This is a genomic window from Streptomyces sp. NPDC002845, assembly GCF_053591955.1.
The window spans coordinates 1-46,593 of sequence record NZ_JBSFUU010000076.1; the positions used below are offsets into that span (position 1 = coordinate 1).

The 46,593-nt window shown below is 70.0% G+C and carries 35 protein-coding genes and 6 pseudogenes; 12 read left to right on the forward strand and 29 right to left on the reverse strand.

Going from position 1 to position 46,593, the window contains the following annotated elements:
* Positions 1-182: 182 nt before the first annotated feature.
* Positions 183-683 (reverse strand): CGNR zinc finger domain-containing protein, encoded by a 501-nt coding sequence (locus ACWD3C_RS37530; protein ID WP_451151262.1) that lies wholly within the window; start codon positions 681-683, stop codon positions 183-185.
* A 98-nt stretch (positions 684-781) separates the two neighbouring features.
* Between ACWD3C_RS37530 and ACWD3C_RS37535 the strand changes: the two genes are divergently transcribed.
* The gene (locus ACWD3C_RS37535) at positions 782-1,141 is read left to right on the forward strand and encodes a VOC family protein (RefSeq protein ID WP_451151264.1); all 360 of its coding nucleotides are present in this window, start codon (positions 782-784) and stop codon (positions 1,139-1,141) included.
* Between the two features lie 51 nt (positions 1,142-1,192).
* On the opposite strand, the gene ACWD3C_RS37540 is transcribed toward ACWD3C_RS37535, so the two are convergent.
* The 4 genes from ACWD3C_RS37540 to ACWD3C_RS37555 form a co-directional block, all read right to left on the reverse strand.
* The gene (locus ACWD3C_RS37540; protein WP_451151266.1) at positions 1,193-2,332 is read right to left on the reverse strand and encodes a dipeptidase; all 1,140 of its coding nucleotides are present in this window, start codon (positions 2,330-2,332) and stop codon (positions 1,193-1,195) included.
* A gap of 146 nt (positions 2,333-2,478) precedes the next feature.
* Positions 2,479-3,657, reverse strand: coding sequence for a dipeptidase (locus ACWD3C_RS37545; RefSeq protein ID WP_451151321.1), 1,179 nt, complete (start codon positions 3,655-3,657; stop codon positions 2,479-2,481).
* A 5-nt stretch (positions 3,658-3,662) separates the two neighbouring features.
* Complete coding sequence (gene purE, locus ACWD3C_RS37550; protein WP_451151268.1) at positions 3,663-4,169, reverse strand: 5-(carboxyamino)imidazole ribonucleotide mutase; 507 nt, start codon at positions 4,167-4,169, stop codon at positions 3,663-3,665.
* Positions 4,170-4,246: 77 nt separating this feature from the next.
* Entirely contained in the window at positions 4,247-5,386 is a 1,140-nt protein-coding gene (locus tag ACWD3C_RS37555; protein ID WP_451151270.1) for a 5-(carboxyamino)imidazole ribonucleotide synthase, read from the reverse strand.
* 161 nt (positions 5,387-5,547) lie between these two features.
* On the opposite strand from ACWD3C_RS37555, the gene ACWD3C_RS37560 reads away from it, so the two are divergent.
* Positions 5,548-6,135, forward strand: a complete 588-nt coding sequence (locus tag ACWD3C_RS37560; protein WP_451151272.1) for a GtrA family protein — start codon at positions 5,548-5,550, stop codon at positions 6,133-6,135.
* Positions 6,136-6,183: 48 nt separating this feature from the next.
* Here ACWD3C_RS37560 and ACWD3C_RS37565 read toward each other — a convergent pair whose 3' ends face one another.
* Together ACWD3C_RS37565 and ACWD3C_RS37570 are read right to left on the reverse strand one after the other, a co-directional pair.
* Entirely contained in the window at positions 6,184-7,458 is a 1,275-nt protein-coding gene (locus tag ACWD3C_RS37565; protein WP_451151274.1) for an ATP-binding protein, read from the reverse strand.
* Positions 7,459-7,650: 192 nt separating this feature from the next.
* Positions 7,651-8,328 (reverse strand): response regulator transcription factor, encoded by a 678-nt coding sequence (locus tag ACWD3C_RS37570; RefSeq protein WP_451151276.1) that lies wholly within the window; start codon positions 8,326-8,328, stop codon positions 7,651-7,653.
* A 278-nt stretch (positions 8,329-8,606) separates the two neighbouring features.
* Here ACWD3C_RS37570 and ACWD3C_RS37575 point away from each other — a divergent pair, with 278 nt between their 5' ends.
* A complete protein-coding gene (locus ACWD3C_RS37575) occupies positions 8,607-10,103 on the forward strand; it encodes an oligopeptide:H+ symporter (protein ID WP_451151278.1) in 1,497 nt (498 codons plus the stop codon).
* A gap of 718 nt (positions 10,104-10,821) precedes the next feature.
* On the opposite strand, the gene ACWD3C_RS37580 is transcribed toward ACWD3C_RS37575, so the two are convergent.
* The 8 genes and pseudogenes from ACWD3C_RS37580 to ACWD3C_RS37615 form a co-directional block, all read right to left on the reverse strand.
* Positions 10,822-11,193, reverse strand: a complete 372-nt coding sequence (locus ACWD3C_RS37580; protein WP_451151280.1) for a DUF397 domain-containing protein — start codon at positions 11,191-11,193, stop codon at positions 10,822-10,824.
* A pseudogene (locus ACWD3C_RS37585) lies at positions 11,175-11,739 on the reverse strand (DUF5753 domain-containing protein); the annotation flags it as partial. The pseudogene ACWD3C_RS37585 and the gene ACWD3C_RS37580, both read right to left, overlap by 19 nt.
* A 66-nt stretch (positions 11,740-11,805) precedes the next feature.
* Positions 11,806-13,089, reverse strand: coding sequence for a hypothetical protein (locus ACWD3C_RS37590; RefSeq protein ID WP_451151323.1), 1,284 nt, complete (start codon positions 13,087-13,089; stop codon positions 11,806-11,808).
* Between the two features lie 92 nt (positions 13,090-13,181).
* The gene (locus ACWD3C_RS37595; RefSeq protein ID WP_451151282.1) at positions 13,182-14,282 is read right to left on the reverse strand and encodes a hypothetical protein; all 1,101 of its coding nucleotides are present in this window, start codon (positions 14,280-14,282) and stop codon (positions 13,182-13,184) included.
* Positions 14,279-15,127 (reverse strand): COG1470 family protein, encoded by an 849-nt coding sequence (locus ACWD3C_RS37600; RefSeq protein WP_451151284.1) that lies wholly within the window; start codon positions 15,125-15,127, stop codon positions 14,279-14,281. The genes ACWD3C_RS37595 and ACWD3C_RS37600 overlap by 4 nt, the downstream gene beginning before the upstream one ends.
* A gap of 34 nt (positions 15,128-15,161) precedes the next feature.
* Positions 15,162-15,998 carry an LPXTG cell wall anchor domain-containing protein gene (locus tag ACWD3C_RS37605; protein ID WP_451151286.1) on the reverse strand — a complete coding sequence of 279 codons (837 nt, stop codon included), beginning with the start codon at positions 15,996-15,998 and terminating at the stop codon, positions 15,162-15,164.
* A 426-nt stretch (positions 15,999-16,424) separates the two neighbouring features.
* Positions 16,425-16,967, reverse strand: coding sequence for an ATP-binding protein (locus ACWD3C_RS37610; RefSeq protein WP_451151288.1), 543 nt, complete (start codon positions 16,965-16,967; stop codon positions 16,425-16,427).
* Positions 16,968-17,226: 259 nt separating this feature from the next.
* The gene (locus tag ACWD3C_RS37615; RefSeq protein WP_451151290.1) at positions 17,227-17,604 is read right to left on the reverse strand and encodes an STAS domain-containing protein; all 378 of its coding nucleotides are present in this window, start codon (positions 17,602-17,604) and stop codon (positions 17,227-17,229) included.
* Positions 17,605-17,839: 235 nt separating this feature from the next.
* Here ACWD3C_RS37615 and ACWD3C_RS37620 point away from each other — a divergent pair, with 235 nt between their 5' ends.
* Positions 17,840-18,823, forward strand: a complete 984-nt coding sequence (locus tag ACWD3C_RS37620) for an RNA polymerase sigma factor SigF (RefSeq protein ID WP_451151292.1) — start codon at positions 17,840-17,842, stop codon at positions 18,821-18,823.
* A gap of 195 nt (positions 18,824-19,018) precedes the next feature.
* The gene (locus ACWD3C_RS37625) at positions 19,019-20,614 is read left to right on the forward strand and encodes an RICIN domain-containing protein (RefSeq protein ID WP_451151294.1); all 1,596 of its coding nucleotides are present in this window, start codon (positions 19,019-19,021) and stop codon (positions 20,612-20,614) included.
* On the opposite strand, the gene hutI is transcribed toward ACWD3C_RS37625, so the two are convergent.
* From hutI to hutU, 4 genes are all read right to left on the reverse strand, one after another.
* On the reverse strand, positions 20,615-21,946 hold the full coding sequence (gene hutI / locus ACWD3C_RS37630) for an imidazolonepropionase (protein ID WP_451151296.1): 1,332 nt from the start codon (positions 21,944-21,946) through the stop codon (positions 20,615-20,617).
* Positions 21,943-23,379, reverse strand: a complete 1,437-nt coding sequence (locus ACWD3C_RS37635; protein WP_451151298.1) for a formimidoylglutamate deiminase — start codon at positions 23,377-23,379, stop codon at positions 21,943-21,945. Before ACWD3C_RS37635 ends, hutI begins: the two co-directional genes overlap by 4 nt.
* Entirely contained in the window at positions 23,376-24,689 is a 1,314-nt protein-coding gene (locus ACWD3C_RS37640; RefSeq protein ID WP_451151300.1) for an allantoate amidohydrolase, read from the reverse strand. Before ACWD3C_RS37640 ends, ACWD3C_RS37635 begins: the two co-directional genes overlap by 4 nt.
* Positions 24,690-25,069: 380 nt before the next feature.
* On the reverse strand, positions 25,070-26,815 hold the full coding sequence (gene hutU, locus ACWD3C_RS37645; RefSeq protein WP_451151302.1) for a urocanate hydratase: 1,746 nt from the start codon (positions 26,813-26,815) through the stop codon (positions 25,070-25,072).
* Between the two features lie 150 nt (positions 26,816-26,965).
* Here hutU and ACWD3C_RS37650 point away from each other — a divergent pair, with 150 nt between their 5' ends.
* The 3 genes from ACWD3C_RS37650 (at position 26,966) to ACWD3C_RS37660 (ending at position 30,703) form a co-directional block, all read left to right on the forward strand.
* Positions 26,966-28,327 carry a diaminopimelate decarboxylase gene (locus ACWD3C_RS37650; RefSeq protein ID WP_451151304.1) on the forward strand — a complete coding sequence of 454 codons (1,362 nt, stop codon included), beginning with the start codon at positions 26,966-26,968 and terminating at the stop codon, positions 28,325-28,327.
* A gap of 146 nt (positions 28,328-28,473) precedes the next feature.
* Entirely contained in the window at positions 28,474-29,124 is a 651-nt protein-coding gene (locus ACWD3C_RS37655) for a lipoprotein (protein ID WP_451151306.1), read from the forward strand.
* A gap of 187 nt (positions 29,125-29,311) precedes the next feature.
* Positions 29,312-30,703 carry an APC family permease gene (locus tag ACWD3C_RS37660; protein ID WP_451151308.1) on the forward strand — a complete coding sequence of 464 codons (1,392 nt, stop codon included), beginning with the start codon at positions 29,312-29,314 and terminating at the stop codon, positions 30,701-30,703.
* Between the two features lie 231 nt (positions 30,704-30,934).
* On the opposite strand, the gene ACWD3C_RS37665 is transcribed toward ACWD3C_RS37660, so the two are convergent.
* The 8 genes and pseudogenes from ACWD3C_RS37665 to ACWD3C_RS37700 all read right to left on the reverse strand — a co-directional run.
* Positions 30,935-31,513, reverse strand: coding sequence for a hypothetical protein (locus ACWD3C_RS37665; RefSeq protein WP_451151310.1), 579 nt, complete (start codon positions 31,511-31,513; stop codon positions 30,935-30,937).
* 88 nt (positions 31,514-31,601) lie between these two features.
* The gene (locus tag ACWD3C_RS37670) at positions 31,602-32,444 is read right to left on the reverse strand and encodes a MurR/RpiR family transcriptional regulator (RefSeq protein WP_451151312.1); all 843 of its coding nucleotides are present in this window, start codon (positions 32,442-32,444) and stop codon (positions 31,602-31,604) included.
* Positions 32,445-33,548: 1,104 nt separating this feature from the next.
* The gene (locus ACWD3C_RS37675; protein WP_451151314.1) at positions 33,549-34,016 is read right to left on the reverse strand and encodes a TniQ family protein; all 468 of its coding nucleotides are present in this window, start codon (positions 34,014-34,016) and stop codon (positions 33,549-33,551) included.
* 316 nt (positions 34,017-34,332) lie between these two features.
* A pseudogene (locus tag ACWD3C_RS37680) lies at positions 34,333-36,609 on the reverse strand (family 43 glycosylhydrolase); the annotation flags it as partial.
* Positions 36,610-36,994: 385 nt separating this feature from the next.
* A complete protein-coding gene (locus ACWD3C_RS37685) occupies positions 36,995-38,425 on the reverse strand; it encodes a glycoside hydrolase family 43 protein (RefSeq protein ID WP_218517833.1) in 1,431 nt (476 codons plus the stop codon).
* A gap of 77 nt (positions 38,426-38,502) precedes the next feature.
* Positions 38,503-40,002 (reverse strand): family 43 glycosylhydrolase, encoded by a 1,500-nt coding sequence (locus ACWD3C_RS37690; RefSeq protein ID WP_451151316.1) that lies wholly within the window; start codon positions 40,000-40,002, stop codon positions 38,503-38,505.
* Between the two features lie 316 nt (positions 40,003-40,318).
* Positions 40,319-41,152: a PaaX family transcriptional regulator gene (locus tag ACWD3C_RS37695; protein WP_451151325.1), complete on the reverse strand. Its 834-nt coding sequence runs from the start codon at positions 41,150-41,152 to the stop codon at positions 40,319-40,321.
* 117 nt (positions 41,153-41,269) lie between these two features.
* Positions 41,270-41,544 (reverse strand): annotated as a pseudogene (locus tag ACWD3C_RS37700) (hypothetical protein); the annotation flags it as partial.
* Here ACWD3C_RS37700 and ACWD3C_RS37705 point away from each other — a divergent pair.
* The 3 genes and pseudogenes from ACWD3C_RS37705 (at position 41,544) to ACWD3C_RS37715 (ending at position 44,420) form a co-directional block, all read left to right on the forward strand.
* Positions 41,544-42,383: a carboxypeptidase-like regulatory domain-containing protein gene (locus ACWD3C_RS37705; protein WP_451151327.1), complete on the forward strand. Its 840-nt coding sequence runs from the start codon at positions 41,544-41,546 to the stop codon at positions 42,381-42,383. The pseudogene ACWD3C_RS37700 and the gene ACWD3C_RS37705 overlap by 1 nt on opposite strands.
* Positions 42,278-42,973: pseudogene (locus tag ACWD3C_RS37710) on the forward strand (dienelactone hydrolase family protein). Before ACWD3C_RS37705 ends, ACWD3C_RS37710 begins: the two are co-directional and overlap by 106 nt.
* A 241-nt stretch (positions 42,974-43,214) precedes the next feature.
* A complete protein-coding gene (locus ACWD3C_RS37715) occupies positions 43,215-44,420 on the forward strand; it encodes an FAD-dependent oxidoreductase (protein ID WP_451151318.1) in 1,206 nt (401 codons plus the stop codon).
* 9 nt (positions 44,421-44,429) lie between these two features.
* Here the strand turns inward: ACWD3C_RS37715 and ACWD3C_RS37720 are convergent, their stop codons facing one another.
* The gene (locus tag ACWD3C_RS37720) at positions 44,430-44,765 is read right to left on the reverse strand and encodes a hypothetical protein (RefSeq protein WP_256363076.1); all 336 of its coding nucleotides are present in this window, start codon (positions 44,763-44,765) and stop codon (positions 44,430-44,432) included.
* Positions 44,766-44,920: 155 nt separating this feature from the next.
* Positions 44,921-45,588: pseudogene (locus tag ACWD3C_RS37725) on the reverse strand (response regulator); the annotation flags it as partial.
* A 559-nt stretch (positions 45,589-46,147) separates the two neighbouring features.
* Between ACWD3C_RS37725 and ACWD3C_RS37730 the strand changes: the two are divergent.
* Positions 46,148-46,593: pseudogene (locus ACWD3C_RS37730) on the forward strand (alpha-galactosidase); the annotation flags it as partial.

Sequence of the window (46,593 nt, forward strand, 5' to 3'; positions counted from 1 at the left end):
CGACCGCGCGCAGGCCCCGACGAAGGAGGGGCTGAGCACGGTCGGCCCCTCGACACCGGCTGAGGCGCCCCGGAGGCGAACGAACAATTAAAGGGGGACGCCGTTCCGGCCGAGGCTCAGTCGGCCGGAACGGCGTCTGCGTACATTCTCCTCTGTCCGGGCGCCGAGCGCGGCCCGAAGTCCTACTTCGCCCTGTACCGCCGCATCTTCGCCCGCGCCCCGCACGACGACATGGAGCACCAGCGGCCGCGGCCGGCCGGGCTGCGGTCGTAGTACGCCCAGTGGCACTCGGGAAGTTCGCAGGCCTTGAGGCGGAGCCAGGTGCCCGCGGTCACGGCCTCCGCGACGGCGGCGGCCACGCGGGAGAGCAGGGGGCCCTCGTCGACGGGGGCGAGGGTGGCGGAGCCGTCCCGTTCGTCGACGGCCACCCGGAGCGGGGCCCGGGCCAGCAGGTGGCCCAGGGGTATCACCTCGCGGTGCGGTGGGTGGCCCGCGTGCGCCAGGCAGGCGGCGCGCAGGGACTCGCGCAGCTCCCGTACGTACGCCACGTCCCGTTCGTCGATCCCGAAGCGGGCGCGCCCCTCCGCCGAGTCCAGCGTGTCGGCACCCGACTCCAGGTCGACCGTGTTGACCAGGGCCTCCACGAGGGCGAGGCCGCCGGGGGCGGGTGCTCTGTCGTTCATGCTTGCGACGTTACCCCTTGTGCGGCAGTATGCAGTAACCGTTACCGGTTGCCAGATTCTATGGGTAACCGACTCGCACGCGTACGCAGGAGGAAGCCATGGCCATCGCCAAAGTGGGCTCCGTCGTCCTGGACTGTCCCGACCCGGCCGCGCTCGCCGGGTTCTACGCCGGGGTGCTGGGCGGCGAGGTGAGCGATGAGGGTGACTGGATCGACCTGAAGGTGCCCGGCGGGCCGCAGCTGGCGTTCCAGGCCGCCCCCGGCTTCGTACCGCCTCGGTGGCCCGCGCCGGACCACTCGCAGCAGTTCCATCTGGACCTGGACGTCGAGGACCTGGACACGGCCGAGAAGGAGGTGCTCGCGCTCGGTGCGAGGCCGTTGGACGCGGAGGACCGCGCGCGCAGCTTCCGGGTCTACGCGGACCCGGCCGGACACCCGTTCTGCCTCTGCGCCTCCTGAGGCGGCAGCCTGCTGAGGCGGCAGCCCGCTGAGGCGGGGCGCAGGCCCCGCTCAGCCGTCCAGCTCCGCGATCTTCGCCGTCGACGGCTCCCGGCGCTCCCGGGCGGCGCGGGCCGCGAAGTCCGCGCCGCGCAGGGCGCGTTGGATGTTGCCCCAGGTGAGGAGGGCGAGGTCGTCCTCGGGCCAGCCGCGGGCGAGGAGTTCGGCGATGAGGCGCGGGTAGCAGGAGGCGTCGGCGAGGTCCTGCGGGTGGGCGGCGCCGGAGTCGTACGTACCGGAGAGACCGACGCACTCCGGGCCCGCGACGGCGCGGATGTGGTCGAGGTGGTCGGCGACGTCCCGGACGTTCGGGCCCGCCTGCTCGGCGGTGAGCGGGACCAGGCACAGACCCCGGGCGGCGCCCAGCTCCTGAAGGAGGTCGTCGGGGAGGTTGGCCGGGTGGGGGCGCAGGGCGCGGGCGGCCGAGCGGGTGCACAGGACCGGGGACCGGGAGATGGCGAGGGCGCGGTGGATCGTGGCCTCGGACGCGCCGGAGACGTCGGCGAGGACGCCCAGGCGGTTCATCTCCCGGACCACCTCCTCGCCGAACCGGGTCAGCCCCGCCTCGCTCGCCCAGGACGAGCCGGACAGCGTGAGGGCCTTCAGGCCGAGCGCGTGCAGCGCGCGCAGGATGCCCAGCGAGTCCCCGAGCGCCGGCGCCCCCGCCGGACCGAGCACGACGGCGACCCGGCCGCAGTTGCGGGCGTCGGTGGTCTGCCCGGCGCTGTACGCCAGCCGCAGGCCCTCGGGGTGGGCCTGGACCACGGTCTTCACCAGGTCCAGCTGCTCCAGCGTCGCCCCGACCGCCCGGTCACCGGTCAGCCCCTCCGGCAGATGCAGCGACCAGAACAGCGCACCCACATGCCCCTTCCGCATGCGCGGCACGTCGGTGTCCACCCCGCCCTCGCCCAGCTCCAGGTCGTACCAGGGCAGATGGCGCAGCACCCACGGCAGCCCGCTGTAGCCGTCGGCGACGGGGTGGACGGCGAGGAAGGCGTGCGCCTCCTCCAGCGCTTCCCCCTCCAGCACCTCGGCCGCGGCTTCAGGCGTGTCTATGGACGCGGCGGTGACCAGTTCCTGCGGCGTGGAGGCGGGCGGCCCGACCTCGCCGACGTCAGCCGTGGTTCGCAGTTCGTCCTGCAGGTCTGCCATGGCGGGACTCCGTAGCCGGTCGGTGATCGCAGTACGGTCACCGTCGCACGGAGGCCCGGTGGCTTCCTGGTGGGTGGAGCGTTCGGGGGTACGCCCGCACCTGACCTGAGGTCAGCCGACCGGAGCTCTGTTGTCCAGACCCGAGGTCAGCCGTCCAGCTCCTCCAACGTCGCGTTGGACGGAGCCGTACGCCCCCGCAGATCCCGCGCCACATCCTCCGCCGCCCCCAGCGCCCGTACCGCGTTCTGCCAGGTCAGCTTGGCCAGGTCGGTTCTGGACCAGCCGCGGTCGAGGAGTTCGGCGATGAGGTTCGGGTAGCCGGAGACGTCGTTCAGGCCGTCCGGGAGGAAGGCCGTGCCGTCGTAGTCGCCGCCGATGCCGAGGTGGTCGATGCCCGTGACCTCGCGCATGTGGTCGAGGTGGTCGGCGACCGTGGACACCGTGGCGACCGGGCGCGGGTCGGCCTCCTCGAAGGCGCGGTGGACCTTCATCGCCTCGGGGGTGGTGTCGAGGTGGTGGAAGCCGTGGGCGCGCATGTTGTCGTCCGCGGCCACCGTCCAGTCGACGGCCGCCTGGAGCACGAACTTGGGCACGAAGGTGACCATGGCCACTCCCCCGTTGCCCGGGAGGCGTTCCAGGACATCGTCCGGGATGTTGCGGGGGTGGTCGCAGACCGCCTGCGAGGAGGAGTGGCTGAAGATCACGGGCGCCACGGACGTGTCCAGCGCGTCCCGCATCGTCGTCGCCGCGACGTGGGAGAGGTCGACCAGCATGCCGAGGCGGTTCATCTCCCGTACGACCTCGTGGCCGAAGGCCGACAGTCCGCCGACCGCCGGCTTGTCCGTCGCGGAGTCCGCCCACGCGATGTTGTCGTTGTGGGTGAGGGTCATGTAGCGGACCCCGAGCGCGTACAACCCGCGTAGCGCGGCGAGGGAGTTGTCGATCGAGTGGCCGCCCTCCGCGCCCATCAGGGAGGCGATACGGCCCTCGCCGCGCGCCGTCTCCATGTCGGCGGCGGTGTACGCGGCGCGCAGATCGCCGGGATACCGTGCGATCAACTGCCGTACGCAGTCGATCTGTTCGAGCGTCGAGGTGACCGCGCCGGGCAGGTCCGAGCGGACGTACACCGACCAGAACTGCGCCCCGACCGCGCCCGCGCGCAGGCGCCCGAGGTCGGTGTGCAGGTGGGCGCTCTGGTCGGTGGCGATGTCGCGGGCGTCGAGGTCGTAGCGGACCTGCTCGCGCAGTGCCCAGGGGAGGTCGTTGTGGCCGTCGACGACCGGGAACTCCCGCAGGAACTCCCGCGCTTCCTCAAGAGACCCCATACCGCTCACGCGCCCGAGCCGAAGCCGAAGCCGTCGTTCGCGCCCTCGACCTTGGAGCGCAGCCGCCGGCCCTTCTCGGTGGCCTGGTCGTTCAGCTCCTGCTGGAACTCCCGCATCCGGCCGAGGAGTTCCTCGTCGTGCGCGGCGAGGATGCGGGCGGCGAGCAGACCGGCGTTGCGCGCGCCGGCGACGGAGACGGCCGCCACCGGGACACCGGCCGGCATCTGCACGATCGACAGCAGGCTGTCCATGCCGTCGAGGTACTTCAGCGGCACCGGTACGCCGATGACGGGCAGCGGGGTGACCGAGGCGAGCATGCCGGGCAGATGGGCGGCGCCCCCGGCCCCGGCGATGATGACCTTGAGCCCGCGCTCGGCGGCCTCCTCGCCGTAGGTGATCATCTCGCGCGGCATCCGGTGCGCGGAGACGACGTCGACCTCGTACTCGATCTCGAACTCGTCGAGGGCCTGCGCGGCCGCCTCCATGACGGGCCAGTCGGAGTCCGACCCCATGACGATGCCGACCAATGGAACAGGGCGCGCGTCAGCGCTCGTTGAGGGGCGGTGGTCGGGTGACGGGTGGGCGGGGCTCATTCGGTGATCGTGCCTCTCAGGTAGCCGGCCGCGTGACGCGCGCGCTCCAGCACGTCGTCGAGGTCGTCGCCGTAGGTGTTGACGTGGCCGACCTTGCGGCCTGGCTTCACGTCCTTGCCGTACATGTGGATCTTGAGCTGGGGGTCGCGTGCCATGCAGTGCAGGTACGCGGAGTACATGTCGGGGTAGTCGCCGCCGAGGACGTTGACCATGACGGTCCACTGGGCGCGGGGGCGCGGGTCGCCGAGTGGGAGGTCCAGGACGGCCCGTACGTGGTTGGCGAACTGGGAGGTGATCGCGCCGTCCTGGGTCCAGTGGCCGGAGTTGTGGGGGCGCATGGCGAGCTCGTTGACGAGGATGCGGCCGTCGCGGGTCTCGAAGAGCTCCACGGCCAGGTGGCCGACGACTCCGAGTTCCTTGGCGATGCGCAGGGCCAGTTCCTCGGCCCGCAGTGCCGGCGCCTCGTCGAGGTCCGGGGCCGGGGCTATCACCGTGTCGCAGACGCCGTCGACCTGACGGGACTCGACGACCGGGTACGCGACGGCCTGGCCGTGCGGGGAGCGGACGACGTTCGCCGCCAGCTCCCGTACGAAGTCGACCTTCTCCTCGGCGAGCACGGGCACCCCGGCGCGGAACGGCTCGGCGGCCTCCGCGACCGACCGTACGACCCACACACCCTTGCCGTCGTAGCCGCCGCGGACGGTCTTGAGGATGACCGGAAACCCATCCCCTTCCGCGGCGAAAGCGACCACGTCTCCCGGGTCGGCCACGATCCGGTGGCGCGGGCACGGTACGCCGATCGCGTCGAGCCTCGCGCGCATCACACCCTTGTCCTGGGCGTGCACGAGCGCGTCGGGCCCGGGGCGGACGGGGATGCCGTCCGCTTCGAGGGCCCGCAGGTGCTCGGTCGGCACATGCTCGTGATCGAAGGTGATCACGTCACAGCCGCGCGCGAAGTCACGCAGCGTGCCGAGGTCGCGGTAGTCGCCGATGACGACATCGCTGACGACCTGCGCCGCGGAATCCTGAGGAGTGTCACTGAGGAGCTTGAACCTGATGCCCAACGGGATGCCCGCCTCGTGTGTCATACGAGCGAGCTGACCACCGCCGACCATGCCGACTACCGGGAATGTCACACCCACAGGGTATCGGCCATCCGGGGGCGGCCGATTTCACCGCCTGTGTCCGCGCCTGTGAGCCCATACACAGGCATTGGCGAGGGGCGCTGGTTAGCATGGCCGGACCGAATGGACGATCGGACCGACCGACCAACCCGAGTGACAGGGGCCGGCACACCATGGGCAGTACCACCTCGGGGTCGCGGACGACACCGACGACTCCGACGCCGACGCCCCGCGGCACCCTTCGCCTGCGGATCGAGCGGCTTGTGCGCGAGGTCGCCAAGTTCGGTGCGGTCGGCGGGGCGGGGCTGCTGGTCAACCTCGGCGTGTTCAACCTGGTGCGGCACGTCACCGACCTCCAGGTGGTGCGGGCGTCCGTCATCGCCACGGTCGTCGCGATCCTCTTCAACTACATCGGGTTCCGCTACTTCACGTACCGCGACCGCGACAAGACCGGCCGTACGAAGGAGCTGGGCCTCTTCCTGCTGTTCAGCGCGGTCGGGCTGGTCATCGAGAACGGCATTCTGTACGCGGCCACGTACGGCTTCGGCTGGGACAGCCAGCTGCAGAGCAACGTCTTCAAGTTCCTCGGCATCGGCATCGCGACCCTGTTCCGGTTCTGGTCCTACCGGACGTGGGTGTTCCGGGCGCTGCCCGCGCGGGAGGCGGTGGCGCGTGCGGAATCGTTCCTGGAGGCGGAGATTCCGCATCCGACCTCGTACTCCCCGGCCTCCGCCCCAAGCCGGACCGGTTCGGTCACCTGATGACCGTCGTGTTCGGTCACCTGATGACCGTCGTGGCTGTCGGTTCGATCACCTGACGGTCGGCTTCTGCTCCCCCGGCAGGCTGGGCTTCGTCGGCGTACGCGACAGGAACAGCCCGAACACCGGCGGCTTGGCCTGAAGCATCTCCAGCCGGCCCCCGTCCGCCTCCGCGAGGTCACGGGCGACGGCGAGCCCGATGCCCGTCGAGTTGCGCCCGCTGATCGCCCGCTCGAAGATACGGGCACCCAGCTCGGCGGGCACTCCGGCCCCCTCGTCCGTCACCTCGATGACGGCCTGGTTCCCGACGACGCGTGTGCGCAGCGCCACGGTCCCGCCGCCGTGCATGAGCGAGTTCTCGATGAGCGCGGCCAGGACCTGGGCGACCGCGCCCGGCGTACCGACCGCCTGGAGGTGCCGCTTGCCCGAGCTGACGATGGCGCGGCCGGCGCTGCGGTAGGCCGGGCGCCACTCCTCCAGCTGCTGCTTGATGACCTCGTCGAGGTCGAAGGAGACGGCCGAGCCGGTGTGCGGGTCACGGGAGTTGGTGAGCAGCCGCTCCACCACGTCGGTGAGCCGCTCGACCTGTGCCAGCGCGATGGTCGCCTCCTCCTTCACCGTGTCCGGGTCATCGGTGAGGGTGATCTCCTCCAGCCGCATCGACAGCGCGGTCAGCGGCGTACGGAGCTGATGGGAGGCATCGGCCGCGAGGCGCCGCTCGGCGGTCAGCATGCGGCCGATGCGCTCGGCGGAGGCGTCCAGCACATCCGCGACCCGGTCCAGCTCCGGGACGCCGTACCGCTTGTGGCGGGGGCGCGGGTCGCCCGAGCCGAGCCGTTCCGCGGTCTCGGCGAGGTCGGTGAGCGGGGAGGCGAGACGGCCCGCCTGACGCAGGGCGAGGACGACGGCCGCGATCACGGCGAGCAGGGCGACCGCGCCGATGATCAGCAGCGTACGGCCGACCTCCCTGGTCACGACCGAGCGCGGCTCCTCGACGGTGACGATCTCGCCCTCCTCGCCCTGCTCCTCGGCGCGGATGATGTCCCCCGCCGGGCGCTCACCGATCTCGATCGGCGCCCGGCCCTCGATCTCGATCCGCACATACCGGTCGTCGGAGACCTGGTCCCCCAGCACATGCGCGCTGATCCGCTCCTCCCCGAGTATCCGGCTGTCCACGATGCTCGCCAGCCTGATCGCCTCCGAGTCCACCCTCTCCTGCGCGCTTTCGGTGATCGTCCGCGTCTCGACGATGACGAGCGACACACCGAAGACCGCGATCACGACGAGGACCACGGCGAGGGTGGACTGGATGAGACGGCGACGCACGGGGGCCTTCCGGGCGGGGTGATGAACTTACGGGAACCAGTGTGCCGCCGAGTACTACCTAGTACTAAACGAGTACTAGGTAGTACTAAAGGGGCTCGGGGCTGTGCCGATATGCGGCTCCGCCGCGTGGGCGCGACCAGCCCCGACGGACCGGCGGCCGCACAACTACACACAGCAAAACGGCGCTACGACTCAACTCTTCTCAAACCGGAACCCCACACCCCGAACCGTAGCGATGTAACGCGGATTCGCCGCATCATCCCCGAGCTTCTTCCGCAACCAGGAGATATGCATGTCGAGCGTCTTGGTCGACGACCACCACGTCGTGTCCCACACCTCCCGCATCAACTGGTCCCGGGTCACCACGCGGCCGGCGTCCCGCACAAGCACCCGCAGCAGGTCGAACTCCTTGGCCGTGAGCTGAAGCTCCTCGTCGCCCATCCACGCACGGTGGGACTCGACGTCGATGCGCACCCCGTGGGTGGCGGGCGGCTGCTGGGGCTCGGTGGCGCCGCGCCGGAGCAGCGCCCGGACCCGGGCAAGCAGCTCGGCGAGCCGGAACGGCTTGGTGACGTAGTCGTCGGCGCCCGCGTCGAGACCGACGACGGTGTCCACCTCGTCGGCGCGCGCGGTCAGGATCAGGATCGGAACACTGTGGCCCTCGGCGCGCAGCCGGCGGGCCACCTCCAGGCCGTCCATGCCGGGCAGCCCCAGGTCCAGGACGACCAGGTCGACGCCACCCTGCATTCCGGCGTCCAGGGCGGTGGGGCCGTCCTCGCGCACCTCGACCTCGTAGCCCTCCCGGCGCAGGGCGCGGGCCAGCGGCTCCGAGATGGACGCGTCGTCCTCGGCGAGCAGTACACGGGTCATGGGGTGATGGTAGTCCGCCGCGGACTACACCAGGAGGGTGATCGACAACCGGGATTCACACCTTCTCGCAGGGCTTCTCTTACCTTCGCGGTGCATGGTCGGATGCGGCAACCACTCGATCCCCACCTGCGCCCGCAGGACAGCTACCGCGTGCGACCTTCGAATCAAGGAGCACACTTCCGCCTTTACCTGTGATTCACCTCTCATACCCTCTCGTTGTCCAGCAATTTGTCTGACCTATGGCGAATCAACGGCCGCAGTACCAGCAAGGAACGACCATGGCGTCCAGCCTGACGAAGGACTCGGCCACGCCGGGCACCCCCGGTCCCGAGAAGACCTTCTTCGGCCAGCCCCGCGGACTGGCCACCCTCTTCATGACCGAGATGTGGGAGCGGTTCTCCTACTACGGCATGAGGGCCCTGCTCCCGCTGTACCTGGTGGCCCCGGGCGGTCTGCACCTCAGTGCGGCCACCGCGACCGCGATCTACTCCGTCTATGTGTCGCTGGTGTACCTGCTCGCCCTGCCCGGCGGCTGGTTCGGCGACCGGGTCTGGGGTCCCCGCAGGACCGTCGCCGTCTCCGGCGCGATCATCATGCTCGGCCACCTGACGCTGGCGCTGCCCTCGTCCGGCACCTTCTACGCGGGCCTCGGCCTCGTGGCCATCGGCTCCGGCCTGTTGAAGGCCAACATCTCCACGATGGTCGGCCACCTCTACGACGGCCCGGACGACCCGCGCCGCGACGGCGGCTTCACCGTCTTCTACATGGGCATCAACCTCGGCGCCTTCGCCGCGCCGCTGGTCATCGGCACCATCGGCGAGAACGTCGACTGGCACCTCGGCTTCGCGCTCGCCGCGCTAGGCATGGCGCTCGGCCTCTCCCAGTTCCTGATCGGCAGCCGCCATCTCGCCACGCGCTCCAGTGTCGTCCCGACGCCGCTGTCCGCCGAGGAGAAGGCCTCGACGCTGCGCAAGGCCGCGATCTGGGCGGGCATCGCCGTCGTCTTCTACGCGATCGTCGGCTTCTCCGGCCACTACACGCTGAACTGGATCCTGGTCCCGCTGACCCTGCTCGGCGTGATCATCCCGGTCATGGTGCTGGCCCGCATCAAGCGCGACAAGGACCTGGACCGCGCCGAACAGTCGAGGATGTCCGCGTACATCTGGTTCTTCGCCGCCGCCGCCGTCTTCTGGATGATCTACGACCAGGGCGGCTCGACCCTGGCGATCTTCGCGGACAGCTCGGCCGACAACAGCGTGCTGGGCTGGTCGTTCCCGGTCTCCTGGTACCAGTCGGTCAACCCGGTCCTGATCATGGCGCTGGCCCCGGTCTTCGCCTGGTTCTGGCTGGCGCTGAACAAGCGCGGCAAGGAGCCGAGCACGATCGTGAAGTTCTCCTCGGGTCTGGTCCTGATCGGCGCCTCCTTCTTCCTCTTCCTGGCCCCGCTGTCGATCGCCGAGGGCGGTCACAAGGCAGCCGCGATGTGGCTGGTCGCCGTCTACTTCGTCCAGACCGTCGGCGAACTGACGCTCTCCCCGGTCGGCCTGTCGGTCACGACGAAGATGGCTCCGGCCAAGTACGCCTCCCAGATGATGGGCGTCTGGTTCCTCGCCGTCACCGCCGGCGACGCCACGACCGGCCTGCTCTCCATCGCCGGCGTCGACCTGAACAAGACCGGCGTCGTCGCCCTGGAGGCCGCGCTCGCCGTGGTCGCCGGTGTCGCGGTGTGGATGTACCGGGGCAAGGTGAAGGAGCTCATGGGCGGTATCCACTGAGCCGGACGCCCGCCACGGCTCGAACCTCGAACGAAGGGTCGCCGCATCATCTCTGTGCGGCGACCCTTCGGGACATTCCGGAGGAGCCCGCCATTCGACGCGGCATTCACCTGCATTCTGGCGACATGGCCGACACCACGATCAAGATCAGCGAGTCGACAAGAGACCGTCTGCGCACCCTCGCCGAGGAACGGGGCCTGAGTACGCGCGCCTACGTGGAACGAGTGGCCGCCGCGACCCCTACGGCATCCGAGCGCGCGGAGCGCACGGTCCGGGCGATCGCTTACGTCCGGCCAATCTGCGCCCGGACCTCACCGAGGCCGACGTGCGCGCGGCGCAGGAATGGCGTGCGGCGATCGCGGCCGGACAAGTGGGAGAGCGCAGGTGATCATCCCGGAACCACACGATGGCCCTCACCCTCTGTGCTGCGGTCACCGGTTGCTGTCGGCGCTCGCGGTCTTCGAAGTTGAGCGGTGCTCTCTGCGGCAGCCGTGCGGTCGTGGCTGACGCCCCAGGCCGGTGATTGGCGGATTTGGCTCAGTTCTGACGGCCGTCACCAGGCCTTACGGAGGCCACGAGTGAGCCAAATCTGCCAATCTCTCCATGCCTCCGCCGGTCAACCTCGAAGACTTCTTGCTGAGCAGCGCCGCCGAACAGCCGAAAGGCCGCCGAACCCAGGGGGGTGCGGGGGCCCTTGGACGTCGGTTGCCTACATCCGTCAGGCGGAGTGCAGTTCGCCACGTCGTACGGAGGTGACGAACGAGGCCCAGGCCTCCGCCGGGAGTATGAGGGCGGGGCCGTCGGGGTTCTTGGAGTCGCGGACGGGGACGAGGGGGGTGGGGAGGTTGTCGGCTACTTCGAGGCATTCGCCGCCGCTGGTGCTGCTGTAACTGCTCTTGCGCCAGCTGGCAGCGGCCAGAAGGTCGTCAGAGACTTCGAGACACTGGCCGCCGTCCGAGTTGCTGTAGCTGCTCTTGCGCCACGAGGCCCCGGACAGGAAGTCGTCGGAGACCTCGACGCAGTTGCCGCCGCTGGTGTTGCTGTAACTGCTCTTGCGCCACGTCACGTTGCTCAGGTCGATGGCCCGCACGGCACTTCCTCCAACATCCGCAGGATGAACTTCCTCGACTCGGCCGGGGGCAACGCCAGGTCGCGCACAGCCATCGTATCTGCGCTGCAATTCCTCAACCCTTTTTGGTTCCTCGATGAGTTCACCGCGCACGTCGTTCTCCGTGTAGGCCACGGTACGGCCGTCCGGCAGCCGCAGAAGCATGGTGTCCGTGCTCATCAGGCCGTGGGGACCCGCGCTGAACGGCACCACGTGGAGGGTGATGTTCGGGCGCTCCGAGGCCTCCACCAAGTGCTCCAACTGCTCCCGCCACTCCGCCGCATCACTCAGCGATGTACACAGCACCGCCTCAGAGAGGACAACGCGGAGCAGCGGCGCGTCGTCCCCGTCCAGCAGCTTGTGTCGACCGAGGCGCGCCTCGACTTGCTGGTCCAGCACTTCCCCCCTGAGCCCTCCCGCCACGAGCGCCTCACGCGCGTACCCGGCCGTCTGGAGCAGACCCGGCGGCGCGCTCACTGAGTACTGCCACAGGCTCAGCGCCTCCGACTCCAGCAGCATGTACCTACGGTCGGCACACAGCCCGTGAGAGGAGAGGGGCGCGCGGGTCCCGCGGCGCCCGGGCCCGCGCACAGCTCAGCGCAGGCGCCGCCGTCCCGGCATGAACGTGAACACCGCCCCGCCCAGCAGGATCGCCGTCCCGGCCACCAGGCCGAGCGCCTTGAGGGCGCCGTTGTCGTCGGCGCCCGTGTCGGCGAGGCCGCCCCCCGTCGCCGTACCGCCTGCTGAACCCGACGTACCGGAAGAGCCGCCGGACGAGCCGCCGGCGGAGCCGCCCGAGGCGCCGCCTTCCTGCTCGGTCGTGTCCAGGGTGAGGGAGACCTCGGACTTGGACGGGGTGCAGGTCGTGGTCGTACCGAGGGCCTCGACGGTCAGCACACCCGGTGACAGCGTGGACTCGCCGGTCGCGCCCGGCTTGTAGGTGCCCGTCAGGTCGGGGATCGTCATCGGGTCGCCCGCCTTGATGGGCTCGGGGTTGGTCGGGCCCTCGACGTGGACCGTGCCGGTGTCGGCGCCGCCGAGGACGACCTCCATGGACGGTTTGACGGAGTCGGCCGGGATGTCGGCGGGGCTGTCCATCACCGAGCCCTTGAACTGGACCGTGAGGTCGTAACTCCCGCCGTTCTTCCTGGCGTTGATCTGGACGGGCGAGGTCGCGCTCCGGTCTCCGATGGGCGTCACGCACTCGTACGGGACCTGGACCTCCTTGCCCGTGAACTCGGTCTGGCCGTCCTCGCTCCGGCTGGGTGTGGCCGACGGGGAGGGGGACTGCGACTGTGATTGTGATTGTGACGGGGTGGGGCTCTGCGTCTGGGTCGGGGTCGGCGACTGCGTGTTCGTCGGTGGCGGGCTGCCGTCCCCCTCCGTCACGTTGATGGTCGCCGCCGACTGCACCGTCTCCGTCGGCGTGCACTTGGTGTCCGTCGACAGGGCGTTGATGGTGTACGCGTCGGGCGTCAGCGTCACCTCCCCGGCCGCCGTCAGCTTCACCGTGCCCTTCATGTCGGACAGCACCATGGCGCCGCCCTTGGGGATGGGCGGGTTCTCGCGCGGGCCCTGCATGGCGATGTCGGCGGTCTGCGCGCCGGCCGCCTTGAGGGTGCCGCTGGGCTGGACGGAGTCGGCGGGCAGGTCGATGAGGTCGGGGTTCTTGGAGGCGGCCTGGACGAACTTCCACACCACCTCGACCTCGTCGCCCACCTTGGCCGTCGCGGGCGCGGCGATCTCCACCTTGGTGGTGCCGTCGACGGGGGGCAGGCCGGAGATGTCCGGCGGCACGCACTTCGTCGCGTACGACACCTCCGCCGCCTGCGCCGGCACCGCCGCCACGCCCAGCAGGAGCCCGGCACCGCCGAGCATCAGCGCGACCCCGGCCGCGCTGACGGGACCGGGGCGTCCGGGGCGTTTGGGGCCTCTCCGGCCTCGTACCGCGAGAACTCTCCGTTGCGTACTCACGTGTGTCCCTTTCTGGCCTGAGTGGTGGAACCGTTCTCTTGCGGTGCGGAGAGCTGTCCCGTCGACGGTTTCCCCGGACCGGTGTCCGGCGCGAACCACGGGAGGGTCGTAGCCGTGCTCGGTGGGGATTCAGGAGGTGGTGGTACGGCGTTCGAGGTGCCCAACTTGGGTATGCGCAGCGCCAGTTCGGGGAACCGGAGGCGTCGCCGTCGGCCGGAGGACCGCGCGTGCGGGCGTACGCGGTCCACGGCCGCCATCCCGATCCGGAACACCGCGGCTGGTACGACGACGGCGAGCAGTATCCAGAAGAGGGTCACGCCCCAGGGGCGGCCGACGCCCCACGGCTGTTCGACGAGCACCTGGCCGCCGTACTTGAGGGAGACGGTGTAGTCGCCGTGGGCCCCGGCGGCGAGTTCGACGGGGAGCGCGAGCCGGGCCTTCTTGCCCGGCTGGATCGTGCCGCGCCACTGCTGCTCCTCCCATTCGGGGGCGAACACCCCGTGGGAGGTGCCGACTTGGAAGACCGGGTCCTTGATGGGGGCCGTGCCCACGTTGCCCACGGTGAAGACCAGCTCGCGCGCGGGCGGCGACCCGAACCAGGTCAGCAGCCCGCTCGACCCGTCCAGCCGCGCGTCCGTCAGGACCGACAGACGCCCGCCCTCCGCCTCCTCCGGCAACGGCTCCACCGAGTGCCCGGCGACCATGAAGACGGCGTCGGCCTGCGCCTTCTCGCCCGTCACGGTGGCGACGTGCACCACGCACGGACACGGCACCGGCGGCTCGGCCACCGGCAGCTCCCGGCTGAAGGCACCCTCGGCGTCGGTGGTGGCGGCCCGGCCGTCCGCGTTGGCGCAGGAGTTGGTGCCGCCGGGCACCCCGCGGGACGGTTCGGACTGGCCGCAGATCAGGATCATCAGCAGCGTCTTCGGCCGCCATCCGCTGCCCTCCACCGTGATCGAACCGCCCGTCCCCGCCTGGGACTTGGACAGTTCGACGGTCGGTTTCTCCGCGGCCCCGGCGGGCGGTGCCATCACGGCCGCCAGGACGAGTGCGAGAACCGCCACCACCAGCACGGAGAGCCTGCCCCTGCCGCTCACGTCACCGCTCCCGTCAACTCGATCTCCGTACGCGGTTGTTCGTCGGCCCGTGCGCCGTCCGGTGCGGCTGCCGCCTTACGGCGTCCCCGATGCCGTACGAGGAAGAAGGCGCCGCCCACCAGCGCCATCCCGCCCCCGGCCCCCGCCATCGCACCCCACGGCACGAACCGCGCCGCCGCCGACCCGGAGTCGCCCGCGCCGCCGCCCGCGGTGACCGTCAGGCGTACGTCGACCGCGTCCAGCGCCGGTGGGTCGGCCCACGGTTCGCTGAGCTCGACCCTGCTGCCCGGCGGGAGCCGGACCGGGAGGGTGCGCGGGGCCCGGTCGAGGACCTCGCCGAACAGGCCCTCGGCGCGTACGGCGAGCGTCGGGGTCAGGGTGGTGGTGCCGCGGTTGACGAGCTCGTACGTGATGCGGTCGCCGCGTACCGCGACCCGCTCGACCGTGAGGGCGGCCAACGCCGGTCCGGTGACCCGGAGTTGGACCGGGACGGTGGCGGTGCGGCCCTCCGCGCGGGCGGTGATCGTGGCCGAGTGGTCGTCGCCGGGGGACGCGTTCGGCGGCACGTTCACCGTGAAGGGCACGTCGGCGCGGGTGCGGGCGGGCACCTCCACGACACCCTCGCGCGCGAAGGCGACCCAACTGCCGCCGCTCAGCCTGATCTTGAGCGGCTCGCGGGTCGGGTTGCGCACGGACACCGTGTCCTGGAGGACCGTTCCGGGCGCGCCCTCCGCGTAGACGGACGGCCGTCCGTCGCCCGAGGGCGCGACGGACCAGCCGTCGTCGGCCACGGCTGCGGGGGCCGTGGCCAGGGACAGCAGGACAGCGAGGCAGAGGACACGCACAGGCGGCTCCCGGTCGTCTTGGCCGTCGCCGTCGTCAGCGGCGTACCGCCTGATGCGCCTGATGCGTTTGATGTGCCTCTCGATGTGCTTGCTGTACTTGATGTGCTTGATGTGCTTGATGTGCTTGATGCGTCTGATTCCTGCGCGTCAGCCACAGCACGCCCGCCGCGCCCGCGAGCAGGACCGTGCCGCCGAGGGTGGCAAGGGCGATCGCGGAGTCCTCGGGGCCGGTCTGCGGAAGTTCGCCGCCGGAGCCGCCGGAGCCACCGGTGCCGCCAGTGCCGCCAGTGCCGCCCTGGGTTCCGCCGGACGAGCCCCCGCCCCCTCCGGCCGCCGTCACGTCGAGGGTGAGCGACTGGCCTGGATCGTTGCCGGGCGTGCACGTCGTGGTCGTACCGAGGGCCTTGATGGTGAGCACCCCCGCGGTGAAGGTGACCTTGCCGGTCGCCTTCGGGGTGTACGTGCCGCTCAGGTCATTGATCTTGATGGGGGTGTCGGCGGGGATGGCCTCCTGGTTGGCCGGTCCCGTCACCGTGAGCGTGCCGCTGTCGGCGCCGCCCAGTTCGATGGTGGCGCTCGGGTTCATCGCGCCCTTGCCCAGTTCGACCGGGCTGGACGAGACGCCCTTCTGCCAGGACATGGTGATCTTGTAGCCGTCGCCGCTCTCTACGCCCTTGATGTCGATCGGGGAGACGGCGGATTTGTCGCCGATGGGTGTCTTGCAGTTGTACTCGACGTCCACGACGTCGGCGTGGGCCGCGGGGGCGGCCATCAGCGCCGCCGAGCCGGCCAGTGCCGCGGCGAACGCGAGCGCGGCGGTTCGTTTCTGGTACGTCCGGTATGTCCGGTGCGGCACGTCGGGACCCCACATTCTGACGGAACATCAGATGGTGGCTCAAAGTACGCCTGGGGCCTTGTCGAGGGAAGACACAGGGCGCGCCGGATTCGTGGGGATCCGGCGTGTGTGGGGTGACGTGCGGGAGTGGAGGAAGGGTGGGGGCGAACCGGGGGTAACTCAAGGTGGGCCTCGGGAGGGGGAAGGGTGGGGCGTCTCCCGCGGATGCTTCTCGCCCCCGCCGCCCCTACCCGTCCCATCCCCCAGGGGCTGCCGCCCCTTCGACCCCTCCGGGGGGATGGGGGTCGGTGGGCAGTTTGCGGGTGAGCGGGTGAGAGATGGGGGTGGGTGATACAGGTTGTGGGTGGCTGCGGGTTGGTTGTGGCTGGTCGCGCCCACGCGGCGGAGCCGCGTATCGATACAGCCCCGCGCCCCTTGAGGGCGCCAAGGCCCCCCAACCGGTTACGCCGGTGCCCCCAGTTCCGCCCATACCGTCTTACCCGCGGCGCCCGGCGTGCGGATGACGCCCCAGTCCAGGCAGAGCCGCTGGACTATGAACATGCCGTGGCCGCCGGGGCGTCCGGCGCGGTGGGGGGTGCGTGGGGAGGGCTGGCCCACACCCCGGTCGGAGACTTCGAGGCGGATCACCTTGTTGTCGCAGGCGATCCAGAGCTCGTCCGGGCCCTCGGCGTGCAGGCAGGCGTTGGTGACGAGTTCGGAGACGACCAGGAGCACGTCCTCGGCCGCGGCCCGCTGGTCGGCGGTGGCGGCGGGCAGCCAGCCCCACGCGTACAGCGCCTGTCGGGTGAAGTCACGGGCGAGCGGTACGACACCGCTCGCCCCGTCGAAGCTCAGCCTGCGGGACTGGCGTCCGGCGGCGGGCACGGATGCGCCGTCGAGGGGCGCACCCCCTGCGGGTACGCCCTGCGCGGGCGTCCCGGAAGCGCCGCCGTCGCCCGGTTCCGGGCCGCGGTCGCCCGGCGAGCAAGGCCGGGTGGTGCTCATCAGCGCTTCACCTCACCGATTCACCAGTTCACGATTCAAGACTCAGTACATTTTGGGGCTGCACCTGTCAGGGCTGCCGACATATTCAGGGTGTCTTCTGCCCGAGCGAACCGTCAGAACACCCACTTATTCGTCACGGAACCTGTGACGGGAGTAACGCGTCACTCACACAGGGATCTCCGGGGTAGGGCAGGTATCTGCGGGGCACGGCTTCGGCCGTAGTCCGGGCAGTCGACGGCGCGGTCCATGCCCGTACGACCTATGCGCCTTTGTCGGCGAGTGCCGCCTCAAGCGTCGGATGGACGGTGAAGACGGCATCGGCCCCTGTGATCTGGAACACCCGGGCCACCACGGGCTGCATCCCCGCGAGATGGACCCCGCCGCCCGCGGCCTCCGCCTTCAGGCGGGCGCCGAGCAGCACATTGAGCCCGGTGGAGTCGCAGAACTCCAGCCGCGCGCAGTCCACCACGAGCCGGGCGAAGCCCTTGCCCAGGCAGTCGTCGAGTGGCTCACGCAACACATCGGCGGTGTGGTGATCCAGCTCACCCGCCGGGGTCACGACGGCGCTGGCGCCCTCTTCCCGCACCTCGACCAATAGCCGACCCGACTGTGCGCTGCCGACCGTCCCGCGGTCCATGCCCGTTCTCTCCCGACCGTCGTGGCTGTTGACTCGCCCTCGAACACTACGCCTTACCTACGTCACACAACACCCGAACAACCACCCATAAACGGACATTCCTCCACGGAACGCACTTGCGATGACCTCGCGAAAGCGGGTAGGGAAGTAGGGACACCCAATCGACACGGCCGGCTTTGGAGGCGCCGCACACCGCAGTGCACGTATAGGCATCGGCGGCCATATGCCGAGAACGATGGAGGACACCATGTCACCCCGGCTCGACGCATCGCATACCCAGAGGGCGACGTCGGCACCCCCGCTGGAAGAGCTGAAACACGAGACTCCCGAGTCCCCCGTGGGATCCGACACACTCGACGGATCCGAGGGTTACCACGGATCCGACGCGCTGGACGGGTTCAACGGACTCGACGCGCTCGCCGGACTTCCGGAGATCCCTCCGTACGACGAGGTGGGGCCGGTGGACGCACGGGCCCTGTCCAAAACGCTCTTCGAGCGGCTGGAGTCCCTCGAAGAGGGCACGCACGAGTACTCGTACGTCCGCAACACCCTGGTCGAACTCAACCTCGCCCTGGTGAAGTTCGCCGCCTCCCGGTTCCGCTCGCGCAGCGAACCCATGGAGGACATCATCCAGGTCGGCACCATCGGCCTGATCAAGGCGATCGACCGTTTCGAGTTGAGCCGCGGCGTCGAGTTCCCCACGTTCGCGATGCCGACGATCGTCGGTGAGATCAAGCGCTTCTTCCGCGACACGAGCTGGTCGGTGCGTGTCCCGCGCAGATTGCAGGAACTCCGTCTCGACCTGGCCAAGGCCGGTGACGAACTCGCCCAGCAGCTCGATCGCGCTCCGACGGTGGGAGAACTGGCGGAGCGCCTGGGCCTGACGAACGACGAGGTCGTCGAGGGCATGGCGGCGTCGAACGCGTACACCGCCTCGTCGCTGGACGCCCAGCCCGAGGAGGACGACTCCGAGGGCGCGCTGGCGGACCGGATCGGCTACGAGGACCACGGGCTCGAAGGCATCGAGTACGTCGAGTCGTTGAAGCCTCTGATCGCCGGTCTCCCGCAGCGCGACCGCAAGATCCTCGCGCTGCGCTTCGTCGCCAACATGACCCAGTCGGAGATCGGGGACGAACTGGGCATCTCCCAGATGCACGTCTCCCGGCTGCTGTCACGGACGCTGGTGCGGCTGCGCAGGGGGTTGACGGTCGAGGAGTGACCTGAGAGTGCCCTGAGGGGAAGGGGGTCGGGCGCATCCTGCGCCCGACCCCCTTTCTCTGTCTCACAGTTACCGCGGGGAACCTCTTTCCCCATTGCTCCCCTTCCATCACTATGGTCACCCGCCAAACCGGCCGGTACGTCAGGAAGCCGACGACCGGCGGCATGGGGGGGGAGGCGTGGAGGAGGCGGGAGGATGGCTCGGGACGACGGCAGCGGTGGTGGTGAGGCCGGGGCCCAGGCCGGCGTCGCCGGTGGTGGGACACACGGTGATGGCGCACATGGTGATGGCGCACACGGTGGTGGGACACACGCCGCCGCCTCCGACGCACGGCTCACCGAACTGCTGCGCGCCGACACCCCCACCGCGTACCCGGCGCTGCTCGAACTCCGCGACCGCCACCAGCCATCGGTCCTCGCCTACGCCCGCCTGTGCACCGCGAGCGAGTCCGCGGCACGGCAGCTGGCGGCACAGGTCTTCACCATCGCGGCCCGCGAAACGGCACGCGGTACCGAGCCGAGCGTCCCGTGGAGGCACCAACTCCTGCTGCTGACCGGGCAGTCGGCGGCCGCGTGGGCGACCGACGAGCGCGCCGCCGGCCTTGATGCCGGCCTCCTCCTCGTACTGAACACGGCGGGCCCCGGCGGCCCGGTCCCGCCCCTGCTCACGGCCTTCCAGTCGCTCCCGCCCCGCGCCCAGGGCCTCGTCTGGTACGGGACCGTGGAGCGGGAGCCCGACGACCGGACGGCCGTCTTCCTCGGCCTGACCCGCGAGGACGTGTCGTACGGGCGGGAACCGGCACTCCAGGCCCTGCGCCAGGCCTGCCTGCGACTGCGCCTCGCCGCCTCCGACGACCGCCGCTGCCAGGACTTCCGCCGCCTGATCGAGGAGTCGGTACGCCCCGACAACCCCCGCCACAGCCCGGACCTGCACGCCCACATGGCGCACTGCGCACACTGCGCGGGCGCGTACGAGGAACTCACCACCCTCCGCGACACCCCGCGCCCGGCCCTGGCGGAAGGCCTGCTGCCGTGGAGCGGCGCGGCGTACGTACGGGACGTCGCGCCCCGCACGCGACCGCGTACGGCGGCTACGGCGGCACAGAGCACCTCGCCCTGGCCCCCGTCACGCCGCTTCGTCCTGGCCTCGGCGGCTCTCGGCGTGGCCCTGGCACCGCTGCTGCTCCTCCTGCTGTCCCCCGGCGACCCGCCGCCCCAGGACACAGCAGGCTCCGTGACCACCCCGACCGCCCCGACCACCCCGCCGAACCCGCCATCGGTGACGGCAACGGCGACAGCGACCGTGTCGTCGAGCCCGAGCCCGAGCCTGAGCCCGACTCCAAGCCGGTCATCGACTCCGTCGGCCTCGCCCACGTCCAAGTCCCCGCCGCCGAGCGGCACGTACGCCCAGGTCGTGAACGTCTCCAGCGGCCTGTGCCTCGACATCCGCGGCGCCCTGGAGAAGGGCACCGACGTCGTCACGGCCACCTGCACCTCGGCCGCCACCCAGCGCTGGCGCGTCGACGCCGGCCGGGGTGTCCTCCAGTCGTACGCCGACCCCGAGTACTGCCTCGACAGCCGCGGCTCGACCGACCGCGGCGTCGGCATCTGGGCCTGCTCCTCGGTCGAGGGCCGCAACGGCCAGAACCTGAGGTTCGCGGTCGACGCCCGCGGCGTCATCCGTCCGGGCACAGCCCCGGATCACGCGGTGACCCCGGACGCGACCGGCACGGTGTCCCTGCGCCTGGAGGAGGGGAGCGCGGGGCAGCGGTGGCGGGCGGGTGCGGCGTGATCAGACCTCGCGTACGCCCCGCCGCCATACGCCGGTGACCAGCGGCACCCCCGGCCGGTAGGCGAGGTGGACGTGGCTCGGCGCGTCGAGGAGGGCCAGGTCGGCGTAGGCGCCGGGGGTGAGCCGCCCGATGTCCTCCCGCCGCAGGGCCCACGCCCCGCCCGCTGTCGCCGACCAGACCGCCTCGTCCGGGGTCATGCGCATGTCGCGTACGGCGAGGGCGATGCAGAAGGGGACGGACGAGGTGAAGGACGAACCCGGATTGCAGTCCGTCGACAGGGCGACGGTCACGCCCGCGTCGAGGAGGCGGCGGGCGTCGGGCCAGTCGGCTCGGGTGGAGAACTCGGCGCCGGGGAGGAGCGTGGCGACCGTACGGCTGTTCGCGAGGGCGTCCACGTCCGCGTCGGTGAGGTGGGTGCAGTGGTCCGCGCTCGCGGCGTCCAGCTCTACGGCGAGCTGCACGCCGGGGCCGTACGAGAGCTGGTTGGCGTGGATGCGCGGGTGGAGTCCCTTCGCCCGGCCCGCCGTGAGGATGGCGCGCGCCTGGTCGCCGTCGAAGGCGCCCTTCTCGCAGAAGACGTCGATCCAACGGGCGTACGGGGCGCAGGCGTCGAGCATCTCGCCGGTGACGAGGGCGACATAGGCGGCCGGGTCGTCGGCGTGGTCCGGGGGGACGATGTGGGCGCCGAGGTAGGTGACCTCGTCGGTGTGGGCGGCGGCGATACGCAGGGCGCGTGCCTCGTCCTCGACGGTCAGGCCGTAGCCGGACTTGGTTTCGAAGGTGGTCGTGCCCTGGCGGAGGGCCTCGGAGAGGTAACGGGTGAGGTTGTGATCGAGTTCCGCGTCGCCGGCCGCCCGCGTGGCCGCGACGGTCGTACGGATGCCGCCCGCGCTGTACGGCCGACCCGACATCCGGGCGTTGAACTCCTGCGTCCGGTCGCCCGCGAAGACGAGGTGGGAGTGGGAGTCGACGAAGCCGGGGATGACCGCGCGGCCACCTGCGTCGACCCGATTGTCAGTGGCGGGTGCTTTGCTTTGATCACCGGTCCACGCGATGCGGTCGCCTTCGATGACGACGGCCGCGTCCTGGATCAGTCCGAGGGGAGATCCTCCCCCACTCTCGAATTTGCTCGAGCGGGGGGACCCCCATCCGAGGGAGGGGTCGTTGGTGACCAGGGCGGCGATGTTGGTGATGAGCGTGCTTGCGGTGCTCGCGGAGTTGGCGGGGCTGACGGTCGTCGCGTTGCTCATGGCGTCCTTGTTGGCCTGGTCGGCGGTGGGGTCGGGTTCGGGGGCGGGGGCCGGCCGCGCGGGTGGGCGGCCCGGGGTCATCCGCGCAGGGCTGCGACAGCGTCCGCGAGGGCTTTCGGCACATCCCGTACGAGGGCGTGCGCCCCGTCCCGTACGACGTGCCGACCTCCCACGACCGTATGCGACACGTCTGCTGCCGACGCGGCGAATACAGCCGTCTCGGCACCGAGCCGCGGAAGCGGCCCTGCCGTCCTGACCGAGTCGAGCGCGATCGTCGTGAAGTCGGCGAGCGCGCCGGGTTCCAGGGTGCCCGCGTCGTCCCAGCCGAGGGCCGCGTGGCCGTCGGCCGAGGCCGCCCTCAGGAGGGCCGCCGCCGTCCAGTGACCCCGCGTACGGGTGCGCAGGCGCTCGTTCAGCTCCATCGCGCGCGCCTCTTCGAGCAGGTCGATCACGGCGTGGCTGTCGGAGCCGAGGGAGAGCGGGGAGCCGGCCTGCTGGAGGGCGACGGCGGGGCCGATGCCGTCGGCGAGGTCGCGCTCGGTCGTCGGGCACATGCAGGTGCCCGCTCCGGAGCCGCCGATGAGGGCGATGTCCTCGTCGGTGAGGTGGGTGTTGTGCACCCCGGTCGTGCGCGGGCCGAGGACTCCGTGCTCGGCGAGCAGCCGGGTCGGGGTGCACCCATGGGCCGCCTGGCAGGCGTCGTTCTCGGCGGTCTGCTCGGACAGGTGCACATGAAGCGGGGCCCGCCGCTCCTCGGCCCACCGGGCCACGGTCGCCAACTGCTCGGCGGGCACGGCCCGTACGGAGTGGATCGCCGCCCCGATCCGAGCGTGATCCCGTTCCTTGAGAACTGAACAGCGTTCCGCCCAGGAGTCGGCGTTTCCGTCGGAGAAGCGGAGCTGGTGGGTGTTGGGCGGCTGTCCGAAGCCGGAGGAGAGGTAGGCGGTGTCGAGGAGGGTGATCCGGATACCGGCTTCGGCGGCGGCCGCGATGAGGGCCTCGCCCATGGCGTTGGGGTCGGCGTAGGGCGTGCCGCCGGGGGCGTGGTGGACGTAGTGGAACTCGCCGACGGTGGTGATGCCGGCGAGGGCCATCTCGGCGTACGTCGCACGGGCGAGCGAGAAGTAGCTGTCGGGGGTGAGGCGGTCGGCAACGGCGTACATGACGTCGCGCCAGGCCCAGAATGAATCCGGCGCCCGCTCGCCGTCTTGTCCCCGCCGACGCGGGGGTTGTCCGGCATGACTATGGCTGTCGGCCAGGCCCGGCAGCGTGAGATCACTCGCCACTTGGGCAGTGCCGCGCAGTGCGCGGTGGAACACGTGGGAATGGCCATTGGCCAAGCCCGGCAGCGTGAGGCCGCGCAACACCTCTGCCCCCTGCGGCGCAGCGGGCGTCCCCGTGCGGACCACCACGATCCGCCCGTCGGCCACCTCAAGCAGCACCCCCGACTCAACCCGCTCCCCGAGCCAGGCGTGCTCCAGCCAGTACGTCCGTGTTTGCCGCGTCGGCGTCACGTGCAGGCCAATCCTTCCAGTACGTCGGCGAGGGCGATCACTCCGGCCACGCAGTCGTCCTCGGCGGCGAACTCGGCCGGGGAGTGCGAGACGCCCGTGGGGTTGCGCACGAACAGCATGGCGGTCGGGATGCTTCCCGAGAGGATGCCGGCGTCGTGTCCGGCACCGGTGCCGAGAACGGGGACCTTGAGTTCGGGTTCCCTGTCCTGGCCGAGGATGCGGGCGAGTTCGTCGCGCAGGGCGTGGTCGAACTCGACGACGGGCGTGAAGGACTCGCGGACGATGTCGAGGTCGACGCCGTGTTCCCGCGCGGCTTCACGGGCGGCGCTCTCGATGCCGTCGACCACGGTGTCGAGGCTCTCCTGATCGGCGGCACGGGAGTCGAGCCAGCCGCGCACCAGGGAGGGGATGGCGTTGACGCCGTTGGGCTCGACGGCGACCTTGCCGAACGTGGCGACGGCACCGGCGAGTTGAGCCTCGCGCCGGGCGGCGAGCACGGTCTCGGCGTACGACAGCATGGGGTCGCGCCGGTCGACGAGCCGGGTCGTTCCGGCGTGGTTGGCCTCTCCCCGGAAGTCGAACCGCCATCGCCCGTGCGGCCAGATGGCGCTGGCGATGCCGACGGGGTCGTTGGACAGGTCGAGAGCCCGCCCCTGCTCGACATGCAGCTCGACGAAGGTCCCGATCCGCGCGAGCCGCTCCGGGTCCGGCCCGATGGTGTCGGGGTCGTACCCGGCGGCCTCCATGGCCCGCGGCAGCGTGACCCCGTCGGCATCGGTCAGCCGGTGCGCCTGCTCGACGGTCAGCTGCCCGGCGGTGAGCCGCGACCCGACACAGGCAAGGCCGAACCGGGCGCCCTCCTCGTCCCCGAAGTTGACGATGGCGAGGGGCTTGCTGAAGTGCGCGCCCCGCCTCCGGAGTTCATCCAGCGCGGCGAAGGAGGACACGACTCCGAGGGGCCCGTCGAAGGCACCCCCGTCGGGCACGGAGTCGAGGTGCGACCCGGCGACGACGGCGTCCCGTCCGCCGGGATCCCCGAGCCACGCCCACTGATTCGCGTTCCGGTCGACCTCGTACGACAGCCCCCGCGCCTCGGCCTGCTCCTTGAACCACACCCGACACTCGGCATCGGCCCCACTCCAGGCGAACCGCCGGTAGCCACCGGAGTCGGGGTGACGGCCGACGGGGTGGAGGTCGCACCACATCTGCTGGAACGTGGCAGGGGTTCCGGCTGAGTGCGACCGCCCGGCCCGAAGGGCCTGTACGCCATCCCCTCCCAGAGGTTCCGGCCCACGCCCCCGCACAGACATCGGCTCCGGCCCACCACCCTGCACAGGCTCCGGCCCAGCTCCCACCACGGGCTGCGAACAGCTGGCCCGCACGGGCTCCGACCCACCACGGCGCACGGACTCCTGCTCCAAACCGCCACCCCGCACAGACTCCGGCTCCGGCCCACCACCCGCTACGGGCTGCGAACCGCCGGCCCTCACCGTCTCCGGGCCATCAGCCACCCGCTCCTCGCCAGGCTGTGGGCAGTCGTTCCGCAGGGCGATGGGGGTCCCCCCGCTCGATCGAAGCCGAGAGTGGGGGAGGGTGGGCACAGCCGGAGCCGCAGTCGGCGGCGAAACACCGGCCCCCACCGAAGGGTTGCCGTCCCGCGCCGCAGCCCCCGGGTCACCTTGCCGCTGGGTCACGCCTGGCCACCCTCCTGCGAGGCAACCTCCGAGGCACCCTCACGCATCGGCACCCGAACGCCCCGCTCGTCCGCCACCGACTCGGCGATGTCGTACCCGGCGTCGACATGCCGGATGACACCCATCCCGGGGTCATTGGTCAGCACGCGCCGGATCTTCTCGCCGCCGAGCTGCGTCCCGTCGGCCACGGTCACCTGCCCCGCGTGAATGGACCGCCCCATGCCGACACCACCGCCATGGTGGATGGAGACCCACGACGCACCGGATGCCACGTTCACCATGGCATTCAGCAACGGCCAGTCGGCGATCGCGTCGGAGCCGTCGAGCATGGCCTCGGTCTCGCGGTACGGCGAGGCCACGGAGCCGCAGTCGAGGTGGTCGCGCCCGATGACCAGCGGAGCCGTCAGCTCGCCGCTCGCCACCATGTCGTTGAACCGCTCGCCCGCCCGGTCCCGCTCCCCGTAGCCGAGCCAGCAGATGCGCGCCGGAAGCCCCTGGAAGTGGACCCGCTCCCTGGCCATCCTGATCCAGCGGGCCAGGGACTCGTTCTCGGGGAACAGGTCGAGGATGGCCCGGTCCGTCGCCGCGATGTCCTTGGGGTCACCGGAGAGGGCCGCCCAGCGGAAGGGGCCCTTGCCCTCGCAGAAGAGGGGGCGGATGTAGGCCGGCACGAACCCGGGGAAGGCGAACGCCCGGTCGTATCCGGCGAGTTGGGCCTCGCCGCGGATCGAGTTGCCGTAGTCGAAGACCTCGGCGCCCGCGTCCAGGAAGCCGACCATGGCTTCGACGTGCCGGGCCATGGACTCCCGGGCACGGGCCGTGAAGCCCGCCGGGTCCTTGGCCGCGTAGGACGCCATCTCCTCGAACTCCACGCCCACCGGCAGGTACGACAGCGGGTCGTGGGCCGAGGTCTGGTCGGTGACGATGTCGATGGGGGCGCCCATGGCGAGAAGCTGCGGGACGAGTTCGGCGGCGTTGCCGAGGACGCCGATGGAGAGCGGCCGGCGGGCGTCGCGCGCCTCCACCGCCAGCTGGAGGGCGTGCTCCAGGGAGTCGGCGCGCACGTCGAGGTACCGGTGCTCGATGCGGCGCTCGATGGCGCGCGGATCGCAGTCGACGCAGATGGCGACCCCGTCGTTCATGGTGACGGCGAGCGGCTGGGCGCCGCCCATGCCGCCGAGCCCGGCCGTCAGCGTGATCGTCCCGGCGAGCGAACCCCCGAACCGCTTGGCGGCGACCGCGGCGAACGTCTCGTACGTGCCCTGCAGGATGCCCTGGGTGCCGATGTAGATCCACGAGCCGGCGGTCATCTGCCCGTACATGGTGAGCCCGAGCTGTTCGAGGCGCCGGAACTCCTCCCAGTTCGCCCAGTCGCCCACCAGGTTGGAGTTGGCGATGAGTACGCGCGGCGCCCACTCGTGGGTCTGCATGACGCCGACCGGGCGGCCGGACTGGACGAGCATCGTCTCGTCCTGCTTGAGCGTCCGCAGCGTACGGACCATCGCGTCGAAGGAGCGCCAGTCGCGGGCGGCCTTGCCGGTGCCGCCGTAGACGACGAGCTTGTCGGGGTGCTCGGCGACCTCGGGGTCGAGGTTGTTCTGGAGCATGCGCAGGGCGGCTTCCTGCTGCCATCCCAGGGCGCTCAGCTCCGTACCGCGCGGGGCTCGTACAAGACCAGAGGGCGGCCCGTAGAGCCTCGTTTGAGGGCGGTGGTGGGAGACGGGTGGGCGAGGTCCGGACACGCTCTGCCTCCTGGTGACCGTTGCAGTGATTATTCACATCCTGACCTCCTGAATAGAGCTAGTCAATACGCCCTTGCGTCGGCGGGGGTGCGTCGCGGATGTTTGGCTGGACGCACGAGTAGGCACTTCGGCAGGACGACGGGGGACGAGATGGGCCACATGGAGGACACGGAGAGCGGGATGTCCGAGGCCGCCGCCCGGCGGGACGAGGCCGTGCGGGCGGCCGTGGAGCAGGGGCTGCTCGGGCCGGGCGCGCCCGTGGCCGGGCTGCTCGACGTCACCGGCATCCGGGCCTCGGCGGCGGCGCTGCGGTCGGCGTTCGACGAGGTGACGGCGCCCGGCACGCCCGTACTGCACGCGTTCGCGGTGAAGGCGACGCCGCTCGTGCCCGTACTGCGGCTGCTGCGTGAGGCGGGCATCGGGGCGGAGGTGGCGAGCCCCGGGGAGCTGGCGCTCGCGCGGGCGGCCGGGATGTCGACGCGGCAGACCGTGCTCGACTCGCCCGCCAAGACACCGGCGGAGCTGCGGGAGGCGCTGGCGCTGGGCATCGCCGTCAACGCGGACAACCCGCAGGAGCTGGACCGCATCGATGGCCTCGTCCGGTCGGCGCCCACCGTCTCGCCGCTCGGTGTCCGGGTGAATCCGCAGTTCGGGGGCGGTTCGATCGACGCGCTGTCCACGGCCACGGCCACCTCGAAGTTCGGGGTCGCGCTGCGGGACGAGGGCGCCCGGGAGTGGGTCGTGCGGGCGTATCTGGACCGGCCGTGGCTGACCCGGCTGCACGCGCACACCGGGTCGCAGGGCATCCCGCTCGCCCTGATGGCGCGGGGCGTGGCGGAGACGTACGAACTCGCCGAGGAGATCAACCGGCGTCTCGGGCGGCCGCAGATCGACACGATCGACATCGGCGGCGGCCTGCCGGTGAACTTCGCGTCCGAGGCGACGGCACCGACGTACGCCGAGTACGCGCGGCTGCTGGCCCGGACGGTGCCGGGGCTGTTCGGCGGGCGGTACGGGCTGGTGACCGAGTTCGGGCGGTCGCTGCTGGCCAAGCACGGGACGCTTCTCGCCCGGGTGGAGTACGCCAAGAGCGCCGGCGGCCGGCCCATCGCGGTCACCCACGCCGGGGTGCAGGTCGCGACCCGCACGGTGTACGCGCCCGGCTCGTGGCCCCTGCGGATCGCCGCGTACGACCCGAAGGGGCGCCCCAAGGAGGGCCCCGAGGTCCTCCAGGACGTGGCCGGCCCCGCCTGTTTCGCCGGCGACCTCCTCGCCGAGGCCCGCCCGCTCCCCCTCCTCGAACAGGGCGACTACGCGGCCGCCCTGGACACCGGCGCGTACTACTTCGCCCACCACTACGCGTACAACTCCCTCGCCCGCCCCGGCATTTACGGTTTCACCCCGGACGGCGACGGAGGCATCCGCTTCGCGACGGTCCGGGACCCGCAGACCATCGACGAGATCGTGGCGGAGTCGGGCGGAGCCCACGCGACGGCACTCACAGCCCTCTGAGGCCTCCGGCACCGGTACCGGTCCTCGACTCCGATCGGCGGCCGTACGAGGAAAGAGGCAGTCCCCGTACAGCCGCCCCTGCCTCCCGCTCCCTCTCCGCGCCTCCGATACGGTGTCCCGCGCGAACCGTGAAGGAGATGTGAACAGTGCGGAGTTCGACAAGAGGCCTGGTCCGGGTGGCCCTGCTGGCCGGGTTGCTGACGGGCTGCTCGGGGGCGGCGACGGGCGACGACGCGAAGCCGTCGACGAGCACGGCGCCGCAGACGGCGGAGGCACTCGCCACGAGCGGCGGCACGATCGGAGCCGCCGCCTCTCCCTGCGAACTCCCCGTCACCTTCGACATCGCCGAAGGCTGGAAGGCGGAGGCGGTGGACACCGGCGGTGACGCGGCCGAGGAGCTCTTCGACGCGATCGCCCGGCAGGGCCCGGTGGCCCTCGTGTGCGAGATCGACGCCAAGCCCGCCGGGAACATCGGCTTCCTCCGCGTCTGGACCGGCGACCCGGGCGACGACGACGCCCGCGCGGTCCTGGAGGCGTTCATGGCGGACGAGGACGGTACGAGCGACAAGAGGTACCGCACGTTCGAAACGGAGGCCGGTGTGCCCGGCGTCGAGGTCGAGTACCTCCACACCGTCGAACTCCTCGACGAGGCCAAGGAGGAGAGCGCCTTCGCGGTCGCGACCCCCGACGGCCCGGTCGTCGTGCACCTCGGCGGCCTGGACACGGAAGAGCACAAGCAAATGCTCCCGGCGTACGAACTGGCGAAGCAAACCCTGAGCGCCCCTGAGCACTCCTGAGCACTCCTGAGCACTCCTTGAGCCCTCTCCACGCCCCACCGCCCCCTCACAACCTCCCCCCGCACCCCCAAGCCCCGCCCGCGCTTCCGAACCTCCGATAAAGCTCTGAGATTGCATTCGCGACGCATCCTCAACCCATGAAAGGGCAGTACTCCCCCGGACGGATCACCGATCGGGGGAGGTTCTCTTGTCCACCGCCGAAACCACCGCCGGCGCTCCGAAACCCGCCGAGGAAACCGCACTCAAACGCGTACTCGGCCCCAAGCTGCTGATCCTCTTCGTGATCGGTGACATCCTCGGCACCGGCATCTACGCGACCACCGGCAAGGTCGCCGGAAAGGTCGGGGGCGCGCTCTGGCTGCCGTTCGTCATCGGCTTCGTCGTGGCGATCCTGACGGCCGCGTCGTACGTGGAACTGGTCGGCAAGTACCCGAAGGCGGCGGGCGCGGCCCTCTACACCCAGAGGGCGTTCAAGCTGCCCTTCCTGACCTTCATCGTCGCCTTCATGGTCATGTGCTCGGGCCTGTCGTCCGCGAGCGCCGCGGCCCGCGCGTTCAGCGGCGACTACCTCGCCGAACTCACCGGCGACGTGCTGCCGCCCACCCTCATCGCGATCCTCTTCATCCTCGTCCTCGCCAGCCTGAACCTGCGCGGCGTCTCGGAGTCGGTCAAGACGAACGTGATCCTCACCCTCGTCGAACTGACCGGCCTGCTGATCATCCTCGCGATCGGCGCCTGGGCGGTCCTCACCGGTGACGGCGAACCGTCCCGCCTCACCGACTTCGAGGCCGAGGGCACGGGCTACGTCCTGATCACCAGCGTCCTGGGCGCCACCGCCCTGGGCTTCTTCGCCTTCGTCGGCTTCGAGGACTCGGTCAACATGGCCGAGGAGACGAAGGACCCCGTCCGCACCTTCCCCCGCGCCATCTTCATCGGCGTGGCGGTCACCGGCACGATCTACGTCCTCGTCGCCCTGGTCTCGTCCCTCCTCGTGGACCACAAAGTCCTGGAGGGCTCAAGCGGCCCACTCCTGGAAGTGGTGAAGGCGGGCGGCATCGAGTTCCCCCACAAGCTCTTCGCCCTGATCGCCCTCTTCGCGGTGACCAACTCGGCCCTCATCAACATCATGATGGCCTCCCGCCTCTGCTACGGCATGGCCAACGAGCGCATCCTCCCGCGCGGGATGGCCCGCGTCCTCCCCCGCCGCCGCACCCCCGTCGTCGGCATCGTCTTCGTCACCCTCCTCGCCATCGGCCTCGTCTCCACCGGCGAGATCGAGGGCCTCGGCGACACAACCGCCTTCCTCCTCCTCTGCGTCTTCGCGGTGGTCAACGTCGCCGTCCTCGTCCTCCGCCGCGACCCGGTCGACCACCACCACTTCCGCACCCCCACCGCCCTCCCCGTCCTCGGCGCCGTCACCGCCCTCACCCTCGCCGGCCCCTTGGCCGACCGCCCCGCCGACGTCTACATCCGCGCCGCCATCCTCCTGGCCATCGGCATCGCCCTCTGGGCCCTCAACAAGCTGGTGCTACGGGCAAAGGGCGAGTCCCAGACCCCAAAACGCCCACCGACCCCATAGCGCGTCGCCCCACGGCGGGAAGGCCGCCCACGCGTGGGAGGGGCCGTGCCGGTGTGTCAACGCCCGTCGCATACAGAGGGCTCGACGAACCCGCCTCCTGCAACCCCCGAGCCGTATGTCCACACGCGACGGGCGGACACACCGGCACGGCCCCGACCCACCCCCACCACAGCAGGCGCCCGCGCCCACACACCCGCAGACGCCCCCGCCCAACCGCCGGAGGCCCCCGCCCTACCTGGCGGCAGCCTTCCGCCGCCCACCAGCCACCGCATCCCCCGCCTCAAGCCCCGTAGCCCGGTACGCCTTCACCCGCTTGCCCACCGGCGCCCCACCCCGCCCCGACAACCAGTCGACGCGAACCCACAGCAGCAAGCCCTCCGCCCGCTCCCGGCGCCCGAGCCACCCGGCCTTGAGCCACAGGCCGACACCGCACCCGGCAAGCAGCATGCCCCCGGCCGCGGGTACCGCGAAGGAACTCCCCAGGGCCGCCGCGAACGCCAGGAGCAGCCACCACCCATGACCGCGCCGCCACCTCCGTACGGTCACGGCCCGGTCCTGGAGCACGTCGTACTTCCCGGCCCGCGGGGCCCCCAGCCCCAGCGTGCCGTACCGCTTACGCCGCACCGACGCCACCACCGCGGCCGTCACGATGAACAGCGCGGCCCCGGCCAGAACCCCGATCCACCGCCCGGTCAGCCCCGGCACCAGCACCCCGACGCCCGCCGCGAACACCCCGAGCCACCACAACGGCACGGCCCCGGCCCTCACGACGACGGCCACCCGAGCCAGCCCATGCCCTCCGCGCGCCACGCTCCCGCCTCCTCCTGTTCCCGAAGGTCGTACGACTGTCGGCGGACAGGTTAGCCAGCGAAGGTGAAACACGCCTGAGAAAGCCCGGCTACTCCACGAACAGCCCCCTGGCCACAGCCTTCGCGTCGAACTCCTCCAAGCGCGCCTGCGCATCCGGCAGGTCGTCGCACATGGCCTCCAGCAGCACACGCCCGAGCAGCATCGGCGCACAGGCCGTGTCGAAAGCGAGCCCCGTCCCGACGGCGGCCGGAAGCAGCAGATCCGAGACCTTGGCGACGGGCGCGAACGCCGAGTCGGCGACGGTGATCACGGTCAGCCCGGCCTCCTTGGCATACGTGAGCGTGTCGAGGACCTCGCGCGGATGCCGGGGCAGCGCGAAGCACAGCAGCGCCGTCGCCCCCGCCCGCACCGCCGCGTCGATGCGGTCGTGGAGCATGGTCCCGCCCTCGTGGAGCAGCCGTACGTCCGGATGGACCTTGGCGGCGAAGTAGCCGAAGCCGTACGCCTGGGAGGCCGCGGCCCGCAGCCCGAGCACGGGCAGGGGGCGGGAGGCGGCCAGCAGCCGTCCCGCCCGCTCGACCGGCCGGGGATCGCCCAGCACCTCCGCCAGGTGCCGCAGATTCTCGATCTCGGCCTCGACGGCCTGCTGGTACTCGTTGTACGACGTGGTGTCGGCCACCGGCTCGGCCGGAGCGACCTCCCTCAGATGCCTCCGCAACGCCGGGTACCCGTCGAAGCCCAACGCCACCGCGAACCGGGTGACGGACGGCTGACTCACCCCCGCCAGCTCCGCCAGCTCCACGCTCGACAGGAACGGCACATCCGCCGCCCGCCGCACCATGCTGTGCGCGATCCGCCGCTGGGTCGGCGTCAGCCGGTGCCCCTCGAAGAGCGCCTGCAGCCGCGCGGCAGGACTGTCGGTCACGCTCATGACGTGCTCCCCCTCCACATCTCCGTAACCCGATCCGGGTCCCGATCCCGAACCTGATCCTGCCCCCGAACCGAATCCCGATCCCGAACCGGCCCCCGATCCCCAACCGGTACCCCCACCCGCCCCAACGGCGGCGGCGGCCGATCGGCCGCACCGAGCGCGCACCCGTCGAGCACGACCACACCAAGGGTCACCGCATTCGCCACATCCGCCGCATCCACGGAGTCCGCCGCGTCGGCCCCGTCCCCGATCCGAGACGACATGGCTCACAAACTCCCCTCAACCAGACGCCGTTTCCCGTCCGCCGGCCATCCGTAACCAGCGCTTGACGCCAGGCCATTGACAACCTATTCAGACACCAAAAACTCTGCATGACGTTATACAGGCCAGGCAAGGGACACCTCATGATCCAGTTCGACGACTGAGAGCGGAGGCTTGAAGTGAGAGCGTGAACCTCAAAGTGATAGTGCACTTGATAGCGTGAACCCTAAAATGATAGTGACGTAGATCACTTTCGGAGAGTGAATGGGTGCTGCCCCGCCGATTAGCGCTGGTCACGGCTCCGCGAGCGGGTGAGACATTCGGGTCATGGGTGGACCGGATGGCGCGAGTGAACCGGTGTCCGCCGGCGGAGGTCGCCAACCTGATGGGACTTCGCCCGCGGGGCTCTCGGGGGAGGTCCGGACTCCCGTGTTCGGGGTGCGGTCCGATGAGGCGGCCCGGCAGACCGTCTACGCGGCGACGGGTGTTCCTGGCGGCCTGGCGGACGGGATGCACCTGTCCGTTTTCGAGGGCGGGCCGTTGAGCGTGGCGGCGGTGCTCTCGGCGGGCAAGGCGCACCTGCCATCGGAGGGACGGGAGTGGGTGACGGTGTACGGCAGCCGTGCGTGCCCGTGCTGTCTGCTCGTGTCGGGTGGGGTGTGGCAACTGTGGTGGAAGCTGTCGTGCGCGGCAGTGTGCCCCGAACACCAGGTGATGCTGATGGACCGCTGTCCGTCGTGCGGTTGGGTTCTGCGGTGGGGTGGGAACCGGCCTCGGGTGGTGCCGGCGCAGTGGGTCAGAGCACCGACTTGTTGCGCGAACTCCGTGAGCGGGAGGCCATGTTCACAGATGAAGGACGGCGCCACAGCCCCGGCACGTCGAGATCAGGTAGCGCCCATGCTCCACGCATGCGAAGGACCAGGCCAGCGGCCACTTCAGGAGCCATCGGGCACGGTTCTCCCGCAGGCATGCCGGGCAGGCGTTCGAGTACTGGCGCAGCACCATCCGCTGCCGGTATCTCCACCTGGCGAGGAGGTCTTGTCCTTCCGGCTCGTGTTGCGGCAGCGGGTCCGGTGCCCTTCCCGCGTAGTGAGCGAGCGTCATGCCTCGCACCTGTTCCTCCGTCACCCCGGTGGTGTGCCGTACCGCTCGAACGAAGGCGTCGCTGACGTGGTAACCGAATATGTCCGACACTGAACTGGAGTCAGCCATACCCGCCATCCGCAGTGCGACGGTCCGGGAGACCTGGTTGAGTCGCGCGAGCGCGTCCGCCCAGCTCAACAGCGACTCCCCGGGATAGGGATCGGGCACAGAGCGAGTCGACGCAAGGGGCCTGGCACGTCCGTGGTCTCCTTCCAGCAGTTCCTCCCCAGCGCGTCAAGAACTCGACGGCAACTACCGCACGGTGCTTTCTCCCCCGAAACACCGCCATGACGCTCGCCATCCCGCGTGCATAGGCGCCAGGGGGTACGTTCACAGCGCGCCAGCGGACCTGGGCGGACTCGACCAGCTTGAACACGATGGCAGCCTGGTGGGCCGACTGCCGGCTCTCTTGGTCACCCGCACGGCAGACAGGTGACCCGCACGGAAGAGCCGTGCGGGTCACCTGTCGAGCGAGGGAATGTGATCAGGCCCAGGGGCTGACCGCCCTGAAGGAACTGTCAGCGCGGAAGGTCGCGTTGTCCTGGTAGGGGTCGACGCGCAGCTCGTAGTTGTAGTGGCGGAGGTAGCGGCCGGGGTAGTTGTACGACTCCAGGCTGACCGAGCCAGTAGCCGAACCCGGCCGGGCGCAGTAGGTGGCGTCCTTGTTGAAGAGTGTCGTGCCGTTGCTCGCGTCGAAGCGGACCCGGAAGTCCATGTGGCGCAGGTAGCGGCCGGACGAGTCACGGAACGAGTAGCACTTGGAGTCGGTCAGGCCGGGGACGACGGTGAAGGTGGCGCTCTGCTTGACCGCCGTGGTGCTGGAGGACGTCACCGGGTCGAGGTAACCGCGGCTGTCCGACCGCACGACGGCGTAGCGGCCGCTGAAGTTGGCCGACTCAAGCGAGCGGGTGGTGTTTGTCGGCAGGGTGGTGCCGCCGGAGACCGGGTCGATGCTGCTCAGGGTGGGGACGACCTTCTTGATCAGGCCGCTGGAGTCGAACTCCATCCTGTCGATGGTGGTTTCGCGGTGGGTGCCGTCACCGCCGGGGATGGCGAAACGGTGGTACGCGACGTACCAGTCGTCGGTGTTCGGCACCTGCACCACGGAGTGGTGGCCGGGCCCCTTGATGCCCAGGTCGAGGCGCTTCTCCAGGATCACGCCTCGCTTGGTCCAGGGACCGGTGGGCGAGGCCCCGGTGGCGTAGGCGACGCGGTAGTTCTCGTCCCGGGTGTCGTTCTCCGACCACATGAAGTAGTAGGTGCCCTTGCGCTTGACGACGAAGGCACCCTCTCTGTAGCCGCTGGGGGTGATGTCGGTGACCATGGAGGCGTCGAAGGACACCATGTCGTCGTTCAGCGGGACGACGTACGCCCGGCCGTTGCCCCAGTAGAAGTACGACTGGCCGTCGTCGTCGGTGAAGACCGCCGGGTCGATCATCTGGCCCGTGTAGTCACCGGCCTTCAGCAGCGGCTTGCCCAAGGCGTCCTTGAACGGGCCGGTGGGCGAGTCGGAGACCGCGACACCGATGTTCGCGTCGGCGCAGAAGTAAAAGTAGTACTTGCCGTTCTTCGCCTCGATCGCCGGGGCCCAGGCTCTGCTGTCGGCCCAGCTGACGTCCGGTCCGAGGTCGAGGATGACGCCGTGGTCCTGCCAGTGGACCAGGTCCTTGGAGGAGTACGCCTTGAACTGCGTACCGCTCCAGCCCGCGAAGCCGTCGGTGGTCGGGTAGATGTAGTAGGTGTCGCCGAACCTGACGATGTTCGGGTCGGCGTTGAGCCCCGGCAGGACCGGGCTCCTCATGACCAGCGCCTCGACCGTCCAGGTGCGCTTCGCACCGTCCGAGCCGGTCACCTCGTACGTCACGGGCGCGGTGAAGTCGCGCAGGGTGCCGGAGGTCGGGCTGATGGACGCGCCGTTGGCGAGGGTGAACTGCGGGGCGAGCGCGGTGAGGTCGGTGCCCTCGGTCAGCGGGAGGGTGATCCTGCTGTTGGCGTCGTCGATGACGGCGTCGATCTTCAGCGCGGGGTGGGCGGCCTTGGCGATGCCCGTGGTGTTCCCGCTGAGTTCGAGAACCTCGCCGGGCGCCAGCGCGCGGTTGTAGACCCGGAAGTCGCGCATCTTGCCCTTGAAGAGCTTGTCACCGGTGTAGAGCGACTTGCCTATGTAGTTGGCCGTGGTGGTGCCGGACCCGATGGAACCGGGGGTGATGGTGACCGACGTGTTGCGGGCCACCTCCACGCCGTCCTGGTAGAGGACGCCCGTGTTGCCGGTCTGGGTGTAGGTGACATGCTTCCAGACCGAGCGCTGCAGCGTGGCGGACGCCTGGGTGTTCTGCTCGGTGGTGTAGCTCCCGGAGGCGATGGCGGTCCGGAACGAGTTGCCGGTGGTGAACAGGTACCCGTTGCCGGTGCCGTTGGCGGTGTTGCCGAAGCCGTAGAGGAAGTACGGCGTGGCCTGGGCGGCGTCGATCTGCACGTCCAACGAGACGGTGATCGCGTTCATGCCGCTCATGATGTTGTCCGGCACCTTGATGTAGGTGTCGGAGCCGTTGAACGTGAGCCCTTCCCCGGCGCCCGACCAGCCCGCGGTGCCGTTGACGGTTCCGTCCCGGCCGTTGCCCGAGGCGTCCGCCGCCACGGTGCCCGAGGTGGCGTCGAGTTTGTACCAGAGCGCCAGGCCGTCGGTGATCTCCGCCGCCTGGGCGGGAGCCGCCGGGCCGACGACGCCCACCAGAAGCGAGACGGCGGCGGCCACTGCGGCCAGAGCGCTCTGCCGGAATCTTCGGCGGCGCTGAGGTCTCACGCTGTGCATGGGTTCACATCCCCTGAAGAAGACATGGGTGAGGCAGGGTGCGCGAGGCCTCGACCGACGTGCTGATGTCCGCCCGTCTGACATCGCGTTGGCGAGTGTGAATTGGGACACGATCAACGTCAATAGTTTTCGAACAGCGTCCGACAGGTCGGACACTTTTCTCCAGGCTCGGCAACTCCTCGCCGCCCGCGGACTCCTGATACGTCCGACCGACCGCCGGGCAACCGCGGAGCTGCGACGTCCCTGACAAGGCCTCCCACGTGCACCTGCCCCCGCTGGAGAGCGGGGGCAGGTGGGGGCGCGGTGAGGGCGCCGGTATCCCTGTCGGCGCGGGTCAGCTCGTCACGCGGAAGGTGGCGTCGCCGCGCCCCGTCGCGTTGGTGATCGGGTCGAGCCGCAGTTGGTAGGCGTAGTGGCGGATGTACCGGTCCGGGTAGTTGTACGACTGGAACGACGACCACGCCGCGTCGGCCAGCCCGGCGACCTGGCGGAAGGTGGCGTCCGCAGCGAAGGCGGTGGTGCCGTCGTTGTAGGCCAGCTGGAAGTCGAAGCCGGAGTGCCGCAGGAAGTAGCCGGGGAAGTTCACCGACTCGAAGGAGACGGTGCCGGAGCCCGCCAGGCCGGTCCTCAGCCGGAACTGGGCGTCCGGACCGGTGATGTTCGGGTCGATGCGCACGTCGAAGTTGGTGTGCCGGACGTACCGGTCCTGGAAGTTGTACGACTGGAGCCGGTTGATCGCGGTGTTGGGCCAGCGTGCGAGCACGCGGCTCTCCTCGGCGGCCGTCAGGTTCAGGATCCAGCCGTGGCGCTTCTTCGTGCCGCCCATGTTGTAGCTTCCCGACGTCTGCTTCTGGTAAGCGGCGGGATTGGAGGGGTCGGTCGTCGTGACCGGCATGTATCCGCCTCCGGTGGCGTACTGGTCGAGGTAGAGGCCCCACTCGTTGCGACCGTTGAACTTCATCCACATCGGGCCTTCGACCTGTGAGCCGGTGAGGCCGATGCCGGAGAGGTTGCCGAGGTTGGTCCACGTCCCGAGGATCGAGTTGCTGCCTTCGAGCGTGATCTGACCGTCGCCGGAGGCGCGCACGTAGCGGTAGTTGCCGACGCCTGTCGGCACCTCGATGATCTGGGTGTCGATGATTTCCTGGCTGCCGGGGCGCTCGATGTAGGTCTGCGGGGTGGTGATGGAGCGGAAGTCGCTGGTGTGGGCGTAGTAGATGCGGTGCTTCGTCGCGCCGTTGAGGGGCTTGTTCGTCGCCCAGTACAGGACGTAGTCGTTGCTGGCCGGGTCCCAGATCGCCTCCGGCGCCCACGCGTTGCGCCCGTCGGGGATCGCGCCGGCGACGTTGAGCAGCCACGGCTGCGACCAGGTGACCAGGTCCGTCGACTCCCACACCACGAGACTGCGGCTGCCGTCGTTGATGGCGTCGCCCCACGACTGCCCGCAGTCGATGCACAGGTCGGTCGCGATGATCCAGTACTTGTCACCGCCCGGGGCGCGGACCAGGGCGGGGTCGCGCACCCCCTTCGTGCCGACCGTGGAGCGCAGGACCATGCCTCCACCGTTGAGGTCGTTCCAGTTCAGGCCGTCCGTGCTGTGCGAGAGGTACATCTGCTGGTTGGTCGACCCCTCCCCGGTGAAGTGCACCATCAGGTAGCCCGGGTCGGCGGCGGCGGCCCGCTCGGGGATGATCAGGCCTTGGCATGTGAAGAGCAGGCAGGCGGCGGACAGTATCGCCACCAGCCGGGCGAGAAACGCGGACATGTGTATTCCCTGTCTTTCTACGGGTGCCTCAATCAGGAGGGAGTGGGATCGGGGTTGTAGTGCCGCCTGTTTGGTCGTCAGTTACGTGACCAGTGGAAGCTGGCGGCTGTGCCGCAGGTTCGTTGTTCGAGCAGGGCGAGGTTCTCGGTCGTGGCGCCGACGACGTTGACGCACTTGCCGCTGTGGCGGGCCCTGAGCTGGTGGTACCCGTCGGTGGCGACCCACTGGAACTGCTGGTTCCTGCCGGAGTGGCAGGGGTACTGGATGATGCCGGCACCGTCGGCGGTGGACACGCCGCTCACATCCAGGCACTTGCCGCTGTTGAGGCTCTCGATCTGGAAGTAGCCGTCGCCCACGTCAACGAAGCGCCACTGCTGCCAGGCCTTGCCGTTCCAGGTGTACTGCCCGACCTTTACCCCGTTGTCGGTGTTGGGTGCCTGGACGTCCATGACCTTTCCGCTGTTGCGGTTGGTCAGCCGGTAGTACGTCACCGAAGGCTCGCCGGACGGAACGGTCAGCGCGGTGCCGGTCGCCACCGGGACGCCGAGGTTCGGGGATCCGTCCGCGTTCCAGGTGATCTTCTGGATCCGGGTGGTGCGGGTGGTGCCGCAGCTCTGGGAGGACGAGGAGTTGGCGTGGTAGACGATCCAGTCCTCGGTGCCGTCCGGGGACCGGAAGAAGCCGTTGTGGCCCGGGCCGTACACGCTGTTCGCGTCATTGCGCTGGAAGGCCGGCTCCGGGCTCTTCACCCAGGAACTCGCGTTCAGCGGGTCGCCGCCGGTGTGGGTAAGCAGGCCCAGCTTGTAGTCGGGCCCCTGGCAGGCGCTCGCCGAATAGGTGATGAACGTCTTCCCGTCGTGCTGCAACGCGACCGGGCCCTCGTTCATCGGGGTGTCCTGCTTCTCCCAGGAGTAGGTCGGGGTGGAGATCTGCGCACGGGACCCGGTCACGGTCCACGGATTGCTCAACTCGACGATGTAGATGCTCGGGTCGGATCCGGCCCACTGCGGCGTCGGCACCCCCGACCAGGTGAAGTACAGCCGGCCGTCGATGGTGACCACGCTGCCGTCGATGCCCCACCAGTCGTTCGCGCCGAAGATCATGCCCTTGTACGTGTACGGGCCGAGCGGGTCGGTGCCGGCGCTCTCCAGCACGTGCACGCGCTGGTCCTCGATGTCACCCGTACCGGCGGAGTAGTAGATGTACCAGCGTTTGCCGTTGGGGCCGTCGAGCAGGTGCATCTCCGGAGCCCAGATGTAGCGGTCACGGCCGGTCGCGTGGGCGCTGAACACCGGTACCGGTGCGGCTGCCTTCAACGCCTCGATGGTGGGCGCCTTCCGCATCGTCAGCGGCCCGCTGTACGGCGTCGTCATCAGATAGTAGCTGCCGTTGTAGTAGGTCATGTACGGGTCCGCGCCGGAGCTGTTGAGCGGGTTCGTGAACGTCGTCGTGGCCGCCTGCGCGGCGGGCGCGGCCACCACCGTCCCGACCGTCACACCGCCGATGACGACGGTGAGCGCCGTCGCAGTGGCACACAGCCGGCGGACGAGAGCAGAGCTACTGCCTGAAATGCCCATGACGGATGCGGCTCCTTGACGCGGAAGAGGACAACGGGACAGGGCGGGCCATGGCGTCACGGTGGAGCTTGTCAACGGCTCGCGACGCCTGGGCGGGAAGGTCGGGTCATGCGGCTCACGTCGTGTCATGGCCCTTCGGCGGCACGGGAGGCACCCGAGGACCAACTACCCACTTTGTTCGGTATTTTGAACAGTGTCCGAGAATTCGGCCAGACGTTAGAAGGATCGCAAGAAGGTGTCAAGAGGGTAGGAGAAAAGACGGCTGGTGCCTGGCCGGGCTCACGGCCGTCAGGCGGTCAGTCGGCATCACCCATGCTCACGAAGGTTCCACAGGCGTCGTCTCCAGCAGCTCGGCGGCCACCCGGCGGCCAGGCTCTTCCGTCTGTTCCGCGATGCGCCGGCAGGTCTCCTCCGCCGATCGGGCGGGCCAGTCAGGTGGCAGATACCGGACGGGCAGCCGGGGATCCGTGCGGATGGCGCCCAGCCACTGGGCGACCAGGCGCAGGTGGGTGGCCAGCGGGTCGACGGACGGATCGCCGACGTGGGTGATCCATCGGTTTTCGAAAGCGGTGTAGCGGGCGGCGATGGTCTCCAGATCCCAGGTGTCGCGGATCATCACGTCGACGTCGGTGGCGGCGTCGGCGCGCGCGTGGAAGATCTTGACATGGGCTGCGATGCCGAGCTCGGCGACGATCTCGGAGACCTCGACACCACCCGGCGCGATCCACAGCCCGCTGTAGAGAGGACCGAATCCGGACCAGGTGAGCCGCGAGCGCAGGTCGTGGCGCTGACGCTGCCAGGCTTCGGGCAGCGGGAAGCCCAGCAGGGTCCAGGTTCCGTCCCAGTCGTCGTTGACCGCGCTGGTCTCCCAGACGCGTTTCCGGCCGTCGTGGAGGATCTGGGTCGCGTGCGGGGTCAGGCCGAAGTACATGCGGCGCCCTTGCCGCTGACGCTGCAGCAGGCCGCGGCCCACCATGCGGGTAAGGGTGGAGCGGACGGCCTGCTCCCCGACTCCCACGCGACCGAGGACGTCGATGATGCTGCCCGAGTACACGCACGGCGGGCCCTCTTCGAGGACGTGGTCACCGAAGAAGGCGAGCAACAACGACTGGGGGCGCAGTTGCGGTCCGCCAGGCGAGTCCGGGGCAATGCCGTTGTGCCCGTCGCCCACGTCGGAGTTCACCTCGGAGAGCGTCACGTCAGCAAGGGTACGGTCGCCCGCCGCGGGCACGGCGGGTGGCGTGGCGTGGCGTGGCGTGGCGTGGCGTCAGGGCCGGTACCGGTCGGCGGGGTGGGACAGGTCATAGGGGCGCGGGTACGGCGCGGGCTGGTAGGACACATAACGCGCCCGCCCGCACGGATCGGCCTCCGTAGCACGGGCGTTGAGCGTGGCAGGGTCGGTGCCCTGCCAGTGGCCCGTGGTGATGCGGGTCTCAGGGTGTGCAGAGCGGCGCCCCCTTCGCCAGTGCTGAACGTGCAGTGGCCCGCGTTCTCGACGAAGGCCTGGCGCAGCAAGGGCGCGGAGCCTGCCGCGGTGACCGCTGCGGCCGAGCACACATCTTCAGGGAACCGTACGCGCCGGTGTCGGCCACACGCCGCCGGCGGATGCGCGAGTGACGCTGATGAACGCCGCCGGGGACGCGGTGGCCGACGCGATCACCGGGGCGGACGGCGGTTACGACTTCACCGACCTGGACGCCTGCGAGTACACGGTCATCGCCGCCGGCCATCCGCCCGCGAGCGTGCACCTGACGGTCGGCGGGGGGCACCACCTGGAGGTCAGGACCTCGAACTGGTCCACTGCGAAACCTGACCGACGCGCCCTCACAGACGTACCGGCCCGGGGTTGCTTGAGCGGAGCGGCCGTGCCGGTAGGGGCGCCTTCCGCAGGGACAGGACGGCGCCCCGCGCGAGGCCCAGGACCACGTACTCCCCCCTCGGGTCCCGGGTCTCGCCGCGACAGACAGGCATCGGGCCACGAACGCCTCGACGCGCTCGACCTCCGACTGCCAGCGAGTGGATTATTCCTTTCCGTCAAAGCGAGCATCGCACTGACCAGGTTTTCCATGTTTCGTCAAGGCACTGAAATTGGTGAAGCATCACCTGTCGCACGGGCGCCACCGAAGCCCCGTGGCGGAACAGAACGAATCGGCGCGATCACACACGACACCAGCCGTAATGCCGAGATCTCCCTCTTGGGTACCTCGACCAAATTTCGCACCAAGGAAAGGATGATGCAGATGACCGCTTTCATGGAATACCGGTGGATATTCCCATGCAGGACAGCAGCACGGACGCCTACCTGGCGCATCCGGACGGCACCCGCCCGTTCCCCGCCGTCCTGCCCTACATGGACGCCTTCGGGCTGCGCCCGCGCCTGAAGAAGATGGCCGACCGCCTGGCCTCGGCCGGGTACACCGTCCTGGTACCCAACGTCTTCTACCGCCACGGACGGGCGCCGGTGATCGACCTGCCCGACTTCGTCGGTCCCTGACGCCGGAGTCGGCAATGCGGGACGCCGACGCCTACCTGCGCTGGCTGGCCGAATGCCCGATGGTCGGGGGCGGGCCGGTCGGCGTCACCGGCTACTGCATGGGCGCCGGGCTGGCGTTGCGCACGGCCGGGACGTACCCGGACCGAGTGGCCGCCGCGGCCGGTTTCCACGGCGCGAACCTCGCCTCCACTTCCACAGCGCGAACCTCGCCTCCACCGCGCCGGACAGCCCGCACCTGCTCGCCGACCGCATCACCGCGGAGCTGTACTTCGGCCACGCCGACCAGGACCGCGCACTGCCGCCCGAGCAGATGGAGCGCCTGAACAAGGCCCTGGCCGAGGCGGGCGTACGCCACCGCTGCGAGGTGCACGCGGGGGCGCATCACGGCTTCACGCGGGCCGATACCGCGCCTACGACCAGGAAGCCACGGAACGCCACTGGGCGGCACTGCTGGACCTTCTCTCGCGCACGATCTGACCTGCTGAACCAAAAGAAGTGCTGTACGTCACAAAACCGGTCCGCCCCTCACCGGCGGAATGCAGGTGTAGAATTCTGTAGCGCACGAATTCTGCAGCACACGAAATTGCATCCCGGTTGGTAGTCCGGGGCGCAGGCCACTGGCGATTACGTCTGGCCGCGTCAATCGTCCTCTCCCTGGGAGAGGCCCGGTGTGCTCCCGAGTACGAGACTATTTGCACTGGGAGTACTTTTGCCTGGGATGCGTATCGTCATCGCCGGCGGCGGCCTTGCCGGGGTGACGCTGGCCCACTACCTGAACCGACACGGCCTGAACGTGGCCGTCTACGAGCGCGACACGAGCATTGGCGCCCGCGAGGCCGGCTACCGGATCCACATCAACTCCACCGGCACCTCCGCCCTCTACGCCGCCCTGGAGCCGCGGCTGTGGGAGCTGTTCCTCGCCACTTCCGGCATGCCCAACGACGACATGCTGCTGTTCGACCAGCAGCTCAACCTCCGCCCGGGCCGCGACAAGTCCGCCACCGAAGGCATCGGGGTGCCCACCGACATCCCCGAGCATCTGGTGGTGTGCCGCTCGACACTGCGCCGGATCCTCTACCTCGGCCTGGAGAAGGCCGTCCATTTCGGCGCCAAGGTCACCGGATACCACTCCAACCCGGATGCGACCGTCTCCGTGCTCCTCGACACCGGGGAGACCGTCGAGGCCGACGTGCTGATCGCCGCGGACGGCATCAACTCCGCCGTGCGAGCCCAGAGGCTGCCGCAGGTGAAGGTCGCCGACCTGGCCGCGCGGCACATCGCCGCGAAGGTCCCGATCACCGAGGAGACCAAGGCCAGGCTGCCGGCGCAGCTGTTCAACACCTTCTCGCTGGCCTACGACTCCGACTACACCGGACTCACCCTGGGCCCGCTGGAGCGCAGCAATCCCGACTCGGCACTGGTCAAGGAACAGGACCAGGACTTCCAGGACGAAGCCACCAAGAACTACGCGCTGAGCATCTTCAACTCCCGCGTCGAACTCATGATGCCCGACGCCGAGCTGTTCGCCGCCACACCCGAGCAGCTGAAGACGTACGCGCTGGAACGCGTGGCCTCCTGGCATCCCGCCCTGGTGGAGACCGTCCGGCTGTGGGACACCGCCACGGTGCAGCCGCTGCCCCTGCGCAGCTGTGTGCCGGTGACCGCCTGGGATCCCTCGAACGTGACCGTCATGGGCGACTCCATCCACGCCATGAGCCCGGCGTTGGGCATCGGCGCCAACACCGCGCTGCGCGACGCGCACGTCCTCGGAGGGGAACTGCTCGCCGTCGCGCGGGGCGACAAGGCACTCCTGGACGGCATCGGCGCCTACGAAGAAGCCATGCGCAGCTACGGCTACCAGGCTCTCCGGATGTCCGCGGCCGTTGGCGAGAAGGTGATCGGTCACCTCCCGCTGCCCGAGTAAGCGCACACGTCAGCGTCCACGAACCCGGGTGTCCCGGTTCCGGCCGGAACCGGGACCGGGACACCAGCCGTGGAAGGTGCCGATCTCCACCACCGTCTCCGGTCGGGTCTCGCGCAGCAAGAGGTAGGTGATCTCCGCTTCGATGTCGTCGAGTTGGGCCTTCAGCGAGGTCGGCGACGCGAGCAGTCTCCGCTGCTTCTCGCGGGCCCGGTCGAGGTCGTCGGCGTAGGCACGGTAGAGCAGGATGATGTGGTTGACGTCAATGGTCTGCCGTATGAGCGCCCGTGCGAACCGGTCTGGTTGATCAGGGCGCGGTGACGCTAGGGCGTGGGGACGAGTCGGCACGTCATACCCAGGTGCAACTCCGGTGTCACACCTGGGTATGGGGTGACGGAGCCCCGGGGGCCGGGGTGCACCGATGCCCGGATCGCGATGATACGCCGGGATTGTCCGCCAGTGATGACCGCAGTCAGCCGCGCCGGGCATGGCTCAGCCGACGTTCCCGGAGCGACCAGCCCCGACTCGTAGGCCATGACGACGAGCTGGGCCCTGTCGCGGGCGCCCAGCTTGGCGAGCAGCCGGGTCATGTGGGTCTTGACGGTCTGTTCCGCCACCACCAGCGTCGCGGGCTATCTCCCTATTCGACAGGCCCCGCGACCAGCAGCAGGACCTCCGACTCCCGTGGCGTGAGGCCGTTGAGCCGCAGGCGGGTGTTCGGGCGTGGGACGGGGCGGCGCCGAGCCACGTCCTCGATGAGGCGACGGGTGATGGACGGGGCGAGCAGCGCATCACCTGCCGCGATCACCCGCACCGCCTGCACGAGTTCGGCGACCGGGGCGTCCTTGAGCAGGAAGCCGCTGGCCCCCGCGTGCAGGGCCTCGTAGACGTAGTCGTCGATGTCGAAAGTGGTCAGCATCAGCACCTTGGAGCGGTGCGCGACGCCGGGCGGCGGATCGAGCAGCCGCCGAGCCGCCTCCAGCCCGTCCATCTCAGGCATGCGTACGTCCATCAGCACCACGTCAGGGTGCGTGTTGCGGCTGGCCTCGACGCCGAGTCGGCCGTTGGGCGCCTCCCCCACCACGTCGATGTCGCTCTGCGCGGACAGCAGCGCGGCGAACCCCGAGCGCGCCATGTCCTGGTCGTCCACGACGACCACCCGGATAGTCATGCCCATCTCTCCTGTCCTGGTCATCTGACGAACCCGTGCGGCCCTGCCACATGGCGGCGGAGGCGTGGCTGCGGCGGTTTCGCCGTACCACCGCGGTCGGGGCGGAGACCGGGCTCCGCTCTCCCCTCTCGGCAGGGACCACCGCCTCGGCCGAACAGGCATGAACAACCAGCCCGCACACGCGGGATCGCGGCCGAACGGCCGATTGAGGGGCACAGAGCTGACAGGCAGAGTCCGGCGGGTCCTCAACCGACGCCCGCGTCCAACGGCTCACGGCCCACGGCCTCATCTCGACAGCCGGCTCGTCGGCGTCGCCACGGCGCGCGGAGCCCCCAGCTGATTCTGCCGCACAAAATCCAACGAGAAACGACAAAACCGTTGACCTGCGGTTTGTCGCAGCCCTACCTTCTGACCGGTTATTCGATCTCAGTCCGGTATTTCGGACAAGAACGGCGGTGGCCGCAAAGGCGTGTGCCCCAAGCCCTCTCTCACGACGCCCCGGGTCCACCGTCCCGCCAAGATCACGTTCTTTCCCCCGTCCCTCCCCCTGGAGAGCCGCATGTCCCACACCGCTGCACGAAGATGGGCCAGACGCGTCACCGCCCGGGTCCTCGCGGTCGGGCTCGTCGTCGCCGGTCTGGCGAGCCTCGACCGGCAGGAGCCGTCGGCGCCCCTGGCCGTCGAACCGACCGCCGTCAGCACCAGCCAGATCGATGTCACCCCGCCGCCGATGGGCTGGGCGTCCTGGAACAGCTTCGCCAGCAGCATCGACTACGACGTCATCAAGCAGCAGGCCGACGCCCTGGTGTCCTCCGGCATGGCGGCGGCCGGCTACCAGTACGTCAACCTCGACGACGGCTGGTGGCAGGGCGACCGCAACGCCGACGGCTCCATCGCCGTCGACGAGACCCTGTGGCCCGGCGGCATGAAGGCCATCGCCGACTACATCCACAGCAAGGGCCTGAAGGCCGGCATCTACACCGACGCCGGCAAGAACGGCTGCGG

Bases quoted from the DNA above. Each gene is read 5' to 3' on its own strand.
- ACWD3C_RS37560 (WP_451151272.1), top strand. From the start codon at position 5,548: ATGGGCAGTACCACCTCGGGGTCGCGGACGACACCGACGACTCCGACG.
- ACWD3C_RS37615 (WP_451151290.1), bottom strand. From the start codon at position 17,604: ATGGACCGCGGGACGGTCGGCAGCGCACAGTCGGGTCGGCTATTGGTC.
- ACWD3C_RS37570 (WP_451151276.1), bottom strand. From the start codon at position 8,328: ATGACCCGTGTACTGCTCGCCGAGGACGACGCGTCCATCTCGGAGCCG.
- ACWD3C_RS37575 (WP_451151278.1), top strand. From the start codon at position 8,607: ATGGCGTCCAGCCTGACGAAGGACTCGGCCACGCCGGGCACCCCCGGT.
- ACWD3C_RS37640 (WP_451151300.1), bottom strand. From the start codon at position 24,689: ATGTCTGTGCGGGGGCGTGGGCCGGAACCTCTGGGAGGGGATGGCGTA.
- ACWD3C_RS37715 (WP_451151318.1), top strand. From the start codon at position 43,215: ATGCGTATCGTCATCGCCGGCGGCGGCCTTGCCGGGGTGACGCTGGCC.
- ACWD3C_RS37545 (WP_451151321.1), bottom strand. From the start codon at position 3,657: ATGGGGTCTCTTGAGGAAGCGCGGGAGTTCCTGCGGGAGTTCCCGGTC.
- ACWD3C_RS37540 (WP_451151266.1), bottom strand. From the start codon at position 2,332: ATGGCAGACCTGCAGGACGAACTGCGAACCACGGCTGACGTCGGCGAG.
- ACWD3C_RS37590 (WP_451151323.1), bottom strand. From the start codon at position 13,089: ATGCTCGGCGGTGCCGGGCTCCTGCTGGGCGTGGCGGCGGTGCCGGCG.
- ACWD3C_RS37605 (WP_451151286.1), bottom strand. From the start codon at position 15,998: ATGTGGGGTCCCGACGTGCCGCACCGGACATACCGGACGTACCAGAAA.
- ACWD3C_RS37670 (WP_451151312.1), bottom strand. From the start codon at position 32,444: ATGAGCGTGACCGACAGTCCTGCCGCGCGGCTGCAGGCGCTCTTCGAG.
- ACWD3C_RS37610 (WP_451151288.1), bottom strand. From the start codon at position 16,967: ATGAGCACCACCCGGCCTTGCTCGCCGGGCGACCGCGGCCCGGAACCG.
- ACWD3C_RS37685 (WP_218517833.1), bottom strand. From the start codon at position 38,425: ATGTCCGCGTTTCTCGCCCGGCTGGTGGCGATACTGTCCGCCGCCTGC.
- ACWD3C_RS37530 (WP_451151262.1), bottom strand. From the start codon at position 683: ATGAACGACAGAGCACCCGCCCCCGGCGGCCTCGCCCTCGTGGAGGCC.
- ACWD3C_RS37535 (WP_451151264.1), top strand. From the start codon at position 782: ATGGCCATCGCCAAAGTGGGCTCCGTCGTCCTGGACTGTCCCGACCCG.
- hutI (WP_451151296.1), bottom strand. From the start codon at position 21,946: ATGACCCCGGGCCGCCCACCCGCGCGGCCGGCCCCCGCCCCCGAACCC.
- purE (WP_451151268.1), bottom strand. From the start codon at position 4,169: ATGGGGTCGGACTCCGACTGGCCCGTCATGGAGGCGGCCGCGCAGGCC.
- ACWD3C_RS37620 (WP_451151292.1), top strand. From the start codon at position 17,840: ATGGAGGACACCATGTCACCCCGGCTCGACGCATCGCATACCCAGAGG.
- ACWD3C_RS37625 (WP_451151294.1), top strand. From the start codon at position 19,019: ATGGCTCGGGACGACGGCAGCGGTGGTGGTGAGGCCGGGGCCCAGGCC.
- ACWD3C_RS37650 (WP_451151304.1), top strand. From the start codon at position 26,966: ATGGGCCACATGGAGGACACGGAGAGCGGGATGTCCGAGGCCGCCGCC.
- ACWD3C_RS37690 (WP_451151316.1), bottom strand. From the start codon at position 40,002: ATGGGCATTTCAGGCAGTAGCTCTGCTCTCGTCCGCCGGCTGTGTGCC.